Annotated in this window: 56 protein-coding genes (2 of these 56 cut by a window edge); 21 read left to right on the plus strand and 35 right to left on the minus strand. The window is 32.6% G+C overall.

Going from position 1 to position 57,671, the window contains the following annotated elements:
- Window positions 1-1,943: the 3' end of an ATP-binding protein gene (locus tag ATE84_RS22820; protein ID WP_158237322.1), read on the plus strand. It extends 2,152 nt beyond the left edge of the window; 1,943 of the gene's 4,095 nt are visible here — the last part of the coding sequence; its start codon lies beyond the left edge, outside the window; it ends in the stop codon at window positions 1,941-1,943.
- A 125-nt stretch (window positions 1,944-2,068) separates the two neighbouring features.
- Here the strand turns inward: ATE84_RS22820 and ATE84_RS22825 are convergent, their stop codons facing one another.
- Window positions 2,069-2,272, minus strand: coding sequence for a hypothetical protein (locus ATE84_RS22825; protein ID WP_101450133.1), 204 nt, complete (start codon window positions 2,270-2,272; stop codon window positions 2,069-2,071).
- A 237-nt stretch (window positions 2,273-2,509) separates the two neighbouring features.
- Here ATE84_RS22825 and ATE84_RS25925 point away from each other — a divergent pair, with 237 nt between their 5' ends.
- The 6 genes from ATE84_RS25925 (at window position 2,510) to ATE84_RS22850 (ending at window position 9,012) form a co-directional block, all read left to right on the plus strand.
- Window positions 2,510-2,857, plus strand: coding sequence for a hypothetical protein (locus ATE84_RS25925; RefSeq protein WP_143273692.1), 348 nt, complete (start codon window positions 2,510-2,512; stop codon window positions 2,855-2,857).
- Window positions 2,858-3,019: 162 nt separating this feature from the next.
- Complete coding sequence (locus tag ATE84_RS22830; RefSeq protein ID WP_101450134.1) at window positions 3,020-3,718, plus strand: ABC transporter ATP-binding protein; 699 nt, start codon at window positions 3,020-3,022, stop codon at window positions 3,716-3,718.
- A 7-nt stretch (window positions 3,719-3,725) separates the two neighbouring features.
- Window positions 3,726-5,120, plus strand: a complete 1,395-nt coding sequence (locus ATE84_RS22835) for an ABC transporter permease subunit (protein WP_101450135.1) — start codon at window positions 3,726-3,728, stop codon at window positions 5,118-5,120.
- Window positions 5,121-5,123: 3 nt separating this feature from the next.
- Complete coding sequence (locus ATE84_RS22840) at window positions 5,124-6,560, plus strand: DUF3526 domain-containing protein (RefSeq protein WP_101450136.1); 1,437 nt, start codon at window positions 5,124-5,126, stop codon at window positions 6,558-6,560.
- On the plus strand, window positions 6,557-8,695 hold the full coding sequence (locus tag ATE84_RS22845; RefSeq protein ID WP_101450137.1) for a TonB-dependent siderophore receptor: 2,139 nt from the start codon (window positions 6,557-6,559) through the stop codon (window positions 8,693-8,695). Before ATE84_RS22840 ends, ATE84_RS22845 begins: the two co-directional genes overlap by 4 nt.
- 125 nt (window positions 8,696-8,820) lie before the next feature.
- Window positions 8,821-9,012 carry a pinensin family lanthipeptide gene (locus ATE84_RS22850; protein ID WP_101450138.1) on the plus strand — a complete coding sequence of 64 codons (192 nt, stop codon included), beginning with the start codon at window positions 8,821-8,823 and terminating at the stop codon, window positions 9,010-9,012.
- 25 nt (window positions 9,013-9,037) lie between these two features.
- On the opposite strand, the gene ATE84_RS22855 is transcribed toward ATE84_RS22850, so the two are convergent.
- The 3 genes from ATE84_RS22855 to ATE84_RS22865 are packed head-to-tail and all read right to left on the minus strand — an operon-like array spanning window position 9,038 to window position 14,594.
- Complete coding sequence (locus ATE84_RS22855) at window positions 9,038-10,996, minus strand: lanthionine synthetase LanC family protein (RefSeq protein WP_101450139.1); 1,959 nt, start codon at window positions 10,994-10,996, stop codon at window positions 9,038-9,040.
- Window positions 10,989-11,885: a thiopeptide-type bacteriocin biosynthesis protein gene (locus ATE84_RS22860; protein WP_101450140.1), complete on the minus strand. Its 897-nt coding sequence runs from the start codon at window positions 11,883-11,885 to the stop codon at window positions 10,989-10,991. Before ATE84_RS22860 ends, ATE84_RS22855 begins: the two co-directional genes overlap by 8 nt.
- Before the next feature lie 3 nt (window positions 11,886-11,888).
- Window positions 11,889-14,594 carry a lantibiotic dehydratase gene (locus ATE84_RS22865; protein WP_101450141.1) on the minus strand — a complete coding sequence of 902 codons (2,706 nt, stop codon included), beginning with the start codon at window positions 14,592-14,594 and terminating at the stop codon, window positions 11,889-11,891.
- Window positions 14,595-14,910: 316 nt separating this feature from the next.
- Here ATE84_RS22865 and ATE84_RS22870 point away from each other — a divergent pair, with 316 nt between their 5' ends.
- From ATE84_RS22870 to ATE84_RS22895, 6 genes are all read left to right on the plus strand, one after another.
- Window positions 14,911-15,387, plus strand: coding sequence for a Fur family transcriptional regulator (locus ATE84_RS22870; protein ID WP_199176905.1), 477 nt, complete (start codon window positions 14,911-14,913; stop codon window positions 15,385-15,387).
- A gap of 197 nt (window positions 15,388-15,584) precedes the next feature.
- Entirely contained in the window at window positions 15,585-16,181 is a 597-nt protein-coding gene (locus tag ATE84_RS22875; protein ID WP_101450142.1) for a TetR/AcrR family transcriptional regulator, read from the plus strand.
- A gap of 251 nt (window positions 16,182-16,432) precedes the next feature.
- Window positions 16,433-18,820 (plus strand): RND family transporter, encoded by a 2,388-nt coding sequence (locus ATE84_RS22880; RefSeq protein WP_101450143.1) that lies wholly within the window; start codon window positions 16,433-16,435, stop codon window positions 18,818-18,820.
- 29 nt (window positions 18,821-18,849) lie between these two features.
- Entirely contained in the window at window positions 18,850-19,623 is a 774-nt protein-coding gene (locus ATE84_RS22885) for an outer membrane lipoprotein-sorting protein (protein ID WP_101450144.1), read from the plus strand.
- A 105-nt stretch (window positions 19,624-19,728) separates the two neighbouring features.
- On the plus strand, window positions 19,729-20,016 hold the full coding sequence (locus ATE84_RS22890) for a hypothetical protein (RefSeq protein ID WP_101450145.1): 288 nt from the start codon (window positions 19,729-19,731) through the stop codon (window positions 20,014-20,016).
- Window positions 20,006-21,214, plus strand: a complete 1,209-nt coding sequence (locus ATE84_RS22895; protein WP_101450146.1) for a hypothetical protein — start codon at window positions 20,006-20,008, stop codon at window positions 21,212-21,214. The genes ATE84_RS22890 and ATE84_RS22895 overlap by 11 nt, the downstream gene beginning before the upstream one ends.
- Window positions 21,215-21,306: 92 nt before the next feature.
- Here the strand turns inward: ATE84_RS22895 and ATE84_RS22900 are convergent, their stop codons facing one another.
- From ATE84_RS22900 to ATE84_RS22930, 7 genes are all read right to left on the minus strand, one after another.
- On the minus strand, window positions 21,307-22,158 hold the full coding sequence (locus tag ATE84_RS22900; RefSeq protein ID WP_101450147.1) for a M57 family metalloprotease: 852 nt from the start codon (window positions 22,156-22,158) through the stop codon (window positions 21,307-21,309).
- 538 nt (window positions 22,159-22,696) lie between these two features.
- On the minus strand, window positions 22,697-22,972 hold the full coding sequence (locus ATE84_RS22905) for an ATP-dependent Clp protease adaptor ClpS (RefSeq protein WP_025666493.1): 276 nt from the start codon (window positions 22,970-22,972) through the stop codon (window positions 22,697-22,699).
- A gap of 50 nt (window positions 22,973-23,022) precedes the next feature.
- Window positions 23,023-23,874, minus strand: coding sequence for a 50S ribosomal protein L11 methyltransferase (gene prmA, locus ATE84_RS22910; protein WP_101450148.1), 852 nt, complete (start codon window positions 23,872-23,874; stop codon window positions 23,023-23,025).
- Window positions 23,875-23,993: 119 nt separating this feature from the next.
- Window positions 23,994-24,746 (minus strand): triose-phosphate isomerase, encoded by a 753-nt coding sequence (gene tpiA / locus ATE84_RS22915; RefSeq protein ID WP_101450149.1) that lies wholly within the window; start codon window positions 24,744-24,746, stop codon window positions 23,994-23,996.
- A gap of 62 nt (window positions 24,747-24,808) precedes the next feature.
- Window positions 24,809-25,882 carry an ABC transporter permease gene (locus ATE84_RS22920; protein WP_101450150.1) on the minus strand — a complete coding sequence of 358 codons (1,074 nt, stop codon included), beginning with the start codon at window positions 25,880-25,882 and terminating at the stop codon, window positions 24,809-24,811.
- Window positions 25,882-27,531 carry a BT_3928 family protein gene (locus tag ATE84_RS22925; RefSeq protein WP_101450151.1) on the minus strand — a complete coding sequence of 550 codons (1,650 nt, stop codon included), beginning with the start codon at window positions 27,529-27,531 and terminating at the stop codon, window positions 25,882-25,884. Before ATE84_RS22925 ends, ATE84_RS22920 begins: the two co-directional genes overlap by 1 nt.
- 160 nt (window positions 27,532-27,691) lie before the next feature.
- Window positions 27,692-28,240, minus strand: coding sequence for a DUF1599 domain-containing protein (locus ATE84_RS22930; RefSeq protein ID WP_101450152.1), 549 nt, complete (start codon window positions 28,238-28,240; stop codon window positions 27,692-27,694).
- Window positions 28,241-28,408: 168 nt separating this feature from the next.
- Between ATE84_RS22930 and folP the strand changes: the two genes are divergently transcribed.
- From folP to ATE84_RS22945, 3 genes are all read left to right on the plus strand, one after another.
- A complete protein-coding gene (gene folP, locus ATE84_RS22935; RefSeq protein WP_101450153.1) occupies window positions 28,409-29,233 on the plus strand; it encodes a dihydropteroate synthase in 825 nt (274 codons plus the stop codon).
- Between the two features lie 114 nt (window positions 29,234-29,347).
- On the plus strand, window positions 29,348-30,124 hold the full coding sequence (locus tag ATE84_RS22940) for a diadenylate cyclase (RefSeq protein WP_101450154.1): 777 nt from the start codon (window positions 29,348-29,350) through the stop codon (window positions 30,122-30,124).
- Entirely contained in the window at window positions 30,124-30,906 is a 783-nt protein-coding gene (locus ATE84_RS22945) for a DUF3667 domain-containing protein (RefSeq protein WP_101450155.1), read from the plus strand. Before ATE84_RS22940 ends, ATE84_RS22945 begins: the two co-directional genes overlap by 1 nt.
- Window positions 30,907-30,922: 16 nt before the next feature.
- On the opposite strand, the gene ATE84_RS22950 is transcribed toward ATE84_RS22945, so the two are convergent.
- Together ATE84_RS22950 and truA are read right to left on the minus strand one after the other, a co-directional pair.
- On the minus strand, window positions 30,923-32,686 hold the full coding sequence (locus tag ATE84_RS22950) for an ABC transporter ATP-binding protein (protein ID WP_101450156.1): 1,764 nt from the start codon (window positions 32,684-32,686) through the stop codon (window positions 30,923-30,925).
- Window positions 32,667-33,431, minus strand: a complete 765-nt coding sequence (truA, locus tag ATE84_RS22955) for a tRNA pseudouridine(38-40) synthase TruA (RefSeq protein WP_101450157.1) — start codon at window positions 33,429-33,431, stop codon at window positions 32,667-32,669. Before truA ends, ATE84_RS22950 begins: the two co-directional genes overlap by 20 nt.
- A gap of 181 nt (window positions 33,432-33,612) precedes the next feature.
- Between truA and ATE84_RS22960 the strand changes: the two genes are divergently transcribed.
- Window positions 33,613-34,107 (plus strand): metallophosphoesterase, encoded by a 495-nt coding sequence (locus ATE84_RS22960; protein ID WP_101450158.1) that lies wholly within the window; start codon window positions 33,613-33,615, stop codon window positions 34,105-34,107.
- A gap of 57 nt (window positions 34,108-34,164) precedes the next feature.
- Here ATE84_RS22960 and ATE84_RS22965 read toward each other — a convergent pair whose 3' ends face one another.
- Window positions 34,165-34,575: a DUF4293 domain-containing protein gene (locus tag ATE84_RS22965; RefSeq protein WP_101450159.1), complete on the minus strand. Its 411-nt coding sequence runs from the start codon at window positions 34,573-34,575 to the stop codon at window positions 34,165-34,167.
- 201 nt (window positions 34,576-34,776) lie between these two features.
- Here ATE84_RS22965 and rho point away from each other — a divergent pair, with 201 nt between their 5' ends.
- The 3 genes from rho to ATE84_RS25930 all read left to right on the plus strand — a co-directional run bounded on the left by rho (window position 34,777) and on the right by ATE84_RS25930 (window position 39,000).
- Window positions 34,777-36,420 carry a transcription termination factor Rho gene (gene rho / locus ATE84_RS22970; RefSeq protein ID WP_101450160.1) on the plus strand — a complete coding sequence of 548 codons (1,644 nt, stop codon included), beginning with the start codon at window positions 34,777-34,779 and terminating at the stop codon, window positions 36,418-36,420.
- Between the two features lie 144 nt (window positions 36,421-36,564).
- The gene (msrA, locus tag ATE84_RS22975; protein WP_101450161.1) at window positions 36,565-37,236 is read left to right on the plus strand and encodes a peptide-methionine (S)-S-oxide reductase MsrA; all 672 of its coding nucleotides are present in this window, start codon (window positions 36,565-36,567) and stop codon (window positions 37,234-37,236) included.
- Window positions 37,237-37,842: 606 nt separating this feature from the next.
- A complete protein-coding gene (locus tag ATE84_RS25930) occupies window positions 37,843-39,000 on the plus strand; it encodes a hypothetical protein (RefSeq protein WP_143273693.1) in 1,158 nt (385 codons plus the stop codon).
- Window positions 39,001-39,186: 186 nt separating this feature from the next.
- Here ATE84_RS25930 and folD read toward each other — a convergent pair whose 3' ends face one another.
- The 4 genes from folD to argS form a co-directional block, all read right to left on the minus strand.
- Window positions 39,187-40,071: a bifunctional methylenetetrahydrofolate dehydrogenase/methenyltetrahydrofolate cyclohydrolase FolD gene (gene folD, locus ATE84_RS22990; RefSeq protein WP_101450163.1), complete on the minus strand. Its 885-nt coding sequence runs from the start codon at window positions 40,069-40,071 to the stop codon at window positions 39,187-39,189.
- Between the two features lie 37 nt (window positions 40,072-40,108).
- Window positions 40,109-41,437 carry a signal recognition particle protein gene (gene ffh / locus ATE84_RS22995; protein ID WP_101450164.1) on the minus strand — a complete coding sequence of 443 codons (1,329 nt, stop codon included), beginning with the start codon at window positions 41,435-41,437 and terminating at the stop codon, window positions 40,109-40,111.
- A 320-nt stretch (window positions 41,438-41,757) separates the two neighbouring features.
- Window positions 41,758-42,225, minus strand: coding sequence for a GNAT family N-acetyltransferase (locus ATE84_RS23000; protein WP_101450165.1), 468 nt, complete (start codon window positions 42,223-42,225; stop codon window positions 41,758-41,760).
- Window positions 42,226-42,373: 148 nt separating this feature from the next.
- Complete coding sequence (gene argS / locus ATE84_RS23005) at window positions 42,374-44,152, minus strand: arginine--tRNA ligase (protein ID WP_101450166.1); 1,779 nt, start codon at window positions 44,150-44,152, stop codon at window positions 42,374-42,376.
- Between the two features lie 320 nt (window positions 44,153-44,472).
- Between argS and ATE84_RS23010 the strand changes: the two genes are divergently transcribed.
- Window positions 44,473-45,117, plus strand: a complete 645-nt coding sequence (locus tag ATE84_RS23010; protein ID WP_101450167.1) for a chromophore lyase CpcT/CpeT — start codon at window positions 44,473-44,475, stop codon at window positions 45,115-45,117.
- Between the two features lie 18 nt (window positions 45,118-45,135).
- On the opposite strand, the gene ATE84_RS23015 is transcribed toward ATE84_RS23010, so the two are convergent.
- The 17 genes from ATE84_RS23015 to rpsE form a co-directional block, all read right to left on the minus strand.
- Window positions 45,136-45,546, minus strand: coding sequence for an Rrf2 family transcriptional regulator (locus ATE84_RS23015; protein WP_101450168.1), 411 nt, complete (start codon window positions 45,544-45,546; stop codon window positions 45,136-45,138).
- A 72-nt stretch (window positions 45,547-45,618) separates the two neighbouring features.
- Window positions 45,619-46,527, minus strand: a complete 909-nt coding sequence (gene ctlX / locus ATE84_RS23020; RefSeq protein WP_101450169.1) for a citrulline utilization hydrolase CtlX — start codon at window positions 46,525-46,527, stop codon at window positions 45,619-45,621.
- 36 nt (window positions 46,528-46,563) lie between these two features.
- Entirely contained in the window at window positions 46,564-47,526 is a 963-nt protein-coding gene (locus ATE84_RS23025; RefSeq protein ID WP_233195881.1) for an arginase, read from the minus strand.
- Between the two features lie 183 nt (window positions 47,527-47,709).
- Window positions 47,710-48,996, minus strand: coding sequence for a citrate synthase (locus tag ATE84_RS23030; RefSeq protein WP_101450171.1), 1,287 nt, complete (start codon window positions 48,994-48,996; stop codon window positions 47,710-47,712).
- A gap of 174 nt (window positions 48,997-49,170) precedes the next feature.
- A complete protein-coding gene (gene eno / locus ATE84_RS23035) occupies window positions 49,171-50,460 on the minus strand; it encodes a phosphopyruvate hydratase (protein WP_101450172.1) in 1,290 nt (429 codons plus the stop codon).
- A gap of 184 nt (window positions 50,461-50,644) precedes the next feature.
- On the minus strand, window positions 50,645-51,760 hold the full coding sequence (gene carA / locus ATE84_RS23040; RefSeq protein WP_101450173.1) for a glutamine-hydrolyzing carbamoyl-phosphate synthase small subunit: 1,116 nt from the start codon (window positions 51,758-51,760) through the stop codon (window positions 50,645-50,647).
- Window positions 51,761-51,981: 221 nt separating this feature from the next.
- Entirely contained in the window at window positions 51,982-52,485 is a 504-nt protein-coding gene (gene rplQ / locus ATE84_RS23045; protein ID WP_101450174.1) for a 50S ribosomal protein L17, read from the minus strand.
- 63 nt (window positions 52,486-52,548) lie between these two features.
- Complete coding sequence (locus ATE84_RS23050) at window positions 52,549-53,541, minus strand: DNA-directed RNA polymerase subunit alpha (protein ID WP_024770856.1); 993 nt, start codon at window positions 53,539-53,541, stop codon at window positions 52,549-52,551.
- Window positions 53,542-53,564: 23 nt separating this feature from the next.
- The gene (gene rpsD / locus ATE84_RS23055; protein ID WP_101450175.1) at window positions 53,565-54,170 is read right to left on the minus strand and encodes a 30S ribosomal protein S4; all 606 of its coding nucleotides are present in this window, start codon (window positions 54,168-54,170) and stop codon (window positions 53,565-53,567) included.
- Window positions 54,171-54,300: 130 nt separating this feature from the next.
- On the minus strand, window positions 54,301-54,684 hold the full coding sequence (gene rpsK, locus ATE84_RS23060; RefSeq protein ID WP_025666464.1) for a 30S ribosomal protein S11: 384 nt from the start codon (window positions 54,682-54,684) through the stop codon (window positions 54,301-54,303).
- Window positions 54,685-54,692: 8 nt separating this feature from the next.
- Window positions 54,693-55,067 (minus strand): 30S ribosomal protein S13, encoded by a 375-nt coding sequence (gene rpsM, locus ATE84_RS23065; RefSeq protein ID WP_101450176.1) that lies wholly within the window; start codon window positions 55,065-55,067, stop codon window positions 54,693-54,695.
- A 2-nt stretch (window positions 55,068-55,069) separates the two neighbouring features.
- Complete coding sequence (gene ykgO / locus ATE84_RS23070; protein ID WP_013621733.1) at window positions 55,070-55,186, minus strand: type B 50S ribosomal protein L36; 117 nt, start codon at window positions 55,184-55,186, stop codon at window positions 55,070-55,072.
- A 118-nt stretch (window positions 55,187-55,304) separates the two neighbouring features.
- The gene (gene infA, locus ATE84_RS23075; RefSeq protein ID WP_008613577.1) at window positions 55,305-55,520 is read right to left on the minus strand and encodes a translation initiation factor IF-1; all 216 of its coding nucleotides are present in this window, start codon (window positions 55,518-55,520) and stop codon (window positions 55,305-55,307) included.
- Entirely contained in the window at window positions 55,520-56,857 is a 1,338-nt protein-coding gene (gene secY, locus ATE84_RS23080) for a preprotein translocase subunit SecY (protein WP_024770860.1), read from the minus strand. Before secY ends, infA begins: the two co-directional genes overlap by 1 nt.
- A gap of 10 nt (window positions 56,858-56,867) precedes the next feature.
- Entirely contained in the window at window positions 56,868-57,320 is a 453-nt protein-coding gene (gene rplO / locus ATE84_RS23085) for a 50S ribosomal protein L15 (protein ID WP_025666461.1), read from the minus strand.
- Window positions 57,321-57,329: 9 nt separating this feature from the next.
- On the minus strand, window positions 57,330-57,509 hold the full coding sequence (gene rpmD / locus ATE84_RS23090; protein ID WP_024770862.1) for a 50S ribosomal protein L30: 180 nt from the start codon (window positions 57,507-57,509) through the stop codon (window positions 57,330-57,332).
- Between the two features lie 11 nt (window positions 57,510-57,520).
- A protein-coding gene (gene rpsE / locus ATE84_RS23095) for a 30S ribosomal protein S5 (RefSeq protein WP_025666460.1) crosses the window boundary here: on the minus strand, window positions 57,521-57,671 show its final stretch. The gene runs 374 nt beyond the window's last position; 151 of the gene's 525 nt are visible here — the last part of the coding sequence; its start codon lies beyond the right edge, outside the window; the stop codon is at window positions 57,521-57,523.

Consider the following 57,671-nt stretch of genomic DNA (forward strand, 5'->3'; position numbering starts at 1 on the left):
TAGGTAATATTTTAAACCCAAGTTACTATTATACATATAGATTAAAAGGGTTCGATAAAAATTGGATAACCAGCCGATCAGAACGCTTAGCTACTTATACAAATATCCCTCCCGGAAACTACACTTTTGAGGTTAAAACGGGAACAAAAAAAGGAGTTTGGGAACTTCCCGAAAAAAAAATAGCGATCACAATACAGCAACCTATATGGAATACACCTTGGGCTTACATTTTTTATCTGTTTATTTTCATACTAGCAATATATGGGGTAAGGCGATGGTACTCCATGAGAAAAAATTTATTTCTAGAAAAAGTTAGTCATAAAAAAGAAACTGAATTACACGATTTGAAAATGAATTTCTTTGCAAAAATGTCTCATGAAATTCAGACACCAATTACATTGATCCTTGGGCCTATTGATGACATGTTAAAAAAGGCCGAAAAGAATGGAAATCTGTTATTAAAACAGCGTTTAGAAATCATGTCATATAACACCAAACGCCTTTCTAAGATCGCACAAGAATTAACACTAGTTAGAAATAAAGAATTAGAAACCTTAAGATTAACTGTTACCAAAAATAATTTATGTAAAGACATAGAAAATATTTCTATCTCGTTTAAGGAGTTGGCAAGAAAAAGAAAAATTGATTTTATAGTGAATTGCCCCAAGAACTTGACTGCAACTTGGTATGACAAAGAGAAACTGGAACATGTAATATACAATTTACTCTCTAATGCCTTTAAATTTACTCCCAAAGAGGGTAATATTATCTTAAATATCGTACCAGTCAACAATAAAAAGTTCATAAAATTATCTGTTATAGATTCTGGACCAGGAATTCCCGATGAAGAACTACAGCACATTTTTAAGCTATTTTACCAATCTGATATCGGTAAAAAAAATAAAGGCACAGGTATAGGATTAGCACTCACAAAAGAATTAGTGAATTTACACAGAGGTAAAATCAAAGTTAACTCTAATCCTATAGAGGGTACTACATTTATCATTAAATTTCCAATAACAGAAAATGCATATACAGAAACCGAAAGAATCATAACCGATGATACTGAAGAACCTAATAATTTTTCTATAGTAGAAAATAACACTTTAATTAAAGAAAAAGAATTAGATCTATCGAAGAAAACTATTTTAATAGTAGAAGACAATTTTGATCTACAAGCTTTTCTAAAAGAGCTTTTACAACTTAAATACAACATCATCATGGCCGAAAATGGTGAAGAAGGTTATTATTATGCTAAAAATAATTTACCAGATCTTATTTTAAGTGATATAGTCATGCCTAAACTAGATGGCATAGAAATGAGCAAAAAGCTTCAAAAAGATCCGGTAACTATGCATATACCCATCATATTACTTACAGCCAAAAATTCTACAAACGCTAAAATATCAGGACTAAAATCTGGTGCTATAGAATATATCAATAAACCATTCAATACTAATGAATTGTTGTTGAAGGTAAAAAATATTATTTCTTCTAAAGAATATATAATATCAAAATATCGTAAAGAAATTATCAGTAGTCCTAAAGTGAAATTAGAAAAATCACAAGACGAAATTTTTCTTGAAAACCTTGTGTCTAACATCAATCTAAGGCTAGATGATGCCGATTTTAAAATGGAAGAACTTGCTGAATCCTTACACATGGGATATTCTAGTCTTTACCGAAAATGCCATGCATTAACAGGGAATAGTTTAGTTGATTTTGTGCGGTTGCTTCGTTTAAAAAAGGCTGCTGTTTTAATTACAAAATACGGGTATAATATTTCTGAAGCATCCTTCATGACAGGATTTAATGACCCAAAATACTTTTCGAAATGCTTTAAGAAATATTTTAAAAAAACACCTATCGCTTTTAAAAAGGAAGCTAATAAAATAGGTGCTATTACTTATCTGAAAAAACATGGAGTAGATACTACTTTTTAATACATAAATGTATCTCAAAAACCTTATCATCAAGTCTTCTTCAATGCCAAAAGCTACACTAATTATAGATAGTAACAGAAGAAGTGTTTTTTCTTTAGTCGTTTTAATTGTCCACTTCTCAATCTTTATTCTTTCCCATTGTACCCCTTTAAAACCCATAAGAATGTAATGATTTCCTGATTTGTTTTTTTTACAAATTTCATCGATTCCTCAGAAGTCTTATCTTCAAAAAACACACTTTCACTCTCTGGATAAAGTACTCCATTATTTTGTCCTTTCTGGTATAAAAACAAACTATCTCTTCCTACTTTTAACAATCCTTGTCTCAAAATAATTTTAAACAATCATAGCTAAAGCTATTAAGCACAAATAGTATACAAATTTACAATAAAATAGTATTCTTATAGTTTTAAGAATATCTATCACTCAGAAATAAACAAATCATTAGCAAGCATTTACATCAATATTTTTATTATTTTAAGTAACAGACATAAAATACCATAAGCTAAATAAATGATAAAACAGTATTCACTATTAATTATTTTTTGCAACTTTGGTGCAATTACATGAAAAATAAAAAGACTTTCTATTCAGTTATTATATTTCCATTATTAACATGGATATTGTTATTAGTGTTTCTTGCTAATCCAATAGTTGAAAGTTTTCATCATCTTATAATTTCACATTCTAACACTAATTCGATTTCTTCTCATACCGAGTTACATTCTTCTACTCCTAAGTGTGTTGTATGTAATTTTGTAATGAACAGAAAAGTCTTTTACTTTTTTTCTAATCCATTTACCACAGAGGCTACATTGAAGAGCATCGTGCATTTTACTCCATCTTTGGATGAGTCTATCTATGCATTTGACCTTCTTATTTTCCCATTAGCCAATAGTCCTCCTCTATCCTAAACATATTCTTTTGTAGAGGCAGATATGTCTTTCTTTTAACTGTTATAAAATTATGATATTCCTTTTTCCCTAGGGAATGAATAGGTGTAAAACATAAGTGTCTTACACCTAAAAACCTATATTCAAAATACCTTAAAACCTTAACCAAAAACCAAACTACTTATGTTGCAAGCAATTGATCTTACAAAAAAATATCATGACCATATCGCTTTAGACAGTTTAAACTTAACCGTAAATCAAGGAGACATTTTCTGTCTACTTGGTCAAAACGGAGCAGGAAAAACAACAACTATTAACCTGTTTTTAGGCTTTATAACTCCTTCTAAAGGCAAGGCGCTTATAAATAGTGTTGTAGTTCATCAAAATGATAAAACAACTAAAAAATCATTAGCATATATACCCGAAGTGGTAATGTTGTATAGTAATTTGACCAGTATTGAAAACTTAGATTTTTTTAGCAGACTTGCTGGTTTCAAATATTCTAAAGCTGAATTAGAACATTTTCTTACATCTGTAGGTTTACCAACAGCTACTTTTTATAAACGTTTAGGATATTACTCTAAAGGAATGCGTCAAAAAGTTGGAATAGCCATTGCTATTGCCAAAAATGCTGATGTTTTATTAATGGATGAACCTACATCCGGTTTGGATCCAATAGCCATAAATGAATTTACAGAATTAGTAAAAAAATTAGGCCGACAAGGGAAAACTATTCTCATTGCAACCCATGATCTTTTAAACGCAGTAACTATAGGAAACAGAATAGGGATAATGCGTCGAGGCAGCTTGATACACGAATTGTCTGATGCCAAAATTAATGCAAACGAGCTACAAAAATTATACTTAAAAACTCTATCATAACAATAGTATGTGGTCTATTATAGCAAAAAAAGAAATCAAACAACTTATTAGCAGACAGTATTTTATACTATTGAGTATCATTACTTGGTGTACGATAAGCATTTCTGTTTTTAATGGATTTAAAAATTACCAAAATATAAAACAACAGCAAGAGGATGCCCAAAAGTTATTTCAAAACGAATTATCTGAAAAAGATCGTGATCCACACTCTGCTGCTCATTTTGGGACTTATATATTCAAACCATTTACCTCTTTAAGTCTTTACGATCCTGGAGTTAATAACTATAGTGGCACTACATACAGAGTAGAAGCTCATAAACAATCAGAAATGAATTTTTCTAACATTCCTGATACTACTACAATTATGCGTTTTGGGGAACTTCCTGTTAGTACTGTTTTTCAATTATTAATTCCCTTATTAATTATTTTTATTTCTTTCTCTTCTATTTCAAAAGAAAGGGAAACCGGGACCTTAAAAATTCTTTTTTCTCAAGGTTTACATCATCGCTCTTTAGTATGGGGAAAAATTTTTGGTAATTACTTTATTATTACACTAATTACTTTACCTGTTTTTATATGTATTCTAATTACAGGAGTATCTAGCACTGAACTATTCATTAAAGCTATATCATTTTGTATAGCATATAGTATCTATTTTTTTATAATCACCAGTATTTGCGTGCTTATTTCTTATCAAACTAAAACTTCTAGAAACTCCTTACTATCACTTCTTTGTATTTGGATTTTATTGTGTGTCATTTTTCCAAAACTTGTTGCTAGCATTGCTGAAACAAAATACCCTCTTATCTCTTATCATAAATTTAATAAGCAAATTGATCATGATTTTTCTTTTGGGGTACATGAAGATGGTACATACAATGAGCGAAGAAAAAAAACAGAAACTAAACTACTTGCTCAATACAATGTAGATAGTATTTCTCATTTACCTATTAATATAGATGGTGCATTATTACAAGCTTCAGAGGATTATAATAGTAAGATCCATCACCTTCGATCTATTCCTATTTCACAACAAATGGAACGGCAAAAATCCATGTTCAAGATAGCCGCTTTCTTTACTCCTTATATTTCAATACATCAAGCATCTATGGCTTTTTCCGGAACCGATTTATATCATCATCAGGATTTTCATAAAAACGCCAAAATATATCGTGATGATTTTGTAAAAACATTAAATGCAGAACTTACCAAAATCCCAAAAAACAAAGAACATACTGTAAGTACTGAATTTTTAAAGAACATGAAAAAATTTAACTATGAGCAACCCTTGATCAGGTTTGTATTCGGTAAACAATATCTAGTATTTATCTCTTTCTTTTATTGGTTGGCGCTACTAATATTTCTAATTGAAATTAGTATTAAAAAGAACAATATTCTATAAAACATGAAGACTATTTTTTTATTTGAATGGAAAAAATTGATCCGAACACCTTTCAATATTTTACTTCTACTATTCTATATCAGTTTAGGAATCTATAGTATTCACTATGGAAATAGTGTCACAAAAAAACAGATGCTAGCTATTCATGATTTAGAAAATTTATACGAAGAACAAGTTAAAACCACTATTGGCTATTTTAATGCAGATACTACTATTACTGAAAATAAGACTTCATATCATAAAGCTATCCAACCAATTTGGATAGAACATCTAGTTAAGCCTGTTGCTACATTTCGTCCGAATTCTTTTTCATCAATGGCTATTGGTTATAGGGATGTACTTCCTTTTTACAAAGAAATTTCTACAACAGATAACTCTCTACATATCTATCAAACGGATATTTCAAATCCAGAAATATTAGCCGCAGGTAATTTTGATTTATCCTTTGTAATTATCTACTTGATTCCTTTACTAATAATAGTTTTCTGCCATAATATAATTTCTGAGGAAAAAGAACAAGGAACATATACTATACTTAAACTACAAAGTAATCATCTTCGAAAAGTACTCTCATACAAATTACTATTTAGGTTCCTACTTATTATAATACTTACTTGTATTCTAAATACAATTGCTATCTATAGTGCTCCATCATCTACTCCTGTAGCTATTCTGGATTTTCTATGTTGGCAATTTGTAGCGATATGCTATTTATTTTTTTGGTTTGTTATTTGTTATGTACTGATCTCATTTCAGAAAAACTCTGTAGTCACGTCTTTATATATGACGGGAACATGGCTATTATTAAGCATTATTATCCCTTCACTTTTCATTTTTTATATTGACGTTTTGTATCCTATTGGGATAAAAGCCGATATGGCATCTGAAAAACGAAAGATCAAAGAAAGTGTTTGGAATCTTGAACCTAAAGTGCTCATTAAAAAATTTCGCGATCATCATCCAGAATATGGATTAGAAAATCCCAATGATACTTTAAAATATAGTGCGAAACATTTTGTTGCCTATTATGAAGAACTCGAAAATCAACTTGCACCTATAGCCAAAATTCACAAAGACAAGGCTAATAAACGGAAAAAATTAATATCTAGACTTTCAGAATTTGTACCCACTTTAAAAGTTCAAAAAACATTAAATCAAATTGGCAGTACTGATTTTAAGAGTTATACATACGTTGAAGAGTCTACATTTTCTTTTCAGGAAAAATGGAAAAAATTTATTTATCATTTCATCTTCAATGATAAACACGTACAGGTAAAAGACTACTTAACAATGCCTAAATACGCTTTAGGTAATTTACAAAAACCATATAAAGAAATTTTAATAAGTGTAGTAGAACTCATCCTACTCACTCTCATTTTAATCTTCTTACAAAGATACTTAACACTCAAACCTAACAAACATTTAAAATTTAAAAAATGAACAAGTTCAGTTTAATTCTTCTATTAATCATAGTAAACTCTGTAAATGTCTGGGGACAAGTACCAAAACAAAAAGAGGATTTAGAAAAAGAAAAAAAAATCAATGTACTGCCAGATGTAATCATCACCGAAAATAAACGGAAGGTAAAAAATGACACGACCTCTTCTACCTTAAAAATAGGCGTGCCGTTAATAGAAATTCCTCAAAATATTATTAGTGTATCTGCTGCTCTTTTAAAAGAGCAAGGAGCATTTGTTTTAAAAGACGCTGCTCGTAATGCAAGTGGTGTATATTTTGGTCTAAATAATGATGTCTTTGATGGCGCAGGTAATTTATACTTAAGAGGTTTTACTCAAAACGGGATTTTCAGAAATGGCCTTCCTAGCGGAAATTTTAGAGGATCTCAAGACGATGAAGCTGTAATAGATCGAATAGAATTTATTAAAGGCCCCGCAGGTTTTTTAGGTTCTAAAGGTGAAGCTGGCGGGAAAATTAATATCGTCACAAAAACACCCGGGAATTCTAGGATTATAAATGCAACCTTAACCGGAGGTAGTTATAATTTTTATAGAGCAGCAGTCGATCTAGGTTCTATTGTGAAAGAAAAAGGGTTTTCTTATCGTTTTAACGCTGCGTATAATTATCAACAATATTTTGTAGATATCATGAAGATGCACAAATTTATTATCGCACCGGTTATACAGTACAATTTTAGTAAACGCACTTCTATTTTAGCAGAATATGTCCTAAATAATCAAAATGCTATTGCCGGATCCACTTTTACCAAATTTTTTCCTACAGATAAATTATTAACCGACGATAGAAGGGCTAATTATCTGGCAGACCCTGGATTACCAAACTCTACTTCTAAAGCGCAAAATGCACGACTGGTACTTAATCATGAATTTAATGATAACTGGAAGATGACACACCAATCTTCATATTCTAAAACACCCGCAGATACCTGGTCTTTCTTATCTGAAGAAACATACAATGCTGTAGGTTTTGATGAAAATGGAAGAACAAATAGGTTAGCATGGAATTCTTTTACAAATAGTGAAACATTATCGACTCAGTTTTTTGTGAACGGAAAATTTAAAATCGGAAAAAAAATAAAACATCACGTGTTAGTCGGAACTGAGTATGCTAGATCAAAAGATTCTACATATCAGAGTTTTGGTCTTAAATCATTTTTATTTGATATCAATAATCTACAATATGGTCTAGACAGAAACGAACTTTTGGATCAAGAAGCATTTTTAATTTACAAGTCCGACAATAATTTTTTAGCAGCATATCTCTATAATAATATAAAAATTGGCAAAAGATTGATTGTAGATTTTGGAGGGCAATATACGTATAACGAAAACAAAACTATTTTCAATACAGAGGCTGCGACTACCTTTGATCAAAAAGCGTTCACCCCAAGAGTTGGTATAACCTATATGATAGACAAAAACACATCTGTCTTTGCACTGTATGATGAAAGTTTTGTTCCCAAAAACGGCCAGGATAAGCAAGGTAATCTATTTAAGCCAATACGCGGACAGGATAAAGAAATAGGAATTAAAAGAAACTGGTTTAATGGATTGTTATCTACTTCGGTAACTGCTTTCAATATTTCTAGAAACAATATGACTACTCAAGATCCTACTGATCCATTATTCAGCGTACAACTAGGGCAAGTTGTAAACAAAGGTATTGAAGTTGATGTTATAGGAAATATTACCAAAAATATATCTATATCTGCAAATTATGCATATACCAAAGGAACAATAACTAAGGACACAAATCCTGCTATTGTAGGGCAACTTTCTTCTTTCTCTCCTAGAGAACTTATCAATAGTTGGGTGCGCTATACATTTCCTGCAAATGTATTCCCTGGTTTTAGTTTAAGTCTTGGGAATACTTCTATCGTAAAAAGAGCAACAAATACTGTAGATGCTTTTCTTCCAGATTATTCCAAATTTGATGGATCTATTGCATATACGAGAGGGAAATTCACGACTAGATTACTACTAGACAACCTTACCAATAAACGATATATTCTAACAGGAGATATATATGAAGGTAATGCATATTATACAGAAGGAGCTCCTTTTAATTTCAAAATTTCGTTAAGTGTTAAGTTATAGAGAAATGTTGTTAATTAAAATGCAACTAAGTTGCGTTTTAATTAATTCTTGCTTATTTTTAAATGTTGCAACAAAATGGGATAAGCCAACCCCATTTTTATTAGGCATAATTTAAAATTAAAAACATGAAAAATTCAAAAAGCAAATTAACATTAGATGAGTTACAAGTAGAGAGTTTTGTAACCAGTATCAGCTCTGAAGTATCAAAACATATTGCTGGAGGTGTTTTAGCACACCCTACCCACACAGGCGCAACAGATCGTCATGCAGGATGTACTTGTGCAAATCGAGTACAAGGTCCAGCCTTTGATTTATAAAATTTTATGCGGGTTATTGTTATATTTAGCCCGCATATTTTTTTGCTTCTACAAAATTCTGTTCCATAAAATATTTTAGCTGTTGTATAAATTTTTGCTGTAGTATTTCTTCATTATTTGTTTCTAACTTCCTTTTTAGTAACTCTATTACATTATAAAGCGTTCTTGGCCTTTTCAAAATATCGAGTAAAAATGCACTTGATTGACTAATAGGGAATTCGTAAACGTGATGTCTACCTAATCTTAATAGCACATTATAATCACCTTTATTATCATATTGGTTTTCTAAACAAGCCTTTTTATCTGATTGTGCCCATTGCCATTCACAGTTTACTATCTTAACATGTCTACTTATCTGAAATTTATATTCATGAAATATGCTAAAATCCTGACTCTCAAATTTGGACAATTGTTCTCTAAAAAAATCTCTTTTATGTTCTCTATATATATTATAATTGACATTGATATGCATATCAATGATTATACTTTCTAGTTTAAAAATATCCATAGCCATCCTCTTTTTTTCTTCATCCAAAACTTTGATCAACCCTAAAATCTTTCTAGAGAAACCTCGACTATTAAATCCATTATACCCACTTTCATAAACTTTGTCTACACAAATACCATTATTTTCTAAAAACCAAATAGTACGTTCTAAATATTTCTCATAAATACTCTTTTTAAAACTTGCCAAAGTAATTTTGCTTTCAGGTGGTAATTGTTTTTTTGATTTAATTTTTGGCAGCAGTATAGAATCTATATTTTCATTTAATAGTTGTAAAAACAAATGTCCTATCCCTGAGGTACCAACTAGCAAAGCAGGATCTGATTTATTTGAGTACCATCCTGATCCATAAAAACTGTTACTCTCTCTATAGTCAATTGCTTTTTTCGCTAAGTTTTTAGCTTCTTTCATAAATGATTCCTCTTTTAGAACTCGAGAGGTAGTGAGTAATAACTCTATCCATGAACCCAAACCTGTACTCAATGTATAATTGGGTATATCCTTCTCTTTTTCTATATCAGAAATTGTATTAGACACTGCCCTTATTGCAGAAATTTTATGTCTTTTCTTTTTAAGGATTGTATACGCATTACACCTTGAAAGTCCTATTCCTGAATTACCATGTGCCCAGGCATTCATACTTTTTTCATTTTCTAAATAGTACGATAGCCCCTGTTCTAAAGCTAAGTCTTTTATTTCGGGATTATCAGAAACTCGCATATCTACCCAGGAAGCTAAAGATACGCTGTAGTACTCATCTTCAAACGCAAAAGCTTTTTCTGCGACCCATTTTAATTCTGAATAATCTAAAGCCTCTCCTACTTCTAATAAAACATGTGCAATACCACATGTACCATGGGACATTCCTATTAAACTATCTATGGTACCACTAACATAACCCCATTTGAGTCCGTATTTTGAGATACGGGCATTCCTTATTAATCTTTCTACAAGTACTCGAATAACACTTTCCTGTTCAGGGTCTTGGGTATACGTATACAGTAAAGTTATTACAAAAAGATTTCCGGCATTTCCGCTTAACAGATCATCCAATTCAACCTTATCAATGATTCCGTTTTTAAGACTCAAAAACAAGGCATTAGCTGTTTCTAAATCTGAAGGATTTCCTGAAACCTCATACAGTTTAATCAAAGTATAGATAACTCCAATTGTTCCTGTATAAAAAGTATAATATTTAATGGGCAATGTTTCTATATGAGAAACTGTCCAGGCAATACTTTTTTTTGCTATTTGTAAGTATTCTTCATTGTTAGTATACTTATATAAGGAAATAAAGAATAAGGAAATTCCTGAAACTCCATTATAAATTTCTTCATTAACCTGATTATAAAAATCTCCATAAGGTTCTTTATGTAGTGTTTCCCAAAACAATCCATTTTCGTCTTCTTTTGAAGCTTTAATCAATTCTTCTGCAATCCATAAGACCTCATCATGTATACATTTTTCTATTTCATTCATCTATATTATTATTCTCTAAACATTTATACAATAAATACACAAGGAAAGCTTCGTCTGTATTTATAATTCCCAGACGGTTATGCGTCATATGCATAAAACTAGTTGCGATACTTGACTCTATAGATAAGTTGAGTTGTTTATTACTATATCTCTTACCTACATCCTTATTTTCTAAATAATATGTATTTAACACAATATCTTCAGGAGCACTGGTTTTAATATCTTTTAAGAATGTACAAACAGCAAATACCATTTGTTGTTTATATATATCAAATTTTTTGGAAAATTCTGAAAGAAAAAATTGTTGCTGTTCTTCTTCTGGTTTTGAAATATCATATAAAGAAGGAAGCCATTCCTGAATAAAAAACTTACAGGTTTTTTTCATATCTTCATCACTGAAACCCATACTTACGAAGGAAATCAAATGCATTTTTATTGCTAAAAAAAAAGCTGTGTTATCTTTCCAGTTTTTAGAATATTGCAGTAAACTCTTCAAGGCAACTTCAGAACAGGACTCAAATTGTAATTCTGCTGCACTAATTACCTCCATACCTCCATACCTATCTACTTCAGGAGTATACTCAACAAGTCGAATACCGCTATTTGGACATCCTTTGTCTGTTACTAAACTATTTTCTTCAAAATAGTATGCTTCTCTTTCCTCTTGCAGTCTCTTTTTCCATTTTCTTTCAACATTTTTTTTTACCAATAATCTTAATCGTATATGTGGCCCATCTTCGTAATATCTTATAAAAAAATATCTCAACAACTCTTTTTCAAGCTTCATTTTTTCTAAAAAAGGTTGAACAAACTCAATAAGAAATTCATTTGCTGATTTCTCATGAAACAGATATGCAGAAATCCATATGTGCTGATCTACGTTTACCATGTCTTATTTAAAATACCATTGCACCAAAAGTTCATTAACCGGTTGTTCTTTTAATATTTCTGTATCGGGAGACATCTCTTCAAAATAAATATATTCCTTAGCTCTTTTAAGTAGTTTATTCCATAATACTATTAGTAACGGAGTATCAAATCGAATATATTGTGGTTTATAATCATCTGCTGCTCCTTCTCCTTTTGTAGCTGAATTTGCACGCAGATATAAAAAAATCTGATTCGGAAGATTATGTTTTTGCCTCCAATGGTTAATGCTTAAAAAATAATCCGCATCACTTTGTTGTTCTCCTTTTTGAGGGATAGATGTTGTAAGTACCGACCATCTTCTTCTTTTTAGAATGATCTGTTTGTTATATACTAATCTGGGGAAATAATAAATTTCACGTTTGGGAGATCGTTCCTTATCATCAAATAATAATTCTTGAACAGCCCTTTGTATAGGTCTAAAACTTACTGATTGATCTGGAGAAAAACATGCTAGAAGCTGGTACAATTTTGATCGATGATCCAAAGACTGGAGGCATAAATCAAATGGTAAAATTCGTTTTCCGCTAATAGAATGTTTTAAACATACTTCTTCACTATTTTTATCATAATAAACCAGAATATCTTTTACTGCAATTTGAGAATCCATCGGTAAACTGGTATGCCCATCCGGGATTTTAATTTCATAATCTAACAAAGGTGGATGAGAATTTGCGTTAAAATAAGAGCCGTCACTTAACTCCATAAACAAAACACCTTTAGAGTTTTGTATATTAAACATTTTCAAATCTCCAGAAACTTCTGGGTCAAAAAGGTGTAAGAATCGACCAACAGCTCTTCCCAAACCCTGAGAAACACTATTTATTACTGCTTGAAAATTGCCTTTATTATGAAACACTTGTGTAAACATTGCTCGAGAAACCAGAGTCGTTTTTCTATGTGTTTTCCATTGTTTTAACATGGTATAGATCATTTCTTGATCTATACATATTTCTGTATCAGCTTCATTAATTGCCGGTTTTATAATCTGTTTAAAATCTTCAATCCATTTGCGATACGTATCATTATAATTTTCTTGATGTTTATCAAGGTATTCATCGCTTTCTTTATGATCCTGTTGTGGTTTTTTTATATGCGTATAATAAAGTTCATAAAAATCCAGGAGATTTGTTTCTGAATTTTCACCATATTGATTTAAATAAAAAGACTTTATTCTATTTCTTTCCTCTTGAAAACTATCTAAAGGCTGCAATAATTTGATAAGGCAGTTTACATCTTCTATGATTTTTGTAAGCAGAACCTTACTCACTTTTCCTCTATTTTCAATAAAACTATCTTCATATATTAGTTTTTCTGTAGTAAGAGATGGAAGTATATATGGATGTTTTCTAAATTTTTCTGTATCAAATATTTTCTTATACTGTTCCTTATAGTCTTTATAGTCTTTTTTGAAAATATTCATGCTTTCTAAAAAAAACTCAAATAGCACATTAAATTCCTGAAACATTTCCTCTAGAATTATACTCCTCTTGTTCGTATTAGAACTCGCATACATTTCACAACAAGTACTTTGTTTTTCTAAAACTGATATTGTTTTTTTCAGAGCATGTGAAGGGCTATCAATTTTTCTAAGAAAGCTTAATAATTTCAAACTCCAATCCGGATCTATTCCTGAAGTTTGAAAATCAAACTCTAAAAGACCAATTTCAATAAGTTTCAATATATACTCCTTAATTTGGCGGGAATTCCCTTCTATAGATTCTTGTAGCTTTTCTATAAACTCATGCATTCGTATAGAACCGCTTTCTTTTACAGTCTGCAACAGTAATTTTATGCTACCTGTATTCGCAATACTTTGAAAGGATTCTAGATTGTGAAAATTAATAAGAAAAGATATTTTCTTATCCTTTTCATGAATAGTTGGATTGAGCTGAAGGTATAACTGTTCGTTAATTTCTGGATCTAAAACAAGTAACCTTTTTAAATAATCAAATATATCATTATTCAGTCTTATTTTACTACATACCTCTCCCCTTGCAAGTGTATATACGTCTTCTTTTTCGACTAAATCACATAGTCCTAAATGTGTAAACGTACTAAAAGGAGAAGTCTTAAAATACATTCTGGTCATGTACCTTAATAAACTATATTCTAATCTTGCTTCTTTTTTTCCATAGGACGACATTTCCTTTTTAAGAAATGTATCTAATTGGGTATAAAAAACTTTACTCGATAATCTAACTCCTTTTTGAAAAAGCTCATTTCTTGATAATTCTCGAATTATAGTCCGATATGTTATACTATTTCTTTGATAGTTATTTTGCCATTCTAGAAGCAGCTCCTCTTTCTTATGTTTTACAGAAATATATGCTTCAAATTCTTTTTTGTTTTTTGTACTTAATAGCTTCAGAAGTTTATCTCTATCATGAAGACTAATATTTCTAAAATTGTAAATATCTCTTTTTATATTTATAAAAAACTGTTTTTCGGTAGATGTATGTGCATCTTTTACTGCGGTATGTAGATAATTACAAATCTTATCTCTTAAGATGTCACCCTCTACTCTTAAGGTATTCATTTCTCTTACGACACTATCTACTTCATCACATTTAAGGTGCTCAAATTCCGAATGATGCCCAGAAGCATATCGTATAAAAGAATATGGGAAAATTTCAAATTCCTCTAAATTATCTGTATTATTTTCTTTCATAATTATTTAAAATATCTTAGGGCTATGCTTATATTTTTTAGTTCAAAAATTTATTATGAAAAAAATAAATCAAACAACTTTTATGCAACTATGTTGCAATATAGGAATTGTTTTTTGAAAGTGAAAATGCATGGAATAAGCTCTCAGTCATGAAGTAGATTCCCTGTTCTTAAACCGCTTCATTACCCTGAAACGGGAGGTAAGGCTTAAAATGTTAATCTCTTAAGAAAATAAACTATACCTTTTGTGAAATTGATATTTATATTCATAGCTATTCACTAATTTTACAATACTCTTTTACTTAATATGCTAATAAATGATTAAGTTTGCGACAATTATGGATAAAGAATTTACTAGTCTTTTAGAGAAACATCAGTTAAGAAAAACAGCACCACGTTTATCTGTACTTTCTATTTTAAAATCAAGAAAAACAGCTACCTCGCAACCTGAGCTTGAGGCAATGATTGGAAAAGATGTAGATAGAGTTACTTTATATCGAATCCTTAAAACTTTTGAAGAAAAAGGAATCATTCATAAAATACTGGATCTTAACGGAACTGCTAATTATGCCATTTGTGAATCTTCCTGCAACGAGCATGATCATAAAGATAATCACGTACATTTTAACTGTACTGTGTGCTTGGATATTTATTGTTTAGAGAATTTACAAATTCCAAATATTAAAATGCCTTCAGGTTTTGTTCCTCATACTACAAATCTTATTGTTTATGGTATATGTGAAAAATGTTCTGAAAAAGCTGAACAATATGTAAATTCTAAAAGCAATAAATAATTATACTTAAAAAAAGTAAAATGTAGCTGATAAGTAATGGTTTGCAAAAAATAATTTTCGGTCCTTTGACGAGTATAAAATTTACACATTAAAATACTGACTATCAGACCAAATTCATTTTGTAAACAAAACTTTAACAAGGAAAAATTTGCATTACTAGACGACTGGTCATACTTTTGTCATCCCTAATTAAAATAATGTCGAAAACCATAAAACATGAAACCAAAGCTGATTTCCTTTTAGAGAAAGGGATTGAAATCATTTGGTCTAAAGGTTATAATGGCACTAGTGTGAACGATATTGTTAAGGCTGCAGATGTCCCTAAAGGTTCTTTTTATTTTTATTTTGATAGTAAAGAAGATTTTGTAATTAAGGCTTTAGACAAGTATTTTGCGACACAAGTTAGTCCTGCCCTAGCGATTTTACGTGATCAATCATTTTCTGCAAAACAACGTCTGATTAATTTTTATGAATACAGAATTGAAGTAGTAAAAAAAGAATTAGAATGCAAAAATGGATGTATGGCCTGCAATCTAAGTAATGAAATGGCCGAACATAATGAAAACATACGAGAGGCTGTTTTAGCAAAACATGGTAAAATAAAAACAGAAATTATTGCCGTTGCTTTAGAGGCTCAAAAAAAAGGGGAAATAGACTCTTCGATTGATATAGTAAACATGGTAGAATTTATTGAAGATGCCGGAAAAGGAGCAATGACAACCATGAAAGAAACTCAAAGTGCTTATCCAATGGATAATGTAATGAATATGACCATGAAGTTGTTTTTAAAATAATTTTTTTTAATGACACATAGACGACCGGTCAATTATTAACATTTTAACAACTTTAAAATATGATGTAAACTATAATGTAGCAAATTAATCTAATAAAATAGTCGACTGGTCAATTATACTATTCAAAAAAATAGTAAAGACTATGTCCAATTATTTATATCGAAATCGTCTAAACATAAAAACTCACAATAATCAGTACCAGATAGATTTGCAACATCTAGAAGTCGACTGGTCAACTAACAACTAATAATATGAATGCACTAAAAAAAGCAAGTAACGCTACTAATGCGTTTGCAAAAAAATGGGCAGAATTTGTAATCAAATTCAAATGGCCTGTATTAATTACCACATTAGTTATTGCAATGGGGCTAGGTTCGCAGGGTAACATGGAGTTTGATGGTGATTATCACGTATTTTTCAGTGAATCTAACCCAGAACTTGAAGCTTTTGATGCCTTGCAGGACAAATACACTAAAGATGACAATATTGTTATTGTACTCTCCCCCTCTAATGGTGATATATTCACCAAAGAGAACTTAATTGCTATTGAAGAACTCACCGCCGAAGCCTGGAACACTCCTTACTCTTCTCGTGTAGATGCGGTAACAAATTTTCAGCATACAAGTGCACAAGGAGATGATCTATATGTAGACGATCTATCTTATGAATCAGCTTCCAAAACCGATTCAGAAATTAAAACGATTAAAGAAAAAGCACTAAAAGAACCTCTTTTGGTAAATCGTTTACTTAATGAAAAAGGAAGTGTTACTGCTGTTAATATAACGGTACGGCTACCAGGAAAAGATAGCTCCAAAGAGATTCCAGAAGTAACTGCTTTTATTAGAAAATCAATCTCTGATTTTCAAGAAAAATATCCAAATTTCCAGATACATTCATCTGGATTAGTACCTCTTAATACTGCATTCTTCGAATCCTCAATGAGAGACATGATGTTAACTCTAATTATGTTGATTATTGTGATCTTAACCACATTAATTCTTACCAGAAACTTTTTTAGTACGTTAGCAACTTTAATTGTTGTGCTATTCTCTATTATGAGCGCAATTGGTTTTGTTGGGATTATGGGGATCAAGCTCACTCCTCCATCTTCTGTTTTTCCTACAATGATATTAACATTGGCTGTAGCAGATAGTATTCATATTCTGATCACTATGCTTCAAAAAATGCGTAAAGACGGGTATACAAAAAAAGATGCTCTTATCGAATCCATGCGTCTTAACTTCATGCCGGTTTTCATCACTAGTTTAACCACTGTTATTGGGTTTTTAACTATGAATTTTGGAGATGTACCTCCGTTTTGGGATCTAGGAAATATTACTGCTTTTGGGATGACAATGGCTTTTTTCTATTCTACTACGGCATTACCGGCACTTATGGCAGTTCTACCTGTAAAAGTTAAAGAAAAGAAAGATGCTTCTATAGAAAAATCAAGCTGGTATACTAATCTTGGAGTTTTTGTGGCAAAACAACCTACAAAACTTGCAATAATCTCTTTAGTTGTAATTGGTGCCTTTACATTTTTGGCTACAAAAAATCGATTTAATGATGAGTTCATCAACTATTTTGATGAAACAGTACAATTTAGAAGTGACACCGATTATATAAGCAAAAACTTAACCGGAATTTATAATGTTGAATTCTCTGTTGGAAGCGGAGAAAGCGGAGGAATCAATAATCCCGAATATCTTAAGAAATTAAATGATTTCGAAGACTGGCTTAATCAACAACCCGAAGTGATACATGTAAATGCATTTAGTGAAGTTGCCAGAAGGGTAAATCGATCAATGCATGGAGATAATGAATCTTATTATAGGGTTCCTAATAATCGTGAAGAAGCAGCACAATATTTACTACTATACGAACTTTCTTTACCATTCGGATTAGACCTCAACAATCAAATTAATGTAGATAAATCTGAAAGTAGGGTGACTATAACACTACAGAATATATCTAGTGCCGAGATGATTGCTTTTTCAAAAAGAGCCGAAAAATGGTTACAGGATAATACTCCAAAACCTATGCATACTATTGGAGTAAGCCCTACTCTTATGTTTTCTAAACTAGGTTTTAGACAAGCCGATAGTATGCTTAAAGGAAATATCATTGCGCTAATATTGATCTCTCTCGTATTAATGTTCGCACTAAGAAACTTTAAACTTGGACTTCTAAGTATCATCCCAAATGTCACTCCGGTTTTTATTGGATTTGGATTTTGGGCAATGTACAAAGCTCAGATTAATACAGGAATGGTTATCGTTTTCGGAATGACGTTAGGAATAATAGTAGATGATACTGTTCATTTTATGAGTAAGTTCTTAAGGGCTCGTAGAGAATTAGGCTATGACGCCAAACAAGCAGTCATCTACGCTTTTGAAACCGTTGGAAAAGCATTGGTAACCACCACAATTGTACTCCTTGCAGGGTTTGCAGTATTATCCACTTCATCATTTGCTTTAAATAGCTATATGGCGAGAATTACAGTTATCATCATCCTGTCGGCCTTAATTATCGACTTTATACTACTGCCTTCGCTACTAATTCTTATTAGTAAAAAAGATAAGATTATATCAGAAACACCTGTGAAAGAATTAGAACCACAAATGCAACTTGATAAATAATAAATAAAAACAAAAAAGAATCTATTAATATGAGAACATTAATTTTAGCTGGACTTGCTGTACTAAGTATTGCAACTTTAACAGCACAAAATGCAGAAGAACGAGGTTTGCAAATTGCTAAAGCAGCAGATCAGGCAGATCAAGGTTTCAATAGCTCTATTGTAAATCTAAAAATGACCTTGAAAAATAAAAATGGACAAACCAGTGAACGCTTATTAATCACTCGAACTCTGGAACAAACAACAGACGGAGACAAATCACTGATTGTTTTTAATAGTCCAAAAGATGTAAAAGGAACTTCGACATTAACTTTTACTCATAAAATTGGAGCAGATGATCAGTGGCTTTTCTTACCTTCAATCAAAAGGGTAAAAAGAATTTCTTCTAATAATAAATCCGGCCCTTTTGTAGGTAGTGAATTTGCATACGAGGATCTTTCTTCGCAAGAAGTAGAAAAATACGGTTATAAATTTCTAGAAGAAAAAGGAAGTTCATTGATCGTAGAACAAGATCCAGTTGATCCAAAATCTGGTTATACAAGAAGAATTGTTACTTACAATAAAGATAAAAGATATCGAATAGAAAAGGTTGAATTCTATGATCGCAAAAATTCACTACTAAAAACACTTAACTACAGTGATTATAAATTATATAAAGGAAAATTCTGGAGAGCATTAACCCTTCATATGGTAAATCACCAAAGTAATAAAGAAACCGTGTTAAAATTTAGTGACTATAATTTTGAGGCAGCACTTGCCGATGAAGATTTTACGCAAGTTGCTCTTAAACGAGCAGGGCGATAAATCTACATACATGAAATACACAAGGCTCAGTTTGTTATATACTATAGTGGTTCTTTTGGCTACTGGTTTTTATTATTATCACAACCTGGTCTTGTGTTTTCTATTATGCAAAGTAATACCACATACCCATCTGAACTTGCAAATTTATTAGGAATGGTATTTTTAGGATTTGGGTTTTTGATGATTCTTATTTATAAGTATCAGGTTCAAAAAATATACAAATGGACCATAGTAATACGAATCTTTTTTAGCCTTTGCTCAATTGGACTGTATTACGTGTATCAAAATCCGTTTTTTATTGCTTTACTTTTTATCATCCTTATTGGAATATTGATCACAGTTCTTGGTCTGGTTAAAGATCAGGAAACAAAACAACTAATACATGAAGATTAAATTTATCTATTATATAATTCTCCTACTATGCATTGGTAATACAGTATATGCTCAAAACGAAAAACCTAAAAAGGTAAACCATGATTTTGAGTTAGAATTAGAAGGAGAATATCGTTATTTCTATGATGATGCTCTTTTTGAAGATCAGGAAGATCATTTTCCTTCTCTGGCAGTACGACCAGAATATAAAGCCGAATGGAATGCTGGATATGAAAGTATTAATTTTAAAGGTTTTTTTAGATTAGATGTTGATGAAGAACGAACGCATTGGGATATACGTGAGCTATATTATCAAAAAGCTAAAAACAACTGGGAATTTAACCTTGGGCTTAAAAAGGTCTATTGGGGTGTAGCCGAAAGTAATCATCTGGTAGATATCATTAATCAAACCGATGCTGTTGAAACTTTTGATGGTGAAGAAAAATTAGGCCAACCTATGGCTCAGTTTACATGGATTACTGAAAAATTTGGAACTTTTGATTTTTTTTACCTGCCTTATCACCGTAAACGTACTTTTTCTGGTAAAAAAGGGCGATTACGGTTTCCAACTGCTATTGACAAAGATGAACTGAAATATGAAAGTAGCGCTAAAGAATGGAGGCAAGATGTTGCTTTTCGTTGGAAACATTATTTTGATATTTTTGATATTGGCATCTCTCATTTTTACGGAACCGGAAGAGAGCCTCTTTTTGTATTTGATACCACAGGAAATATCAACGCCTTTTACCCAGTAATACATCAAACAGGCTTAGATCTTCAAATTACCCATGATGCATTTTTATGGAAATTAGAATCTATTTATCGCAATGCAGATGCTCAGGATTTCTTTGCTATGGTAGCTGGACTCGAATACACATTCTCTAATATTGATGGGAATGGACTTGATATAGGTATTTTGGGTGAGTATCTGTACGATGAACGAGACGAATTGACACTAAATGCATTGCAAAATGACATATTCTTTGGAAGTCGCATTGCTTTTAATGACACTCAGGACACATCAATACTAATTGGAGGAATTGCTGATCTAGAATCTAGTACGACAATTTTTAGCCTTGAAGCTTCAAGGCGTTTTGGTAGTAGCTGGACTGCAGCAATTGAAGCCCGTATTTTTAATGAAATAGATGATAATGAATTGATATTATCAAATTTTAGAGAAGATAGTTTTTTCAGAATTTCTATTTCAAAATATTTCTAAAAAGCAAACATAAAATGTGTAAATAAAAAAAGCCATCCCTAGTTAACAGGATGGCTTTTACAAAAAGTTCAAAGTTTTTCAACAATTAAATCTTAATATAAATAGTTTAAAGCAGTTCTATCTCTGCTACTAAATTCTCCATCTTCACTACCATCGAAACAAGAGATCATAATAGAATCTGTATCTAAACCACTTTGCCCCCACTGATTAGCAGTAGGAGTTCCTGGAATATGGATAGCTCCTATACCACCAGATCCTTCATTACTATTATCACACCTTCTTTTAGCATAATCAGTATGTCTGAATCCTAAACAGTGTCCCATTTCATGACCCATTAAATGCTCCATAGCATTGTTACTTAAACTGTTACTACCTGCATTAATCTGAACCCACTTATATGGTCTTCCGCTACTAGGGAAACCTGCAGATCCACCTGCACCTGAATTACCATTATTATATACCACCATATCAGCATTGGTTGATGCTGAAAAAGATAAGGTAAAATTTAAAGTATTATTCAATGCATTATAATTATTGACTGCCCATTGAAGTCCTGTACGCATTTTACTGGTTAAAGCATATCCAGATCCTGTATACCCGATAATCCTAATATTTCTATTACTACTAGATACCAGATTATTAGTTCTGTACTGCTTGCTACCACTTTCAATTTCTGCCAGTCTTTGTTCTGCCAGATTCTCAATCACCAAAGAAAGATCTCCACTTTTTATGACCTCTTCAGATGATCCATCAGGATGCGTTACAGTCCCATATGTGGCTCCAAAATCATTGACTCCAGCATCATGCAATGCTTGAATGTGAGCTTTTGAAATTTGTTTTGTAACAGCTTCTGGTTGTATTTCGTTAGAAACTTCTTTTTTTTCACAGGATGTCGTAAATCCTGCAACGATAGCGCAAAGCGCTAATACTTTGATTTTTTTCATTTTAAATAAGTTGAATTTGTGTAGTTATTAAAACTAAAACAGAGTTTTTAAGCTCTATTCTAAATACAATTATGTAGAAAACTTTGAACTTTTCTCAATTTTTGCGGTTTGAAGATATAATATTTTTTTTTAAAAATATGTTAATTTATTAAGCTATTCGTTGATAATATGGTAAAACCGTAAGATTCTTCTAATAAAAAAATTCGATAACTCATTTTTAAATAACAAGAAAATCGATCAAATACACAATTATTTTATCCAATCAATATGTAAACAAAGTGTTAAATTTAGGGATCATCGAGGATGTTAAAGAAAACTTAATTAAACATAAAGAGCGCGAACAAAAGAAGGTTATTTCCTACAATTTAGAGAATGTAAAAATAAAAAAACGATATTTTAAATATTTAACAAAAATCAAAGAAGTGTACTTATAAAAAACAATATTAATGTCCAATCTATTTCCATAACATGATTTAAGACACAAAAAAAGTCCATAATATGGACTTATCATTTTAGAACAAATCTAATCTACATTCGTTCATACAATTTCTGCACTAAGACCTGCATCTAATAATTTAGAACACCGTGGCACTAATTCTTCATAAACACCAGTTTTCACTGTGCATTTTCCTTTATAATGCACTAACATAGCACATTGTTCTGCCTGCACCGGTGTATGTTCACAAGTATAAATCAAAGTTTCTATAACATGGTCAAATGTATTCACATCATCATTATACAAAACAATCTCGTTATTGCTTTGATCAACAGATTTTTCTAAAACTTCTTCTAAAACTTTCTCCTGAGTACTCATAAGGGGGTAATTGTTTTATGCAAATATAACAACTTACAGTATCATATTCACTAATTAGAAGACAATTTTAACTCATAAGATGCTGCTATCCAATTATTTCTATCTATATTTTCTATAAAATCAAGATGGTTCTTTGCACATTCCTTTGTAATCATATCTAAATCTTCTTTATAAAACCCACTTAAGAACAATTTTCCATTAGGATTTAGGGATTTTGCGTACTGTTGAATATCATTTAGTAGTATGTTACGATTAATATTAGCGATAATAATATCATAGCTTTTCCCTGATAAAAGGGAAGCATCACCTTCATAAGCTGTGATATCTTCACAATTATTACGCTCTATATTTTCTGTGGTATTTAAATAACACCAATTATCAATATCAATAGCATCTGTAGGCCCGGCACCTCTCATTTTAGCAAGAATTGCCAAAACTCCAGTACCACAACCCATATCCAATACTGTTTTACCGTTTAGGTCAGTTTTCAAAATATGTTGAATCATCATGTGTGTAGTCTCATGATGTCCTGTTCCAAAAGACATTTTGGGTTCTATAATAATATCATATTTTGTATTTGGTTTTTCATGAAATGGTGCTCTTACACTACAAATATCATCTACTACAATAGGATTAAAATTCTTTTCCCATTCTTTGTTCCAGTTTATTTGCTCTATTTCTTCAATTGTATATTGTATATCAAACTCTCCAGAATTTAACACATAAATACCTTCAATGATATTTTCTTCCCACTCTGTATTTTGAATGAACGCATTAACTCCGTCTTCGGTTTCTACAAAGCTTTCAAATCCAACATATCCTAATTCTGCAATTAATATCTCTGTACCCGGTTGTAGTGGTGAAACCTTAAAATAATACCCAATGTATTTTGTGTTTGACATACTGATCTTTTATTATTTTGCAAAGTTACTCTTTTACCTTAATGTTTACACCAAGGTAAATCTTAATAAAAAAAGCATCCCATGATAAGGTGGGATGCTTTTATGTATTCTGTTAATTCTTAAATAGCGTTTACTATTGCAGTAAAATTCTCTGCGTCTAATGAAGCTCCTCCTATCAATCCTCCGTCTACATCAGTTTTTGCAAAAATTTCCTGAGCATTATTGGGTTTTACACTTCCACCATATAAGATAGAAACCTCATCTGCAGTATCCTGATCATAAGCATTAGCTATAGTTTTTCTAATAAACGCATGCATTTCCTGAGCTTGTTCTGGAGATGCCGTTTCTCCAGTTCCTATTGCCCAAACGGGTTCATACGCAAGGACTACATTTTTCCAATCTGCTTTATTTATATGAAAAAGACCGTTTTTTAATTGCTGTTCTACAACAGAGAAATGATTATCGCTTTTACGATCTTGCAATTCTTCTCCAAAACAGAAAATTATATTCATTTTATGTTGTAGTGCAGTATTAACTTTTTTAGCTAATAATTGATCTGTCTCTCCAAAATAAGCTCTACGCTCACTATGCCCCAAAATTACAGTCTCTACTCCAATACTTTTAAGCATATCTGCAGAAATCTCTCCGGTAAATGCCCCATTTTCTGCTTCGTGCATATTTTGTGCTGCAACGGTAACACCTGATGATCCCAAAGCTTCTATTGCTCCATATAGATTGGTAAATGTAGGCGCTACAATTACTTCTGCTTCAGACGATGTATTTAGTTTGGTTTTTAACTCAGATAGTAATGTCTTGGTTTCTGCAAGATTCTTATTCATCTTCCAGTTTCCGGCTACAATTTTTTTTCTCATTAATTTAAAATTTATGTTTTTGGTTAATAGTGTGGTTATATATTACTAGGAGTTATAATAACTCAAATCCTAATTCTCGGATCAAGCCATCCATAAATAATATCGACAAATATATTGATTAGTATGAACATAGTTGCTATCACCAATACAGCTCCCATTATCACAGGAAGATCTGATGTATTTAAGGCGTTTACAATCTCTTTACCCAATCCGTTCCATCCAAATATATATTCTACAAACACAGCTCCAGCCAGCATAGATGCAAACCATCCTGAAATTGCAGTAACAACTGGATTTAAAGAATTTTTTAATGCATGCTTCTTTATCACCTGAAACATCGAAAGCCCTTTTGCTTTTGCCGTACGAATATAATCCTGTCCCATTACCTCAAGTAATGAATTGCGCATTAGTTGGGAAACAACAGCGAGCGGTCGTATTCCCAATACAATGGCTGGGAGAATTAGATTTTCCCATTGGATATAGCTTCCTTCTCCAAAATCATCTACTTCATATAAACTACCAGTCATATTTAGATTGGTATATTCTTGTAGTACATATCCAAACAACCAAGCAAAAATAATTGAACTAAAAAAAGAGGGAACACTCATCCCTAAGGTACTTAATACCTGAATTAATTTATCTGGCCACTGATCTTTGGTCAAAGCACTTATTACCCCCAATAAAACTCCAATAAATATAGCGATACATATAGCAAAAACAGCAAGAATCGCTGTATTAGGTAATGTTTCTTTGATTACGTCACTTACCTTTTTACCATTTTTTTGCAATGATTCTCTTAAATATGGAAACTTAAGTATCGTAACAACATCTCCTATTTTAAACAGTTGGTTTCCTTTATGTTTTTTAGTATCAAAATACGAAAAATCGTCAGGGTTTATGCTATGAAATGATATAGGAGAAAGATCATTTATATAATATAGATATTGCTTTGATAATGGTTTATCGAAACCATATTTCTTCTTCACATTTTTTAACTGCTCTTCGGTCTCGTTTTGCCCAAGCATCATCTGAGCGGGGTCACCAGGAAGAATAGTAAACAACAAAAAAATCACAGTTACCACACCCAATAAAGTAAGTAATGCATATCCTAATTTATTGATGAGATAACTACCCATTATTGATTAGAGTTTTCTTTAATTTTTTTTACTTCTTCTAGTGTATACATTTTGTAAGAGATACCTAAAAGGCGTTCACTATATTCTTCTATTGTTTCAGTAAAACCAACTTCTTTTCTTCTCTCATTAACAGATTCGGCATCTTTGATTGGCCATATTAGACTGTTTGATTTCAAATTCACTACTTGACTGCCATAAATTTGCTCTAATCCTTGCTGCACTAAATATCGATCTTCCATCATTGCTACCGATTTCTTATCCAGTTCTCCTTTTTCTCCAGCTTCTTTTATAAGAGGTAAATATGCTCCAATCTTATCCGAATGTTGAATTACCAACCATGCAGCTATATTTGTCCCTTCACCAACCAAAGTTTTACCCGGATAACCATACTTTTTAAAGACTTCTTCTATAAATATTGTATTAGTGCTATCCACTATTTTTTGTTCTTCCCAAGAAATTTCTCCAGAACTCCTCCCATCTTGATCCAACTTCATAATACTGTCCAACTGTGCTTTTAGTATCAGATTAATTTTAGGTTTTGAAGGGGTTACTTTTTCCAGATTAAGTTTTTCTGCATCATTCCAATGTAACTTTTTTACTATAGTTCCTTTTTCAAGTTTTACAATACCCGGGTTAGATCGTAATATCGTTTTCAACGCTGTTTCATCTGTTGTATAAAAATCAAAATCAAGGCTATATTGTTGTTGTACCTGTGCTATATCTTTTGGCGTAGAAGCTGTCAAACCAATCACATCGTATCCTTGAGATATCGCTTTATCGGTAACTTTTTTAATTGCATATAACCCCTCGGCTTCACTTTTAGACAAATTATAGGTTACAATTAGTATAAGGTTTTCTTTTTCAAGAAACTCTGTTGTATAATCTGTGTCATTTTTTTCTATAGCAAAATCATGAATTGGAGGTTCGTATCCTTCTTTTACAGTTTTAGTTTCGACCTCAATAAATTTACCTTCTACTTTAGGATAATCTCCACTAGTGGTAACAATTTTTTCCTCTCCGTTAACATCAAATTTCCAGTGATAAGCAAATTCTGCTTTTGGAGCTCCTTCTGGAACTTCCATCCCTTCCTGAATATTAACCCCTTCTTTATATGCTCTAAAATCAAAAGCTGGCAAATGCATTAAAACATAATATGCAAAGCCTAAACAAGCAGTAAAAGTTGCAAAAACGACCCATTTATGTATAGCAAAAGGTTTAATCGGTGTTATATATTTTCTTCCAAAGAACAGTACTAATATTAAAACCAGTAAAATCACATCTTTCGTAAATGACTCCCAAGGAGTTAAAGGTAATGCATCACCAAAACACCCACAATCTGTAACTTTATTAAAATACGCCGAATAAAAAGTGAGAAACGTAAAAAAAGCAATCATTAATAATAATGACCATACTGTAAACTTTGGCAAATATCCCAATAGTAACGTTATACCTAATACGATTTCAAAAATCACTAAAAAAATCGATATTAACAAAGCAAAGGGGATTAGAAATTCTAAGTTTAGCACACCTTCTCCAAAGTATTCCTGAAGCTTATATGAAAATCCTACAGGATCATTTAGTTTTATAAATCCTGAAAATAGAAAAAGTGCTGCTACAAATATTCTTGAGAAAGAAACCAATATTTTCATCGAGGTATATATTTATTTTTTCAAAAGGTCAATATAGAATCAATGTAATGACAATTCTGATTACGTGTTCTTTATATTCTGACCATGATATTTTAGTATAATTTGCACAAGATAATATGATTAATTCTTGTTCCTTTTAGTTTAACAGTATTTTATAGTTCTAATTATTGGTTACTTCACCTAAATGAATCATAGCAAACACTGCATAATTAATCATATCCTGATAGTTTGCATCAATCCCTTCACTTACCAATGTTTTTCCTTTATTATCCTCTATCTGCTTTACTCTAAGTAGTTTTTGAATAATAAGATCTGTAAGAGAACTTACTCTTAAATCACGCCAGGCTTCTCCATAATCATGATTCTTATTCATCATTAATTCCTTGGTAATTCCAATATGCTTATCATACAAAATAACGGCTTCTTCTGGAGATAAATCGGGTTGTTCTGCAACTCCTTTCTCTAGTTGTATTAATGCCATTAAACAATAGTTAATAATCCCGATAAATTCTGAAACTTCTCCTTCATTCACCTTACGCACTTCATTCTCCTGAAGACTTCTGATTCGCTGTGCTTTAATAAAAATCTGATCGGTCAAAGATGGTAATCTTAGAATTCTCCACGCACTTCCATAATCAATCATCTTTTGACTAAAAAGATCTCGACAATTACCTATTATTATATCATATTGTGTGGATGTATCTTGCATAAAACTGTTGAATTTTGCGTAAATTTCGCTTTAATATGGGAATTAAAAAAATCATATCTAAAGTTTAAAAATAAAAAACACGAAATGACTATGATTGAAACCCATACTGATCTGCATCAACACAGGTTTGACTATTGAAAAATGACGCAAACAAATTAAATCTCAAAAATGACAATCAACTGTAAAGGATCATTAATTGATTTATCTACCCCCAAAGTCATGGGTATTCTTAACCTGACTCCAGATTCTTTTTATGACGGAGGAAAATATAAAAATGAAGATGAAATACTACAACAAGTAGAACAAATGCTAGTAGAAGGCGCTACTTTTATTGATCTGGGCGCTTATTCTTCTCGACCAGGAGCAGACCACATTACCATTGAAGAAGAAAAAAAAAGAATCCTACCTATAGTATCCTTATTACTTAATAAATTTCCTGAAATCTTGCTATCAATTGATACATTTAGGAGTGAAATTGCAAAGTCGTGTATTGAAATCGGGGCTGCATTAATAAATGATATTTCTGCTGGGAATTTAGATAAAAATATGATCCCAACGATAGGTACAATAAGAGTTCCATACATTATGATGCACATGAAAGGAACTCCTAAAACCATGAAATCACTAAACCATTATGACAATCTAATTCATGAAATGAATATATATTTTGCAGAAAAAATTGCGGAAGCAAGAAAACATGGTGTAAATGATATTATTATTGATCCGGGATTTGGTTTTGCTAAAGATACACATCAGAATTTCGACCTTTTAAAAAACCTAAAACTCTTAGAGGTACATAGTTTGCCTATACTAGCTGGAGTTTCTCGAAAATCAATGATATACAAAACATTAAATAGTGCTCCGCAAGAAGCATTAAACGGCACTACATCTCTTAATACTATAGCCTTACTTAATGGAGCCACTATCTTAAGAGTGCACGATGTTAAAGAAGCTGTAGAATGTATTCATCTGGTAGATGCTTATTCTAGTTAGAGGAACTATCAATAAATAAATTCAACTCATCACTATTTTGAATACGCTGTTTTTATACAGTTTTTCAAAACAAGGTTTCACTAATTTTTCTATTTTTACAAAAACACCAGACATTTGGATTTAATAAACCTAAGAATATTAGACATCCTTGATATTGTACTTGTTGCCTTCTTATTGTACTATGTCTATAAGTTAGTTAAAGGTACTGCAGCGATCAATATTTTTATAGGAATAGTTATGATTTATCTGGTGTGGAAACTCACACAATTCCTTGCCATGGAAATGTTGAGTAGCGTTCTAGGTGAATTTATTGGTGTCGGAATGTTCGCTCTAATTGTAGTTTTTCAGCAAGAAATACGAAAATTTCTTTTAATGATTGGCTCCACTAATTTTGGAAGAAGACGTAAGTTTCTGAGGCAATTAAAATTTATTAGAGATGCACCAGAAGATAGTGTTACCAACATAACCGCTATCGTAACCGCATGTAGTGAAATGGGAAAAACTCATACCGGTGCTCTTATTATTATTAAAAGAACCACCTCTTTAGACTTTGTTAAAACCTCTGGAGATGCTATGGAAATACAGGTAAACACTCCAATAATCGAAAGTATCTTTTATAAAAACAGCCCTCTTCATGATGGAGCTATGATCATAGAAGACAATAATATAGTAGCCACTAGAGCCATTCTACCAGTTACCAACGATAACAGCATGCCTTTACGTTTTGGATTAAGGCATCGTGCCGCTGTAGGGATTAGCGAAAAAACTGATGCTTTAGCCTTAGTCGTGAGTGAGGAAACTGGCAAATTATCATATATCAAAAATGGGGAATTTGTGATATTTAAAACAGAAGAAGAATTAATAGAAAAAATAAAAAGAGATTTAGCTTAATGAGTAATTTAATGATTATTTCTAATTGTAAAAATTGTGGACAACAAATCGAAAATCATAATTTCTGCCCTGATTGTGGTGCAAAAAAGATCACAAAACGAATTACTTTTAAAAATCTGATTTCAGAATTTGTTGATCGCTTTCTTAATTTAGATAATTCATTCATTAAAACATTTATTCATCTATTCACAAAACCTGAAGAAGTGATTGATGGTTATATTCATGGACTTAGAAAACGCTATGTAAATGCTTTTGGATATTTTGCAATTACGATAACAATCACAGGAATCTATGCTTTTTTAGTAAAAGATAGGTTAAAGGAAATTATGTCGTTTGGTGATTTTTCTGAACAACAAGCTGAAATGCAAAGTTCAATTTTCGACACTACTTTTCAGTATCAGTCTATAATAAGTTTTTTAATGATCCCGCTACTAGCTTTATTATCCCGACTGGTTTTTTTGAATTATAAAAAATATAACCTAACAGAGCATTTTGTAATCTACTTATATGCCTACTCCCATATTGTGGGAACTATGACATTAATTTTACTCCCATTAACTTTTATGGTAGATAACTTTATGTTTGTAGGTATGGTACAATTTCCAGTGTACATATTTTACATGGCTTATGTTTTAAAGAGGCTTTATCAAATTAGCTTGAAGAAAATCCTAATCAAAACACTACTATTTTTTATCTATGGTGGGATACTTTATATTATTGCAGTAATAGCAGTCTTTGTACTAATGATGATATCGGGAGCCATAGAACTGCCCACCAAATAAGAGAGTACCAAACTACTTACTCAATCACGTTAGTAAACTGTACCTCGTATAATTTTCTATAATACCCATTTTCGATTTGAAGTAATTCATTATGATTACCTTGTTCTACGATCTTACCTTGATCCATTACAATAATTTTATCAGCTTTTTTAATCGTTGCCAATCGATGAGCAATAACAATAGAAGTTCTTCCTTTGGTAATCCTATTTGTTGCATTCTGAATTAGTTGTTCACTATGCGAATCTATCGATGATGTAGCTTCATCTAACACCAAAACACCTGGATTAGTAACATAGGCTCTTAAAAAAGAAATAAGCTGTCGTTGTCCCGAAGAAAGCATAGCCCCTCTTTCTTTTACATTATAATGATATCCATCAGGAAGGCTCATGATAAAATCATGAATCCCTATCTCTTTTGCAGCTTGATACACCTGTTCTTCCAAAATATCTTCATTATTTAAAGTGATATTGTTAAAAATAGTATCTGCAAATAAAAATACATCTTGAAGCACCACAGCTATATGGCTTCGCAATGATTTTAATTCAATAGTTTTAATATCGATATCATCAATAGAAATTACTCCACTATCTATTTCGTAAAACCTACTCAATAAATTAATAATTGTAGATTTTCCTGCTCCGGTTGCTCCTACTATTGCTACAGTTTCCCCTACTTCAACATTTAAAGAGATTCCTTTTAATACTTCTTCATTTTCAACATAACTAAATCGCACGTCGTCAAATGTAATTTTACCTCTTATCTTTTCTAATAGCTGATTTCCTTTGTTTTCAATTTTAGAGTCTGTATCCAAAATAGCAAACACACGATTAGCAGCCACCATTCCCATTTGTAATGTATTGAATTTATCCGCTATCTGTCGTAAGGGTCTAAACAAGATTTGAGAGAGTTGGATAAATGCGATAACCAACCCTAAGGTAATCTCATCCCCTTGTGCAGCTTTAAGTCCACCAAACCAAACTATTAACCCTATAGTTATAGAGCTAGACATTTCTGCAATAGGAAAAAATATAGAGTTATACCAAACCGTTTTTATCCAACCTTTCTTATGCTTCTCATTAATTTCTTTAAAATTAGAATATTCGGTTTCTTCCCTTGTAAATAATTGAACAATCTTCATTCCGGTAATGCGTTCCTGCACAAATGAATTAAGATTAGAAACTTGCGTTCTCACTTCCTCAAAAGCTACTTTCATTTTCTTTTGAAAAATCCTTGTTGCATAGACAACTAAGGGCAATACAACAAATACCAGTAATGCAAGTTCCCAACTCTGATACAACATATAGCATAAAATAGCTAACATCTTTAGCAAGTCACTTATAATCATAAACAATCCTTGACTAAAAATACTGGCTATAGTTTCAATATCACTTACAGCCCTGGTAACCAATCTACCAACTGAAGACCGATCATAATATTGTTTTTTAAAGCCAAGCATATGTTCAAACAACTTCACTCTGATATCTCGAATTACTTCTTGCCCCAGCCAGTTAGCAAAGTAGATAAATAAGAATTGGGTGATCACATCCAGAAACAAAACTCCCAGCATCAGACAAATGAAATAAATCAATAGTTCTCCGTCCTGAGGAATAATAGTTCTATCTATCGTCTCTCTAAGTAAATAAGGATTAATAATTGACAAAATAGCCAACACAATAGCCGAAAAACCTACAAAATAAAAAGTCAGTCGGTAAGGATTAGTATATGTAATCAACCGTCTGAAAAGTTTAAAATCAAAAGCTTTACCACTCTTTTCTGCCATCTATAATATATATATCATTAGGATATTCTACAGCTGTTAAGTAAAGCCCATGAGCAGGAACCGAATATCCGGCCCGACCACGATCTTCACTTTTAATAATAGCTATTAAATCCTCATTATTTAATTTATGTTCTCCAATCTCGATAAGTGTTCCCACAATTGCTCTTACCATATTTCTAAGAAAACGATTGGCCGAAATCTTAAAAACTAATTGATTACCATGATTCTCCCAGGTAGCATTTGTGATTGTACAATTATACGTTTTTACATCGGTTTTGGACTTACTAAAGCATTTAAAATTAGTATAGTTTAACAGTAATTTAGCAGCTTCATTCATCAAATCCACATCCAATGGTTTCTTTAAATAATACGATTTATGAATACTAAAAGGGTCTTTTATTAAAGTAACATGGTATTCATAAGATCTACTCACTGCATTAAATCGAGCATGAGCATTTTCTTGCACACGATGTATATTCTGGATTGCAATTTCTGCTGGCAAAATTGCATTAAGTTTATATTTCAATTGATCCCGATCTAATATATCACTACAATCAAAATGAGCCATAATTTGTCTTGCATGAACACCAGCATCTGTTCTTCCTGCCCCAACTACATCAATTTTACTTCTTAAAATAGTAGATAAAGATTCTTCAAGAACTTCTTGTACAGAAATTGCATTAGGTTGCCGTTGCCACCCATGATACGGAGTTCCGTTATAAGAAAGTTCTAAAAAATACTTCATTCTACTCGCATCTATAATTTTTAACCCAGCTTCTTTACTTAGATTCTGTGGCTTATTTCAAAAGCAATATTCTATTTTTGCATAAAAACTAAGCGCAAATATACTTTATAAAACAGAGATAGAAGTTATAGTTCACTTCCTGTTTTTCTATCGTGCGATAACTCAATTTTATTATTCAATTTTGAAAAAAATACTTTTACTAAGCGACACCCATAGTTATATTGATTCCCGCATATTGCATTATGTTAATGAAGCCGACGAAATCTGGCATGCAGGAGATATCGGAGACCTTAAAGTAACCGATGCTATCGAAGCTTTAAAGCCTCTTAGAGCAGTATTTGGAAATATTGATGATGATAAAGCTAGAGCTACTTATCCCTTACACCAAAGATTCAATTGCGAAGGAGTCTCTGTGTGGATCACTCACATAGGAGGATATCCTCCTAAATACAATATAAATACTCGAGATGAGATTAAATCAAACCCTCCTCAATTATTTATCTGCGGTCATTCACATATTCTAAAAGTAATACCAGACAAAAAAAACGGAGTATTGCATATGAATCCAGGGGCAGCAGGTAAACATGGGTTTCACAAAGTAAGAACAATGCTTAGATTTACTTTGGATTCTGGTAATATCGAAAACCTAGAGGTAATCGAATTAGGAAAAAAATAAAACCCGGAGTTGGCATACTCCGGGTTTTAACGCACTAATACTACTAAGATTTTAGGTTTATCGTAATCGATCTACAGATTTTACAAGATTCTCATCCTTTTTAATAGCCTTATTGGCCATTACTAATAAAACGATAGAAATAACAGGAATGATCATCCCAATACCTTTCTCTGAAACCTGAGTTCCTCCAGATACCGTTAGTGACCAATAAACAAATACTCCTAGTAAAATAAAGTTTAATAAGATATTGACACGCCCCAATACAAATTGAAGCTTTCTATTTTTAAATAAAAAAATCGAAATCAGAGATAAAATCGCTGATCCAAAAAACATTCCTAATAGAAATAATTCTCCTTTAGCATAAAGTTCTACGCCATTAACATCTAACCCATAAGGTAAATACATACAAAGCCCTCCAGAAACTGCAGCAGCTAATAAAAGATATATGGTTTGAATTCGTTGTAACATTAATTTTTTTCCTTAGAGAAAAGCAAAAATAAGAGTTTCTTTTTATAAATATGTGTAAAAAATTAAAAATAAAGTTGTATACTTGCAACACAAAACTTGTAACCTTCTCAACTAAGGTTACTTACCTTCGAAAATAAAATTTTCCTGGATTTCTTCTTTAGAAAATTTATACCTAAAACGTAAATTATATAACACATTTAAATGTTAGAGATTTCTGAATTAAAAGCAAAAAAGCTTCCTGAATTGCAAGAAATTGCAAAAACCCTTAACGTACCTAAATTTCGTACCTTAAAAAAATTGGATCTAGTATACCAAATACTGGACTATCAAGCCACAAACCCTAACAAGGTAAAACAAGTGGTAACCGAGGATGCATCAGAAAAAACAGATTCTGAAAAACCAAAACCTAATGTTCGTCAAAGAAGACCTCGTGCTCGCAAATCAGACGGGCCTACAAATTCTACTAGCAAAGACACCAAAGCTCCTCAAGAACAAAAAAGCGAAGTGACCAAACCACTTCCTTCAGAGGAAACTGTTTCGAAAGCGAAAGAAAACAGCGACAAAAAAAGCAAACCTCACCAAAACAGAGACGATAAAAAAGACAACAGAAACAGAGGCAATGATAAGCCTCAACAAAACAAGTCTCGAAACAATAATCCTAATAACGCCAATAAAAAAGACAACGGAAATCGCGACAACAGAAATCGGTATAAAGAGCCAGATTTTGAGTTTGATGCTATAATCGAAAGCGAAGGCGTATTAGACATTATGCAAGATGGATATGGGTTTTTAAGATCCAGTGACTACAACTATCTCTCTTCTCCAGATGATATCTATGTATCACAATCGCAAATCAGACTTTTTGGACTTAAAACAGGTGACACCGTATTAGGACAAGTAAGACCCCCTAAAGAAGGTGAAAAATATTTCCCCCTTATTAAGGTCAACAAAATTAACGGACTTGACCCACAAGTAGTTCGTGACAGAGTTTCTTTTGAGCACTTGACTCCACTATTTCCGCAAGAAAAATTCAATATTGCTGAAAGACAAAGTACAATTTCTACTAGGATAATGGATTTATTTGCTCCTATCGGAAAAGGACAACGCGGTATGATCGTATCACAACCTAAAACTGGTAAGACAATGCTACTTAAGGATGTTGCCAATGCGATTGCTGCTAACCACCCTGAGGTATACCAAATGATTCTTCTTATAGATGAAAGGCCTGAAGAAGTTACTGATATGCAACGTAACGTAAAAGGGGAAGTAATAGCTTCTACTTTTGACAAAGAAGCTAATGAGCATGTAAAAGTAGCTAACATCGTACTAGAAAAAGCAAAAAGATTAGTAGAATGCGGTCATGATGTAGTAATCCTATTAGACTCAATCACAAGACTAGCCAGAGCATACAACACTGTTCAGCCAGCTAGTGGAAAAATATTAAGTGGTGGTGTAGATGCTAATGCTCTACACAAACCAAAACGTTTCTTTGGTGCTGCAAGAAATATCGAAAATGGAGGTTCTTTAACCATTATCGCAACAGCATTAACAGAAACAGGTTCTAAAATGGACGAAGTAATTTTTGAAGAATTTAAAGGAACTGGTAACATGGAACTACAATTAGATCGTAAAATCTCTAATCGTAGAATTTTCCCTGCTATCGATCTTACATCTTCAAGTACTCGTCGAGATGATATTCTGCTAGACGAAACAACTATTCAAAGAATGTGGGTGATGCGAAAATATCTTGCAGATATGAATCCTGTAGAAGCAATGGAGTTTATCAATGAACGTTTTAAGCAAACAAGAAATAATGATGAGTTCCTTATTTCTATGAACGGATAACGACACATTCATAAGAAACAACAAAGGCGGCTATCAATATTGATAAGCCGCCTTTGTTGTTACCATATTATTTTTATCACTTTTAATAAATAAACTGAAAGCTTTTTGAGAAAAAATTGACCAAGTACTAAAACTTAAAATATTATGAAAAATACATTATATATAATATGGAGTGTCGTTTTATTATTTTCGAGCTGCCAGAGTAATAGCCAATCCACTAAAGACAAAAAAAAGGCAACACAAAATAAAAATATCACTCCTGTAAGAGTTAAACCTGTTGATGGTCTAGAAAGAGCATATTTTGCCAGTGGATGTTTTTGGTGCGTCGAAGCTGTTTATGAAAGCGTAAAAGGTGTTAAAGAATCTATTTCTGGATACTCGGGAGGACACACCACAAACCCTACATATCAATCTAGCAATACAGGGCGAACAGGGCACGCAGAAGCCGTAGAGATCATCTATGACCCGAAAATTATTTCTTTCTCAACTTTGATAGATGTGTATTTTGGATCACAAAACCCAACACAGGTTAACGGACAAGGGCCAGATCATGGCTCACAATATAGATCTATTATCTTCTATCAAAATGAAGAGCAGAAAAAAATAGTCAACGATAAAAAAGAAGCATTAAGTAAAAAACTAAATAGAAGAATTGCAGCAGAAATTTTACCGTTTCAAAAATTCTGGAAAGGAGAAGCTTATCATCAAAATTATGAAAAAAGAAATCCCGGTAATCCATATATACGTAATATATCTGTTCCCAGATTAAAAAGATTTCAAGCAAAATTCCCAGATCTTATTAAAGAAAAACACTAAAATTCACCCTTCAAAGACTTCAAAAGCAAGGCTAAATATTTTGCCAGAGCCCTCAAACCACCTGTTAAACCTATGTTAAAACAAGTATACCACTTACCTCCTTCAAATTAGATATTTTTCACATTTATGCACATCTTTAGTACATGACTTACAAAACCGACAGCACTATTATGAAATTACAACTAAATCGGTTGTATTGTCAAAAAAAATCGTTGAAAAACACAAAACGATAGAAATAAATTATTATTTTTATTGAAATAAAATGAAAACAAGTTGTGTTTTTCATATTAAAGCATTACTTTTGAGTCTGATTTAATGGTTTTCTTTTCAGTATTTTAATCGAAAGTATTGAAGTTTTGCTAGAGCAAAAACATATTAACCTATTGAAAAACAAATCATTACAGACTGAATTGTTCTTTAAAAAATTGTATTTCTTTTATCATTTATTAGAACTTGTTAAAAGAAGAAATTAGAGCTAAAATATTTTTGGCATCTTTTTTGAAGATCGATTTTTGACGGTAAATTATGTTTTTTTATAAAGTTTTAATTAAAGAAATAATAATATTAAATTTGAATTATAACCCAATCTACTTAAAAACAAGCGATATGAAGTCTATTTTTACATTTATTCTGCTTTTGGTGATTACTTTCTCGTCTGCTCATGCTCAGGATGGGCAATACTTAATGTCTTCTGCTAAGTTAGAAGTTCGAAGTGGTCCAGGTCTACAATTTAACACCATCGCCGAGGTTACCAAAGGAACCCAGGTGTACGTAATGAGCTCTAACTATGGAGAGTGGAGTGCAATACAGTTCAAGAAAATGAACGGTTTTGTACTTAGTAGCCTATTAACCGAGGATAGCCGAATTGCAGATGCAGAAAGAGCTGCTCAAGAAGCAGCTGCAAAAAGAGAAGCAGCAAAACAAGCTGCTACACAAGCAATTGCACAAGCAGAAGCTGCCAAAAAAGCTGCAGAAGAAGCAGCAAGAAAAGCAATTGCTAATGCAGAACGTCTAAAAAGAGAAGCAGAAGCAACAGCTGCAAAAGCTATTGCCGATGCAGAAGCAGCAAAAAAATCAAAAGATGTTGCTGCACAAAGAGCTCTTGCAGACACCGAAGAAACAAGAAGAGCGGTAGAAGAAGCTAACAGAAGAGCTGCAAAAGGCTCAAGTGTAACTTCTAACCCTATCGAATCTACAACACCATCTTATGGTTCTAGTTCAAACACAAGTTCGCCTAGAGCTGCTTCTATAGAAGTGTCTAGAGAAGATAAATATTCTAGCTGGGAGAAAAAGACATATAAGTCTGGTGCTACTCCTAAATCATTTAATTTTAAAGGTAAGTTTGACTACAAACTAGACAACTACCTAAAAATTAAAGTAGGAAAAAACACAGAAGTAGTAGTTAAAATGTACAAAATGGGTAAAACCAAAGCTGATGATCAGTTGGTACGTGTAACTTATATTAATTCAAATTCTACTCAGTTTATCAGAAACGTTCCCGAAGGAGAGTACTATCTTAAAATAGCATATGGTAGAGAATGGAGAGAGACTGCTGTAGGAGGTAAAAAATATGGTACTTTTACTAAAAACGCATTATACGAACAAGGTAAAGCTATCTTAGATTTCAACACAGTTAAAACATCTAAAGGTACTAATGTTCCTTCATATAACTTAGCATTAGATCTTCTTCCTAGTGGAAGCGGAGAATATAGCACACGTAGTGCTCAAGACAATATCTCTGCAGATTTATTTAACAAAAACTAAGAATAAAAAATACAATACATACATTTTATAATCACCAAAATATAAATGTAACATATAAAACGCCAGAGCTTTTCAAGTTCTGGCGTTTGCTTATACTTAAATTTAAAAAAATAGATTTCTTTATAACCAAAAAGGTCTGTACTAATATGTACAGACCTTTTTGATTATTATTTAGAAACCCCTTTATTAGTTATTTTTTCTGTGTCTTTCTCTTGCCAATAGTGTATTCTTAAGTAACATTGCTATTGTCATAGGCCCTACTCCTCCAGGCACGGGAGTAATAAAAGATGCTTTTTTACTCACATTTTCAAAATCCACATCCCCTACAATCCTATATCCTTTTGGGCTAGATTCATCAGAAACTCTTGTAATCCCAACATCAATAACAACCGCATTTTCCTTCACCATCTCTGCTTTCAAAAAATTAGGAACTCCCAATGCAGAAATAACAATATCTGCCTGAGCAATGATATCTTCAATATTTTTGGTATGACTGTGAGTTAATGTAACTGTAGAATTACCTGGAGAACCTTTTCGTCCCATTAAAATACTTATAGGCCTACCCACAATATGACTTCTACCAATTACCACAGTATGCTTTCCTTTGGTTTCGACATTATAGCGCTCTAGCAGTTCCATAATACCAAATGGAGTAGCAGAAATAAAAGCTGGCATCTCTAGTGCCATTTTTCCAAAATTCATAGGATGAAAACCATCTACATCCTTATCAGGATGTACCGCCAAAAGTATTTTTTGTTCATCAATTTGGGGAGGTAATGGCAATTGCACTATAAAACCATCGATATTATCATCTTCATTAAGCTCTTTAATCTTAGTCAACAGTTCCATTTCACTGGTAGTATCAGGCATTTTCACTAAAGTAGACTCAAAACCTATTCGTTCACAGGCTCTAACCTTACTACCCACATAGGTTAAACTAGCACCGTCATTACCTACCAAAACTGCTGCAAGATGTGGTACCTTTTCACCACGTTCTTTCATTTTTTGAACCTCAACAGCTATTTCATCTTTAATATCGTTACTTACTTTTTTTCCATCTAATATTTCCATTTGCCTAAATTACTGGTTATTTCCAAAAAAATTATAATTATTTCATTTTACCCATCATCTGCATCATTCGTTTTCCACCACCACCTTGCATCATCTTCATCATCTTACTCATCTGGTCAAACTGTTTTAACAATTGATTCACCTGTTGAATAGATGTTCCCGAACCTTTACCAATACGTTTCTTTCTACTAGAATTTATAATTTGTGGTTTTGATCGCTCTTCTGGCGTCATAGAATGTATAATAGCTTCGATATGCCTAAATGCATCATCATCGATATCCATATTTTTCATCATTTTCCCCGCTCCTGGTATCATTCCGATCAAATCCTTCATGTTACCCATTTTCTTGATCTGCTGAATTTGTTTTAGGAAATCATCAAATCCAAATTGATTTTTAGCAATTTTCTTTTGCAGTTTTCTTGCCTCTTCTTCATCAAACTGTTCTTGAGCACGTTCTACCAGAGACACCACATCTCCCATCCCCAAAATACGATCTGCCATACGAGAAGGATAGAATACATCAATAGCTTCCATTTTCTCTCCGGTACCAATAAATTTAATAGGCTTATCAACAACTGATTTAATAGATATTGCAGCTCCACCTCGGGTATCACCATCCAGTTTAGTTAGGATTACCCCGTCAAAATTAAGTACATCATTAAAAGTTTTCGCAGTATTAACTGCATCCTGCCCCGTCATAGAATCAACAACGAATAAGGTTTCATTAGGAGTGACAGCTTTATGAATATTTGCTATCTCTGTCATCATCACCTCATCAACTGCCAGACGTCCCGCGGTATCAATAATAACTACATTAAACCCATTTGCTTTTGCATGTGCTACACCGGCTTTAGCGATAGCAACCGGATCATTATTACCTCTATCACTAAAAACCTCTATATTAATTTGCTCTCCTACTACATGTAACTGATCAATCGCCGCAGGTCTATATACATCACAAGCAACAAGAAGTGGTTTTTGAGTTTTTTTTGTTGCGAGAAAATTAGCAAGTTTTCCAGAAAAAGTAGTTTTACCAGAACCTTGTAATCCTGACATCAAAATAACAGATGGTTTACCCGATAAATCGACTTCTACAACATCACCTCCCATTAATTCTGTCAATTCATCCTTGACAAGTTTCACCATCAATTGCCCTGGCTTAAGGCTTTTCAAAACATTTTGACCTAATGCTTTTTCTTTTACAGTTGCAGTAAATTCTTTTGCAATTTTATAATTTACATCGGCATCAACTAATGCTCTTCGTACTTCCTTAAGTGTCTCTGCAACATTTACTTCTGTTATCTGCCCATGACCTTTTAAAATATGTAAAGCCTTATCTAACTTATCACTTAAATTATCAAACATATATTTTCTCGTATTTTGAAAACACTACCTTTATCGATAGATCGGTGCAAATTTAAGAATTTGAAGTGTATAAATAAAGGATGCAATTATAGAATTATAGAATCACATTCAAACAATCCAACATCACATGTTATTTTGCTTTATTGAAAACAAGATTCGCTTAAGATTTTGCTTATTGTCTTGTCATAAAAAATCTAAATCATGAATCTATTTTTCAAGACTCAATCAAAACAAAATATTTATCCAAAATTATTAGTGAGAAACATATCCTAGATCAAGTAGAACGAAGGATTTATACCTAATCTGGTTTTGCATTACTATCAGAAATGTTTCACTCCACTGTAGCTTATTATCTCCTCTCCTCCAACGACTTTTGAAGCATTTTTTATAATTTCAAAACCATTTTTCTGAAAAAACGAATGGGTTAACATATTTACTTGTGTGGTTAATGTCTTTATATTTTTTTCTTTTGCTATCTCTTCAATGGTACTGTATAATTGACTGGCAATACCACGCCCATGATAATTCATATGAACAAATATATATTCAATATTTCCTTTTGAATCCATAGAAAAAGAGCCAACAATTTCACCATTTAACTTAGCATTATAAACAAAGTCTTCTTTGAATTTATTTTGCCAATATGCTTTATTTATGGCTAATCGAGAGTAAATTTTGATTTCGGATTTTGTAAATATCATAGAACCATAAGTAATAACCGTTTGATAAAACAAATGTTGCATCAATGGTAAATCCTGATCAGTTGCTCTTGATATTTCACACTTCATCTTACTAAAATAAAAAAACAGATGATTTAATACAGTATTTACTATTGATTTTTATCTCATATATAGACAAAAGGAACAAAAAATCGGTATTCTTCCATTTTTTCATTCAAAAAACATCAATCTTCAAGATTTTGATATGTATCCAGACCTACATACGTTCTGGAACATTAATTCCCAAAAGTTTGAATGATAATTTAATAGTACTACCTACCAGATTAGAGATCTGAACTCTAAACATTTTTTCATCTTCTGTATCTGCTCCAAATATAGATACATTTTGAAAAAACGAATTATAACTCTTAACCAGGTCATAGGTGTAATTACTTATTATAGCAGGACTAAGTTCTTTTGCTGCATTCTGAATAACTTCTGGATAAAGTTCTAATTGTTTAATGAGTTCTTTTTCCTTCTCATGCAATGTTATATTGACAATAGGGTTATTGTAATCAAAATCCGCTTTGCGTAGAATTGCTTGAATACGTGCATAGGTATATTGAATAAATGGCCCTGTATTCCCTTGAAAATCGACTGATTCTTCTGGGTTAAAAAGAATACGTTTTTTGGGATCTACTTTTAGAATAAAATATTTTAATGCCCCAAGGCCAATAGTATTATAAATTTCAGTTTTTTCATCTTCTGTATAGCCATCTAACTTACCAAGGTCTTTAGAGATCTCACCAGCAGTTACAGCCATTTGAGTAATTAAATCATCTGCATCTACTACTGTTCCTTCTCGACTTTTCATTTTACCACTAGGCAAATCAACCATACCGTAACTTAGGTGATGTAAATATTGCGCCCAGTCATAACCCAATTTTTTCAAAATTAAAAACAATACTTTGAAATGATAATCCTGCTCATTCCCAACAGTATAAATCATTCCTCCTATATCGGGATTATCCTTAACACGTTGTATCGCTGTTCCTATATCCTGAGTCATATACACAGCTGTACCATCACTACGCAGTACTATTTTTTCATCAAGACCTTCTTCAGTAAGATCGCACCATACTGACCCATCTTCCTTTTTAAAAAACACCCCCGTAGCTAGCCCTTCTTCAATATTATCTTTACCAAGTAAGTATGTATTACTTTCATAATAATAACTATCAAAATCTACTCCCAAAGTTTTATACGTCTGATCAAAACCTTCATACACCCAACTATTCATCATTTCCCAAAGCTTCACTACTTCTTCATCTCCTGATTCCCATTTCCGAAGCATCTCTTGCGCTTCTACTATAACCGGAGCCTCTTTTTTTGCATCATCTTCTGTTTTACCCTCGGCAATTAGCTGAGCGATTTGATCCTTATAAATTTGATCAAATTTCACATAATAATTCCCAACTAATTTATCACCTTTTAATCCAGTAGATTCTGGTGTTTTCCCTTCGCCATATTTCTGCCAGGCTAACATAGACTTACAAATATGTATACCTCGATCATTAATGACTTGAGTCTTATACACTCTTTTACCGCTAGCCTTAATAATCTCTGCTACGGCATATCCTAAAAGGTTATTTCTAACATGCCCTAAGTGCAAAGGTTTATTTGTATTAGGTGAGGAATACTCTACCATAATCGCTTTATCTTCGTCTGAAGGAGTTACAAAACCATAGTGTTCAATATTCTTAATTTCTGCAAAAAAATTAAGGTAGTACGAATCCGAAATTACTAGGTTTAAAAAACCTTTAACGACATTATATGTATCGATTTCTTTTACATTTTCTACCAAATATTTACCTATAGATTCTCCTATTTGCACAGGATTTCCTTTCACTATACGAAGCATAGGAAATACCACTACGGTAACATCTCCTTCAAATTCTTTTCGGGTGGCTTGTAATTCTACAGATTCCAGATCAGCGGTATATAATTGTTGTATCGCTTCTTTTACTTTTTCTGAAATGATCTGTTGTAAACTCATCTTCTTAAAAATTAGGCTGCAAAGATAATAGAAATTATACAGCGATACTACGTGTTTTCACTTCATTTCATTATATTGTACATAAAAAAAACACTAGTCAATAACTCATACAAAATCCCCGAGTTAAATTAGAAAACAAATCACAGAACTATCTTTCACTCTGTATTGGTACAGTTAGATTGCTCTAGTTATTACTTTACATTTGAAGTTGTGATTTACAAAACCATACAGATAAATCATTTTTACTAGGATAAAACGCTTAGTTTTATCGATAAATTGCATTTTTTTCGTATCTTTTATATATTTATTAAAACAACCATATGAGGCAACTTTTACTAATTATTTTTCTATCAATATTGTTTTCTTCCTGTAATTCTACTCCTGTAAAAGATCTTGAATTGCACAATTTGGTAGCATTATTAATTGGTAAATTTTCTAACACAGAACAAGCTGAAAATGATTCTAGTTTTGCCCACCTTAACTTAATTAATATTAGAATCTGGAAAGACAAACCTGGATACTGGATATATTCTGAAGTATCAGATGCAAAAGATGGTCATAATGTATATAATCAGGTTATACTAAATTATGAACGATTGGATTCCTCGACGATTAAGAGCACAAGTTATAAAGTCATTAGCTTACAAGACCATAGTACTGATTTTAATACTCCTGAATTCTCTATCAAACCCGCAACCAAACTCTTCGATAGTCTAACTTTAGATAGTTTGAAAATAAAAACCGGATGTCAAGTATATTTTAAGAAAAAGACTTCGACAATATATTCTGGCAAAACAGGTAAAGGATCTTGCAACTACGATATTGACTATATTGACTATATCATGAGCACTTATGTAGTTAGTAAAGATAAAATATCTATCTGGACTAAAGGATATAACAATAAAGGGAAACAAGTTTGGGGTAAAATCAAAGGACCATATAAATACAAGAAGCTCCCAAATTAATGATTATTTTGTGATTGATTACTTCACAAAATCTGCTAATGTCTTATTTTCTAGAACTTTTAATGTACTATCTCTCACTTCAATCATAACGCTGTGTACAGCGCACTTATCTTCATCAGGACAATCGTCACATTTTTCATAGAAATTAAGACTCACACAAGGCACCATGGCAATAGGTCCTTCTAAAACTCTAATTACAGACGCCATTGTGATATTTTTTGGCTCTTTAATCAAATAATAACCTCCTCCTTTTCCTTTTTTAGAGCCTAAAAAACCTGTTTTTCTTAATGTTAGTAGAATACTTTCTAAAAATTTTTGAGAAATATTCTCATTAGAAGCAATCTCTGAGATTAATACAGGATCATCGCATCTCTTTCTTGCAATATATGTAAGTGCCTTTAGGCCATATTTAGTTTTCTTTGAAAGCATACCTTAATTGATTTCTTGTAATTTACAATTACTTACTAGTTAAATTTGAAGTTTTAACTACAGCTCATAGAACTACAAACTTTTCGGGAGAAAAACTTCTGCCATCATACAACGTGCACTCCCTCCACCTAATGTTTCAATTGTATTAAGGTTGCTATGAAGAATTGCACAATGCTTTTCTATCTTGGCAATTTGATCTTTAGTTAAACTCTTAAACGCTGCGGATGACATGACAATATAACGCTTATCTCCCAAACCAACAACTTGAAGCATATTACCCGCAAAGTTGTTTACTTGATCTTCTGTAATTGCAATAATCTCTTTATCATCATCTCTTAAATGATTAATCAGGTTTTTACGTTCTTTTTTATCATCAATAGATTCTAAACATACAACTGCAAATGTTTCTCCCACTCCCATCATTACATTAGTATGATATATTGGTAATCGTTTTTCATTAACAGTTTGATACGCTGTAAAGATAACGGGTGTATACTCAAAATCTTCACAAAACTCTATAAACAAATCCTCATCTGCACGAGGAGATAATGCACAATATGCTTTTCTATTTACCCTATCTAATACCAGACTACCAGTACCTTCAAGAAATAGTTCTTCATCTTCAGCACCAGTATAATCTATAATATTGTTCATCACAAAACCAGACGATTCTATTTGATCTAAAATTTCTGGTCTACGCTCTTTTCTTCTATTTACTGCAAACATTGGATATAATCCTACATCTCCATTTTCATGAAAAGACACCCAATTATTAGGAAAAATAGAATCTGGAGTATCATTTTCGTGATCATCATCAATTACAATTACTTTCACTCCTGCTTCTCTTAGTACACTTACAAATTGAGTAAATTCTTCTTGAGCATTGATATTAGCAGTTTTTAGATCCACCCCAGTGGTTTCCTGGTAATAATTATTTACAGCTGTTTGTTCGTTCATCCTAAATTGAACAGGACGAATCATTACTATGGTATTGGTTATCTGTTTTTCCAAATAAATTTAGCTTATCATTTTTTCTGTAATTGTCGTTGTTGTAGCTTTTAACACATCAAAAGCAGCCTCTGCCATCTTGTTCCCTTTATTATCTAGTGTAGGGTTGACTTCTACTACTTCAAAGCAAACCGTTTTCTCTGTTCTCACAAATGCTTGAATAATACGAATTGCCTCATCAATATCAAATCCTCTAGAAACAGGTGTTCCGGTTCCTTTAGAAATCAAATCACAATCCATACTATCAACGTCAAAAGAAACATATATCATATCGCAGGATTCTAATCTTTGAATTGCTTCTTCTAAACATTTTTCAAAACCACGGTAGCGCATTTCTTCTACCATATAATTTTTAATCCCATTTTCTGCGATTACTCCTTCTTCTGGCTCTTCTGTATCTCTCACTCCAAAATATACAATATTCTGGTATTCTATCTTTTGACCTTCAATACCAATATTTTTCATTTTATTCCACAAACCAGCTGTTTCTTCTGACACCTCATTGATCTTAAAATTCAAATTATCATCAGAAAGTGCTGCTGCTAATGGCATACCATGTATATTTCCTGAAGGTGATGTATATGGTGAATGTACATCGGCATGAGCATCTATCCACACCACTCCTAATGTTTTGTTTGGAAAAGCTGCCTTTATCCCACTAATCGTACCCAAAGCAGATGAATGGTCTCCTGACAATACAACAGGGTATGTATTATTTTTAAGATTTCTCTCTACACTATCACTCAATCGGGTACACACGTTAAGCACGCTTCCTATTCGCTTAGCGAATGAATTGTTTACTTTATTGTATATGGTTTCATTTTCTGTTTCCACATTTTCATAGGAATACAGATTAAAATAATCATCATTTTTATTAATAGCTGCAATTTCTATTGCATCAACTCCTAGATCAGAACCTCTTGTTCCTGCTCCAATATCTGATCTATTTTTAACTAATTTAATTTCTTTCATTATTTATGCTTCTGTTTTTAATCGCTTTCAGAAATACTCTACAATTAAAACATCTTTATCTAATCTATTTTATCAAGTTCATTTTAATACTCATCTCTTTTCAGAAGTGCATAAAGATAAAATAAAAAAGCCTTACTACTATTAATTATAATGTAAGGCTCTTATATTATAAAAATCTAATTTTTATCTATTCTCTACTTTTACAAAAGGTCTGATATTTTCACCGATATATATCTGTCTTGGTCTTCCAATTGGTTCTTTACGAAGTCTCATCTCTCTCCATTGAGCAATCCATCCTGGCAATCTTCCTAAAGCAAACATTACGGTAAACATTTCGGTTGGTATCCCTAAAGCTCTGTATATAATACCAGAATAAAAATCTACATTAGGGTATAGTTTTCTTTGTATAAAGTATTCATCTTCCAAAGCTACTTTTGCTAATCCTTTAGCAATATCAAGAACAGGGTCCTCAATACCTAAATCTTCAAGTATTTCTTCTGCAGATGTTTTTATAATCTTAGCTCTTGGATCAAAGTTTTTATATACTCTATGACCAAACCCCATTAAACGGAAGGGATCATTTTTATCTTTAGCTTTTGCAATATACTTAGCAGTATCTCCTCCATCTTCCTTAATTGCTTCAAGCATTTCTATAACAGCTTGATTTGCTCCTCCATGAAGAGGTCCCCATAATGCAGACATTCCTGCAGATAACGAAGCAAACAATCCTGCATGAGAAGAACCAACAATCCTAACTGTAGAAGTAGAACAGTTTTGTTCATGATCTGCATGAAGGATTAATAATTTATCCAATGCATCATATACAAGGTTATTTGATTCATATGCTTTATTAGGTCTTGCAAACATCATTTTATGTAAATTCTGTACATATCCCAATGAGTTATCTCCATAATCTAATGGAAGACTTTTTCTTTTTCTCATTGTCCATGCTGCTAACACTGGAAATTTTGCCAGGATTTTCACAATAGCATTATACATTTCTTCTTCAGAATCAACATCTACCGATCCTGGATTAAAAGCTATTAATGCACTTGTTAAAGAAGACAATACACCCATTGGATGTGCGCTTTTAGGAAATCCATCCAGGATTTTCTTCATATCTTCATCAACATGAGATTCTTCTTTAATATCTCTATCAAATTTTTCTAATTCTGCTGCAGTAGGTAATTCTCCAAAAATCAATAAATAAGCGACTTCTAAAAAATCTGCTTTTTCTGCCAATTCTTCTATAGAATATCCTCGGTATCTTAAAACTCCTTTTTCTCCATCAAGAAATGTAATACCACTCACACAACTTCCTGTATTTTTATATCCAGGATCAATGGTTGTAACCCCTCCGGTTACCCCTCTTAGTGTTTTAATATCAATTCCTAATTCTTTCTCTGTTCCTTCTATTATCGGGAACTCATATTTATTACCGTCGATTTCTAATGTAGCTATTTTTGACATGTGATTATTTTAGAGTTTTGCTATTATTGTAGGGTTGCTAAATTACGAAATATAGTGTTAACATAGTATTAATCATACGATCATTTTTACCCCTACAACTCATTTTCACAATTATAAAAAAAATAAAGCGGCTACCTAATTAGATAACCGCTTTATAATCGTTTATAGTCTCTACTATTTCACCTTAAATGCACTTTCTTTTGGATAGTATGCAACGCTTCCTAATTCTTCTTCAATACGAAGTAATTGGTTGTATTTTGCCATTCTATCACTACGAGATGCCGACCCTGTTTTAATTTGCCCTGTATTTAAGGCTACAGCCAGATCTGCGATAGTATTATCCTCTGTTTCGCCAGAGCGGTGTGACATTACAGAAGTATACCCTGCATTATGTGCCATATTTACTGCAGCAATAGTCTCAGTAAGCGTTCCTATCTGATTAACTTTTATTAGTATCGAATTGGCAGTACTATTTTCTATTCCTCTTGAAAGTCGTTCTACATTCGTAACAAACAAATCGTCTCCAACTAACTGAACCTTATTTCCTATTTTACCTGTAAGATATTTCCACCCTTCCCAATCATTCTCATCCATACCATCTTCTATAGAAATAATTGGATACTTTGAAGCTAGTTCTGCAAGATAATCCGCTTGTTCTTCACTCGTTCGTATTACTCCTTTATCGCCTTCAAATTTTGTATAATCATATTTACCATCAACAAAAAATTCTGCTGCTGCACAGTCTAGCGCAACCATTATCTCATCACCAAATTTGTATCCTGCTTTTTCTACTGCTAGAGCAATTGAATCCAAAGCATCTTCTGTACCGTCTAATGCTGGAGCAAATCCTCCTTCATCACCTACTGCAGTGCTCAGACCTCTGTCATGCAATACTTTTTTTAGGTTATGAAAGATCTCGGTTCCCATTTGCATTGCATGTGTAAAATTTTTGGCTTTTACCGGCATCACCATAAACTCCTGAAATGCTATTGGTGCATCACTATGCGAACCTCCATTGATAATATTCATCATTGGCACAGGTAGCGTATTAGCACTTACTCCTCCTACATAACGATATAACGGCATATTAAGTTCGTTTGCTGCTGCTTTTGCTGCTGCTAGCGAAACTCCTAATATTGCATTAGCTCCAAGTTTTGACTTGTTAGAAGTACCGTCTAATTGGATCATCGTTTGATCTAATAAATTCTGATCAAAAACAGAATATCCTAATAACTCTTCAGCAATTATTGTATTTACATTTTCGACAGCCTTGAGAACTCCTTTACCCATATATGCTGCGCCACCATCTCGTAGTTCTACAGCCTCGTGTTCTCCAGTAGATGCTCCAGAAGGAACAGCTGCTCTTCCTAAAACACCGTTTTCGGTAATCACGTCTACTTCTACAGTTGGATTACCACGTGAATCTAAGATCTGTCTAGCGTGAATATTAATAATTACACTCATGTTTTTAATTTATTTTGTTGGATAATTTTAATTCTTCGCAATATACAAAACCAGTACACTTTAAGCTCTTCAAAAAAACCATAATTTACTACAGAAACCATGATATAATTATGAAGTTATCAACTATAACGTTATAGATTATTGTTTCCTCTAAAGAACCAAAAGTTACTATATCATTGTTCTACTATGCTGTGATTTTTGTTTTTTTAATATTCTCGATAAACTGATCAAACAAATAGATCGAATCATTAGGTCCGGGGCTAGCCTCTGGATGATACTGTACAGAGAAACAGTTTTTATTTTTCATTTTGATTCCTGCAACGGTGTCATCATTAAGATGCACATGAGTTATTTCTACATCTGGGTGTTTTTCTGTTTCTTCTCTATGTATTGCGAAACCATGATTCTGTGAAGTAATTTCTCCTTTACCTGTAATCAGGTTTTTAACCGGGTGATTTATTCCCCTATGCCCATTATACATTTTATATGTACTTATCCCATTGGCTAATGCTATTACCTGATGCCCTAAACAAATACCAAATAGTGGCAAATCTTTTTCGAGAATCTCTTTTGCAGTTGCAATTGCTTGGGTTAATGGTTCTGGATCACCAGGACCATTAGAAAGGAAGTATCCATCTGGCTCCCATCCACTCATTTCTTCGAATGTAGCATTATAAGGAAATACTTTTATATATGCATCTCTGCTTGTCAGGTTACGAAGTATATTTTTCTTTATTCCTATATCTAAAGCTGAAATCTTATAAGTAGCATTAGGGTCACCTACAAAATAAGGTGCTGTAGTAGAAACTTTTGAAGCTAGTTCTAAACCATTCATATCAGGAACTGCTGCTAGTTCCTTTTTTAATTTATCTACATCATCAACCTCTGTAGAGATCACAGCATTCATTGCTCCATTATCCCTAATATAGCTTACTAATGCTCTTGTATCTACATCAGAAATTGCTAAGAGATTATGTTTTTCTAAAAATTCTTGTAAAGAACTATCTGCTAGGTCTCGGGAATATTCGTAACTAAAATTCTTAACAATCAGGCCCGCAATTTTAATGGAATCAGATTCTATTTCGTTTTCGTTAGTTCCATAATTACCTATATGCGCATTGGTAGCTACCATTAATTGCCCGTAATACGAAGGGTCTGTAAAAATTTCCTGGTAACCTGTCATACCAGTATTAAAACATACTTCACCAAAAGCACTACCTTCTCTTCCCACAGCTTTGCCATGAAAAATTGTACCATCTGCTAATAAAAGAACTGCTTTTTTTCGAGATTGATATTTCATTTGTTATACCTTTTGTTTTTAATGGTCTGACAAAATTCACATAGTATTTGTTTGGATTGGCATTTCAATCTTTACTACCATGTTTGTTTCATCGTTTTCAACTTTATTTGATTATAAAATTTCCGTTTTGGCGGAAACTAACTTTTTAGAATTATTCAAAAAAAAAGGATAAACGACGAACGTTTATCCTTTTATTATTATGTGCGATTCGCATTTTTCATTTACTCTTCTTCAGAACTAGTAGTTTCGGTTACTGGTGCTACGGGAGCAGTTTCAGCTTTCTTTCCTTTACCACCTCTTCTTCTTGATTTCTTTTTAGCAGGCTTACCAGCATTGTATAGCTCGTTATAATCTACTAATTCGATCATAGCCATATCTGCATTATCCCCAAGACGGTTACCAAGTTTTATAATTCTTGTGTATCCACCTGGTCTATCTCCTATTTTAGAAGACACATCTCCGAACAACTCTGCTACAGCATACTTATTATTCCCAAGACGACTAAAAGCAATTCGTCTATTATGAGTAGATTCTGCAGTAGTCGTGTTATTTTCTGCTTTTGCTTTTGTCACTAATGGCTCTACAAACTGCTTAAGTGCTTTTGCTTTTGCAACTGTAGTGTTGATTCTTTTGTGCTCTATTAGAGAACAAGCCATATTCGCAAGCATTGCTTTACGATGTGCTGTTTTTCTCCCTAAGTGATTTACTTTTTTTCCGTGTCTCATGACATTTTATTTTAATCATCATCTTGCTCAATCTGCCTCATGCAGAGAGCAAACTATGATGGATTAGTCTTTATCTAATTTGTATTTTGAAAGATCCATACCAAAGTTAAGTCCTTTAACATTCACTAATTCTTCAAGTTCTGTTAAAGATTTCTTACCAAAGTTACGAAACTTCATTAAGTCATTTTTATTGTAAGATACCAAATCTCCTAAAGTATCTACCTCTGCTGCTTTTAAACAATTAAGTGCACGTACAGAAAGATCCATATCGATCAATTTAGTTTTTAACAACTGTCTCATGTGAAGTGATTCTTCATCATAAGTTTCTGTTTGTGCAATTTCATCAGCTTCTAATGTAATACGCTCATCAGAGAATAACATAAAGTGATGGATTAATATTTTAGCAGCTTCGGTTAATGCATCTTTTGGATGAATAGATCCATCTGTTACAATTTCGAAAACTAATTTTTCGTAATCTGTTTTTTGCTCTACACGATAGTTCTCAATGCTATACTTAACATTTTTGATTGGAGTGTAAATAGAATCTGTAAAAATGGTTCCAATAGGAGCGTTAGCTTTCTTATTTTCTTCAGCAGGAACATAACCTCTACCTTTTTCGATAGTAATTTCTAGGTTAAGTGCTACTTTTTTATCCATGTTACAGATTACAAGATCAGGATTTAACACCTGGAATCCAGAAATAAATTTCTGAAAATCACCAGCAGTTAATTGCTCTTGACCCGAAATAGAGATCGTCACAGATTCATTATCTATATCTTCTATTTGACGCTTAAAACGTACTTGTTTAAGATTTAAGATAATCTCGGTAACATCTTCTACTACTCCAGAGATCGTAGAGAACTCATGATCTACACCTTCTATTCTAAGAGAAGTTATAGCGAATCCCTCTAAAGAAGATAGCAAAACTCTTCGTAAAGCGTTACCAACTGTTAATCCATACCCTGGTTCTAATGGTCTAAATTCAAATTTACCATCGAACTCAGTAGAGTCGATCATGATAACTTTATCGGGCTTCTGAAAATTTAATATTGCCATGTTATTGTTTCTTCTTAGAGTTATTACTTAGAGTATAATTCGACGATGAATTGTTCGTTAATGTTTTCCGGAATTTGAATTCTAGCCGGAACAGATACAAAAGTACCTTGCTTAGTATCATTATTGAACGTAATCCATTCATACACTTTACTGTTATTAGCAAGAGAGTTCTGAATTACTTCTAATGATTTTGATTTTTCTCTTACTCCAACAACATCTCCTGCTTTCAGTTGATAAGAAGGAATGTTAACTTGTTGTCCATTAACAGTTATATGTCTGTGAGAAACTAACTGTCTTGCTCCTCTACGAGAATTTGCCAATCCCATTCTGAATACTACATTATCCAAACGAGATTCACAAAGTTGAAGTAATACCTCACCAGTAATTCCTTGAGCACGTGTTGCTTTTTCGAACATGTTACGGAATTGACGCTCTAATACTCCATACGTATACTTTGCTTTTTGCTTTTCCATTAACTGGATAGCATACTCACTTTTCTTTCCTCTACGTCTGTTGTTTCCGTGTTGTCCCGGCGGGTAATTTCTTTTTTCGAATGACTTATCGTCTCCGAAGATCGCTTCGCCAAATTTACGAGCGATTTTAGTTTTTGGACCAGTATATCTTGCCATTATTAATAATTTAGTTACTTAGGATGATTATGAATTAAGGTCTCTTTCCTTCGACAATCAATACTCCTAATTTAGATTTACTTATTTTTATTTATATAAAAGATCCCGAAATTAAAATTCGGGATAAAAATTATACTCTACGTCTTTTTGGAGGACGGCATCCGTTATGGGGCATTGGAGTAACATCAATAATTTCTGAAACCTCAATACCTGAATTATGAAGAGAACGTATTGCCGATTCTCTACCATTACCTGGACCTTTAACATATACCTTTACCTTCTTAAGTCCAGCTTCGATAGCTACTTTAGAAGCATCTTCTGCGGCTAATTGGGCAGCATAAGGAGTATTCTTCTTAGAACCTCTAAAACCCATTTTACCAGCAGAAGACCAAGAAATAACGTCTCCCTTTTTATTTGTTAACGAAATAATTATGTTGTTAAAAGAAGCTGTTACGTGTGCTTCTCCTACTGATTCAACAATTACTTTACGTTTTTTTGAAGTTGACTTTGCCATACTACTTATTATTTAGTTGCTTTTTTCTTATTAGCAACTGTTTTTCTTCTTCCTTTACGTGTTCTAGAATTGTTCTTAGTGCGTTGTCCTCTAAGTGGCAAACCAGCTCTATGACGGATACCTCTATAACATCCAATATCCATAAGACGTTTGATGTTTAACTGTACCTCAGAACGTAATTCTCCTTCAATAGTATAGGTTCCTACAGCTTCACGGATACGACCAATTTGATCATCATCCCAATCTGAAACTTTTACACTTTGATCTACTTTGGCAGTATCTAAAATTTCTTTAGCTCTACTTCTACCAATTCCGAAGATATAGGTTAATGCTATAACTCCTCGCTTTTGTTTAGGTATATCTACCCCTGCAATTCTTGCCATAATTACCCTTGTCTTTGTTTAAATCTAGGATTCTTTTTATTAATTACGTAAAGTCGGCCTTTTCTACGCACAATCTTGCACTCGGCACTTCTTTTTTTTATTGATGCTCTAACTTTCATCTCTTTGTTTTTAATTCCCAAAACATACTAATTATATCTTTTGGAAGGTATCAGTAACAAGATTTTTCGGCCTGCAAAAGTACACAAAAAATCTTAATTTACAATATTCTTAAATTATTTAGTATCTATATGTTATACGAGCCTTTGTTAAATCATAAGGACTCATTTCTAACTTCACCTTATCTCCTGGCAATAATTTAATGTAATGCATTCGCATTTTACCAGATATATGAGCTGTCACTACATGACCATTCTCTAGTTCTACACGAAACATTGCATTTGATAATGCTTCGATGATACTTCCGTCTTGTTCTATTGCTGGTTGTTTTGCCATTATGCTACTGCTTTACGGTTTTTACCAGTTTTCATTAATCCATCATAATGCCTGTTTAACAAGTATGAATTAACTTGTTGCATTGTATCGATTGCTACACCCACCATAATAAGTAGAGAAGTTCCTCCAAAAAACAATGCCCAACCTTGTTGTACATTCAACAACTTAACTGCTATTGCAGGAAATACTGCAATTAACGCTAAGAATATTGATCCTGGTAATGTGATTTGAGACATGATCTTATCCAAATATTCTGATGTTTCACTTCCTGGGCGAATACCAGGAATAAAACCACCACTACGTTTTAAATCGTCTGCCATTTTATTAGTTGGCACTGTGATCGCTGTATAAAAATACGTAAATATGATAATCAATACTGCAAACAAAACATTATACCAAAATCCGAAAATATCACTAAATGCTGCAGCAATACCTTGAGAGGTTTCTGAATCTGACAGACCAGCTACAGCAGCAGGCACAAACATAATTGCCTGAGCAAAAATGATAGGCATTACTCCTGAAGCATTTAATTTTAAAGGTATATACTGACGAGATCCAAAAACGTTCTTCTCATATCCTCCTCCGGCTGTTCTTCTAGCATACTGAACTGGTATTTGGCGCACAGCCATTACCAATAATACTGATGCCAATATGATTACAAACCAGATAACCAGTTCTATTAATACCATAATCATTCCTCCTCCGTCTCCTGAAGTTCTTGATGCAAAGTTTTGCACAAATGATTGTGGCAACGTAGCAATAATACCTACCATAATTAAAAGGGAGATACCATTACCTATACCTTTATCTGTAATTTTCTCACCTAACCACATTGCAAAAATACAACCTGTGGATATAATGATCACAGAAGACACAACAAAAACTGTTTGATTAGGCACTACAAAAGCTTCTGCCGGTAGTGTTGCAAACAGATTATAAATATATCCTGGTCCTTGAACCAAAGTAATAGCAATAGTTAACCAACGTGTAATTTGATTAATCTTTTTTCTACCACTTTCCCCTTCTTTTTGTAGTTTTTGTAAATAAGGAATTGCTATCCCCATTAACTGAACCACAATTGAGGCTGATATATACGGCATAATACCTAATGCAAATACTGAAGCGTTAGCGAAAGCTCCTCCTGTAAACGCATTAAGTAACCCCAACAAACCATCTTGAGTTTGTGTTCCCAGGTTTGCTAATTCTGAAGCATCTATTCCTGGAAGTACTATTTGCGCCCCAAATCGATATACCAAAAGTAATCCTAGTGTAACTAAGATTCTATTCTTTAGTTCTTCGATTTTCCAAATGTTTTTTATTGTGTCAATAAATTTCATGAATTGTCTATTATAAGGTTACTGCTTCACCACCTGCTGCTTCTATAGCAGCTTTTGCAGTGGCTGTAAATTTGTGAGCTGAAACTTTTAATTTTGCTTTCAGTTCACCTCTTCCCAATATTTTAACCAAATCATTTTTCCCCGCCAAACGTGTAGTTAAAATCACATCTAGATCAACAGTATCTTTAATTTTACCATCATCTACCAATTTTTGTAGTGTGTCTAAATTAATCCCTTGATACTCTTTTCTATTAATGTTTTTAAAACCAAATTTTGGCACACGTCTTTGAAGTGGCATTTGCCCTCCTTCAAAACCTATCTTTTTAGAATATCCTGAACGTGATTTTGCTCCTTTATGTCCACGAGTAGCAGTTCCTCCCTTTCCGGAACCTTGTCCACGACCTACTCGTTTGCTATTATTTTTTACCGAACCTGCAGCAGGTTTTAAGTTACTTAAATCCATGTGCTTTTATTATTTTGTTTCTATCGAAACTAAATGTTTAACTTTATTTACCATCCCAAGGATATTAGGAGTATCTTCATGCTCCACAACCTGGCCGATCTTTTTAAGACCTAGAGCCTCTAGGGTTCTCTTTTGTCTTTGAGTACGGTTAATCGCACTTTTTACTTTAGTAATTTTAATCTTTGCCATCGTTCCTGAATTTATCCTTTAAACACTTTCTCTAGTGAAACTCCACGCTGAGTTGCTACTTGTTGCGCACTACGCAATTGTAACAAAGCATCAAACGTTGCTTTCACCACATTATGTGGGTTAGACGATCCTTGGTTTTTAGAAAGTACGTCATGCACTCCT

This window comes from Aquimarina sp. MAR_2010_214 (genome assembly GCF_002846555.1).
Taxonomy (GTDB): Bacteria; Bacteroidota; Bacteroidia; order Flavobacteriales; family Flavobacteriaceae; genus Aquimarina.

Coding starts and splice junctions, on each gene's coding strand:
- ATE84_RS25925 (WP_143273692.1), top strand. CDS start 2,510: ATGAAAAATAAAAAGACTTTCTATTCAGTTATTATATTTCCATTATTA.
- ATE84_RS22830 (WP_101450134.1), top strand. CDS start 3,020: ATGTTGCAAGCAATTGATCTTACAAAAAAATATCATGACCATATCGCT.
- ATE84_RS22835 (WP_101450135.1), top strand. CDS start 3,726: ATGTGGTCTATTATAGCAAAAAAAGAAATCAAACAACTTATTAGCAGA.
- ATE84_RS22840 (WP_101450136.1), top strand. CDS start 5,124: ATGAAGACTATTTTTTTATTTGAATGGAAAAAATTGATCCGAACACCT.
- ATE84_RS22845 (WP_101450137.1), top strand. CDS start 6,557: ATGAACAAGTTCAGTTTAATTCTTCTATTAATCATAGTAAACTCTGTA.
- ATE84_RS22850 (WP_101450138.1), top strand. CDS start 8,821: ATGAAAAATTCAAAAAGCAAATTAACATTAGATGAGTTACAAGTAGAG.
- ATE84_RS22855 (WP_101450139.1), bottom strand. CDS start 10,996: ATGAATGAAATAGAAAAATGTATACATGATGAGGTCTTATGGATTGCA.
- ATE84_RS22860 (WP_101450140.1), bottom strand. CDS start 11,885: ATGGTAAACGTAGATCAGCACATATGGATTTCTGCATATCTGTTTCAT.
- ATE84_RS22865 (WP_101450141.1), bottom strand. CDS start 14,594: ATGAAAGAAAATAATACAGATAATTTAGAGGAATTTGAAATTTTCCCA.
- ATE84_RS22870 (WP_199176905.1), top strand. CDS start 14,911: ATGATTAAGTTTGCGACAATTATGGATAAAGAATTTACTAGTCTTTTA.
- ATE84_RS22875 (WP_101450142.1), top strand. CDS start 15,585: ATGTCGAAAACCATAAAACATGAAACCAAAGCTGATTTCCTTTTAGAG.
- ATE84_RS22880 (WP_101450143.1), top strand. CDS start 16,433: ATGAATGCACTAAAAAAAGCAAGTAACGCTACTAATGCGTTTGCAAAA.
- ATE84_RS22885 (WP_101450144.1), top strand. CDS start 18,850: ATGAGAACATTAATTTTAGCTGGACTTGCTGTACTAAGTATTGCAACT.
- ATE84_RS22890 (WP_101450145.1), top strand. CDS start 19,729: ATGCAAAGTAATACCACATACCCATCTGAACTTGCAAATTTATTAGGA.
- ATE84_RS22895 (WP_101450146.1), top strand. CDS start 20,006: ATGAAGATTAAATTTATCTATTATATAATTCTCCTACTATGCATTGGT.
- ATE84_RS22900 (WP_101450147.1), bottom strand. CDS start 22,158: ATGAAAAAAATCAAAGTATTAGCGCTTTGCGCTATCGTTGCAGGATTT.
- ATE84_RS22905 (WP_025666493.1), bottom strand. CDS start 22,972: ATGAGTACTCAGGAGAAAGTTTTAGAAGAAGTTTTAGAAAAATCTGTT.
- prmA (WP_101450148.1), bottom strand. CDS start 23,874: ATGTCAAACACAAAATACATTGGGTATTATTTTAAGGTTTCACCACTA.
- tpiA (WP_101450149.1), bottom strand. CDS start 24,746: ATGAGAAAAAAAATTGTAGCCGGAAACTGGAAGATGAATAAGAATCTT.
- ATE84_RS22920 (WP_101450150.1), bottom strand. CDS start 25,882: ATGGGTAGTTATCTCATCAATAAATTAGGATATGCATTACTTACTTTA.
- ATE84_RS22925 (WP_101450151.1), bottom strand. CDS start 27,531: ATGAAAATATTGGTTTCTTTCTCAAGAATATTTGTAGCAGCACTTTTT.
- ATE84_RS22930 (WP_101450152.1), bottom strand. CDS start 28,240: ATGCAAGATACATCCACACAATATGATATAATAATAGGTAATTGTCGA.
- folP (WP_101450153.1), top strand. CDS start 28,409: ATGACAATCAACTGTAAAGGATCATTAATTGATTTATCTACCCCCAAA.
- ATE84_RS22945 (WP_101450155.1), top strand. CDS start 30,124: ATGAGTAATTTAATGATTATTTCTAATTGTAAAAATTGTGGACAACAA.
- ATE84_RS22950 (WP_101450156.1), bottom strand. CDS start 32,686: ATGGCAGAAAAGAGTGGTAAAGCTTTTGATTTTAAACTTTTCAGACGG.
- truA (WP_101450157.1), bottom strand. CDS start 33,431: ATGAAGTATTTTTTAGAACTTTCTTATAACGGAACTCCGTATCATGGG.
- ATE84_RS22965 (WP_101450159.1), bottom strand. CDS start 34,575: ATGTTACAACGAATTCAAACCATATATCTTTTATTAGCTGCTGCAGTT.
- rho (WP_101450160.1), top strand. CDS start 34,777: ATGTTAGAGATTTCTGAATTAAAAGCAAAAAAGCTTCCTGAATTGCAA.
- msrA (WP_101450161.1), top strand. CDS start 36,565: ATGAAAAATACATTATATATAATATGGAGTGTCGTTTTATTATTTTCG.
- ATE84_RS25930 (WP_143273693.1), top strand. CDS start 37,843: ATGAAGTCTATTTTTACATTTATTCTGCTTTTGGTGATTACTTTCTCG.
- folD (WP_101450163.1), bottom strand. CDS start 40,071: ATGGAAATATTAGATGGAAAAAAAGTAAGTAACGATATTAAAGATGAA.
- ffh (WP_101450164.1), bottom strand. CDS start 41,437: ATGTTTGATAATTTAAGTGATAAGTTAGATAAGGCTTTACATATTTTA.
- ATE84_RS23000 (WP_101450165.1), bottom strand. CDS start 42,225: ATGAAGTGTGAAATATCAAGAGCAACTGATCAGGATTTACCATTGATG.
- argS (WP_101450166.1), bottom strand. CDS start 44,152: ATGAGTTTACAACAGATCATTTCAGAAAAAGTAAAAGAAGCGATACAA.
- ATE84_RS23010 (WP_101450167.1), top strand. CDS start 44,473: ATGAGGCAACTTTTACTAATTATTTTTCTATCAATATTGTTTTCTTCC.
- ATE84_RS23015 (WP_101450168.1), bottom strand. CDS start 45,546: ATGCTTTCAAAGAAAACTAAATATGGCCTAAAGGCACTTACATATATT.
- ctlX (WP_101450169.1), bottom strand. CDS start 46,527: ATGATTCGTCCTGTTCAATTTAGGATGAACGAACAAACAGCTGTAAAT.
- ATE84_RS23025 (WP_233195881.1), bottom strand. CDS start 47,526: ATGAAAGAAATTAAATTAGTTAAAAATAGATCAGATATTGGAGCAGGA.
- ATE84_RS23030 (WP_101450171.1), bottom strand. CDS start 48,996: ATGTCAAAAATAGCTACATTAGAAATCGACGGTAATAAATATGAGTTC.
- eno (WP_101450172.1), bottom strand. CDS start 50,460: ATGAGTGTAATTATTAATATTCACGCTAGACAGATCTTAGATTCACGT.
- carA (WP_101450173.1), bottom strand. CDS start 51,760: ATGAAATATCAATCTCGAAAAAAAGCAGTTCTTTTATTAGCAGATGGT.
- rplQ (WP_101450174.1), bottom strand. CDS start 52,485: ATGAGACACGGAAAAAAAGTAAATCACTTAGGGAGAAAAACAGCACAT.
- ATE84_RS23050 (WP_024770856.1), bottom strand. CDS start 53,541: ATGGCAATATTAAATTTTCAGAAGCCCGATAAAGTTATCATGATCGAC.
- rpsD (WP_101450175.1), bottom strand. CDS start 54,170: ATGGCAAGATATACTGGTCCAAAAACTAAAATCGCTCGTAAATTTGGC.
- rpsK (WP_025666464.1), bottom strand. CDS start 54,684: ATGGCAAAGTCAACTTCAAAAAAACGTAAAGTAATTGTTGAATCAGTA.
- rpsM (WP_101450176.1), bottom strand. CDS start 55,067: ATGGCAAGAATTGCAGGGGTAGATATACCTAAACAAAAGCGAGGAGTT.
- ykgO (WP_013621733.1), bottom strand. CDS start 55,186: ATGAAAGTTAGAGCATCAATAAAAAAAAGAAGTGCCGAGTGCAAGATT.
- infA (WP_008613577.1), bottom strand. CDS start 55,520: ATGGCAAAACAACCAGCAATAGAACAAGACGGAAGTATCATCGAAGCA.
- secY (WP_024770860.1), bottom strand. CDS start 56,857: ATGAAATTTATTGACACAATAAAAAACATTTGGAAAATCGAAGAACTA.
- rplO (WP_025666461.1), bottom strand. CDS start 57,320: ATGGATTTAAGTAACTTAAAACCTGCTGCAGGTTCGGTAAAAAATAAT.
- rpmD (WP_024770862.1), bottom strand. CDS start 57,509: ATGGCAAAGATTAAAATTACTAAAGTAAAAAGTGCGATTAACCGTACT.